Source organism: Cupriavidus oxalaticus (assembly GCF_016894385.1).
Taxonomy (GTDB): domain Bacteria; phylum Pseudomonadota; class Gammaproteobacteria; order Burkholderiales; family Burkholderiaceae; genus Cupriavidus; species Cupriavidus oxalaticus.
In genome coordinates this window covers 2040886-2097155 of record NZ_CP069811.1, presented here as the reverse complement: position 1 = coordinate 2097155, position 56270 = coordinate 2040886, and the positions used below count along the sequence as shown (strand labels likewise).

Genomic DNA, 56270 nt, shown 5'->3' with positions numbered 1-56270 from the left:
GGCGCACAGGCTTTCCGCGACCAGCGGCACCGCCGATACCCCGGCGCCCGATATCGGGCCACTCAGCAGGCCAACGTCGAGCGTGCCCTGCAGCAGTGCGTCCTGCAGCGCCGGGGCAAAGTTCTCCACCAGCCGTAGCCGGATGTCCGGATAGCGCTGCCGCAGCGCTTCGGCCAGCGGGATGAACAACAGCGGCGCGAGCGCCGGGGTCAGTCCCACCGCCACCAGGCCGCGGGGCGAAGCCGCCAGGTCCGCGATGTCGATCTTGACCTGGTCGGCATAGCGCAGCAGGAAGGACGCGCGGTCCAGCAGCACCAGGCCCTCCGGCGTGGGCGTGGCGCCGCGCACATGCCGCTCCACCAGCCTGACGCCAAGCTCTTCCTCCAGCAGCCGGATCTGCCGGCTCAGCGCGGGTTGGGCGATATGCAGCGCGGCTGATGCGCGCCCGAAATGCTGCAGGGTTGCGAGCACCTTGAAGTAGCGAAGCTGTCGCAAATCCATGGTCATGCCTCAACGTGAAAGTTCTTGCTGTTGCCAGCGTTCCGAATGCCAGAGAATTCGTGCAATCGATTGCGCAAATTGACGACAAGAATCACGAGCACCGCGCAATGCATCGCCTTCCTTTACAGCGCCCGCGTCGAGGCGCGCACCACCAGCTCGGGGGCCAGCAGCGTGCGCGCGGTTGTGGTGGCGCTGCCGTCGAGCGCGCCAAGCATCAGGGCGGCGGCGCGCGCGCCCATCTCGTAGAAGGGGATGCGGATTGTCGTCAGCGCCGGCGCCACCGCATGCATCAGCAGCATGTCGTTATGGCCGACGACGGACAGGTCGTCAGGGCAGCTGCCTCCGGCCTCGCGCACGGCCGCGTAGCAGCCCAGCGCCAGGAAGTCATTGGCGGCGACGACGGCCGTGATCCGGCTGCGCCTGGCCAGCAGCCCGGCGCACGCCGCGCGGCCGGCTTCTTCGGTATAGGCAGGGGCGCGCACCACCGGGCATTGGGCAACTGACAGGCCGCAAGCGGCCAGTGCCTGCAGGAACCCGGCCTCGCGCTCGTGGCCGGTCGACAGGCTGGCCGGTCCGGCGATGTGCCCGATGCGCCGGTGGCCCAGCGCCTGCAGGTGGCGCACGGCCAGCGCCATGGCCTGCTGGTTGTCGCCCACCACGCTGGAAACGCGGCCGGCATCATCGCTGCGGTTCACCATCACGATCGGCACGCCCTGTTCCAGGCAGTGCGCGACCACCGGGTCGTTGCGCTCGGCCGTGGCCAGGATCAGCCCGTCCACCTGGCGCGCCAGCAGCTGGTCCACCACGAAGGTCTGGCGCGCCTTGTCGCCGCCGGCATTGGCCACGATCGGGATATAGCAGTGCCGGGCCAGGGTGTTTTCGATGCCGAGCACGATGGGTGGGAACACCGGGCTGCCGATATCCGGCACGACCACGCCGATGGTGCCCGAGCGGCGCGTACGCAACGCCGCCGCGATCCGGTTGGGCGAGTAGTGCAGATCCTGTGCCGCCTTCAGCACGCGCGCCACCATGTCGTCGCCGATGCGGTGGCGCGTCAGCGGGTTGAGCACGCGCGAGACCGTCGACGGATGGATATCGAGCGCCTGCGCGATCTGCTTGATGGTGGGCTTGCTCATCGACTCATTGGCAAGGGTTGGCCCGGCGCGTGCCTGATGCCGGCTGGTTATGGAGACATCGACAAAAAGTTGATTGGACTCTCGCCAGCCGCGGTTCCTAAAATCGGCACGAATGCCAGTGTCATGCGTGATGGCTGCGTGTGATTCGTGCAATCGATTGCATTCTAGTCCATCGGCGCGGAACATGCCAGTCCCTGGCCGACACCGATTTATCAAAGAGGAGATGTGTATGAAAGGCGCGGTTTCGCTTGCCGGCAGGCTGCCGGCTTACCAAGAGTTTCCCGAACCGCAAGCCGCGGCGGGGCAGATCGTGGTCGAGGTCAAGGCAGCGGCGCTGACGCGGCTGGATATGGCGATCGCGGAGGGCCGCCACTATATCAAGCCGCCGGTGGAGCAGTTCATCGTCGGGCGCGAGGGCGTCGGGCGCCTGCCGGACGGGCAGCGCATTTACTTCAACGTCAATGCGCCGGCTGCGCCCTTCGGCTCGATGGCGCAACGCGCACTGGTGGATGCGGCGCTGACGTTCCCGGTGCCGGACGATATCGATGATGCACGTGCCGCGGCGCTGGGCAATGCCGGGCTTGCGGCCTGGCTGCCATTGTCGTGGCGGGCACGCATGCGCCCGGGCGAGACCGTGCTGGTGCTCGGCGCGACCGGCATCTCGGGGCTGCTGGCGGTGGCGTCGGCCAGGCTGCTCGGCGCGGGGCGCCTAATCGCGGCGGGGCGCGACCCGCAGGCGCTTGAGCGCGCGCGGCGGCTCGGCGCGGATGCGGTGGTCGCGCTCGACCAGGGCGTGGACCTGCCGGCCGCTTTTCGCCAGGCGGCACAAGGCGATGTCGACATCGTGCTGGACTACCTGTGCGGGGCACCGGCGGAAGCGGCACTGCAGGTCCTCGGACACGGTGGACGGCTGGTCCACATCGGCACCACGGTCGGCCCGACCATCACTTTTGCCGGTGCGGCCGCGCGCAAGGCCTGCTTCGACATCCAGGGCTTTGCCTACTACCACGCGCCCATTGCCGAGCAGGCACAGGCGTTTGCCGAGCTGTGCCGGCATACGGCGGCGGGCCGCATGGAGATCGATATCGAGCCGGTGCCGCTGGCCGATATCGGCAGGGTATGGATGGCGCAGGCCAAGGGGGCGCGCCAGCGCTTTGTGCTGATCCCTTGACGAGGCAGCGATAAACGGAGAAGGCGGGAACCCGGCGTCTGTTGAAGTCACCGGGTTCCCGCCTTCGCGGGAATGACGTGGTCGTTGGTCTCGGTGGTACTAATGCGGGACCACCATGGTCGCAACGTCCGTGAGCCGAAGCAAGATCACGGCAACGGCGGTGTAGGCAGGCGCGTTTCCCCCGGTTCGAGCTTCAGTTCGATATCGAGACGGAAGCCGCCCTTGCCGTCCGGCTCAAAATCGCGCAGCAACGAACCGACGGCGCCAAAGGCCGCGTCGCTGAAGGCATAGGGATCCAGCGCATCGAAGATCTGCGTGGTCAGCACCTTGTGCCCGGGCGCGATGGCGATGAAGTGAAGATGAGCCGGGCGCATGTGGTCGCGGTTCTGCAGGGCCAGCAGCTCGCCGCAGGGGCCGTCGATGGGGACGCCATAGCCCGAGGGCCGCACGCTCTCGAACCAGAAGCGCCCGTCGGCATCGGTCTCGAACACGGCACGCAGGTTCATGTCCTCCTGGTGATCGTCCTGGTTCTCGTACAAGCCACTCGGCGCGGCCTGCCACGTCTCGATGCGCGCGCCGGCGATCGGCGTGCCGTCGAGCGAGACGACGCGTCCCTGGACGAACAGTGGATCGCCTGTGGTGTCAGGGGTTGCGATGTGCGCGCCGTTGGGGCGAACCGGCTGGTTCGCGCGCCAGAACGGGCCGATCAGCGCGGGCTCGGTGCCGCCGGCTGCAAGCACGGCCTTGGCATCCATCAGCAGCACCAGCGTGGCAAGCCCGAGAATATCCGCCAGCAGGATGCCTTCGTGCTTCTTCGGTCCGGTGGCCTGGCCGACGCGGACCATGAAGTCCAGGCCATGGTGGAGTTCCTCATAGGTCAGCTGGACCTCGGACGCGAAGGCGTGCGCGTGCCGGATGAGTGCGTCAAGAATGATCCTGGTGCGCGGGTCGCGCGTCCCCGAATTCGCCTTGAGCACGGCGTCTAGCAGTGCCTGGGGGGTGGCGGGAATCGATTGTGTGTTCGGCGCGGATGGGGCGTGTGCGCGCACTGCGGAAGCAGAGGTCATGGTGGGGTCGGCTCCTGATGATTGAAGGGGGTAGTTGCCTGGCGAGGAGAGGGGCATCGGCGCCAGGTCTCAGTCGCTCTCCTCGTTGCCCACTCGCCTGCTTCGCCGCGGCCTTCGTCAGTCTGCGGCGCGGTGCTCCGCCGTGTCCGCTTCCGCTTCCTTGATGTAGCCGTCCTTGCCGTAGACGAGACCGGTCGCCTCGGCTGCCTTCACCACGTCCGGGTGCCAGGCGATGCGGCCGCATTCCTCGTCGGTGCCGCCGACCACCGAATACACGACCAGGGCGTGGTCGTTCGGGTTGCGGAAGCCCCGCATCACGCCGATCGGGCAGGAGATCACATCCCACTGGTTCAGCATCAGCGAGTACTGGCCTTTCTCGCCCCAGATCACTTCCATCTGGCCGTTCAGCGGGCAGAACACTTCCTCGGTCTTGTGCGCGTGAAGGCTGGCGCCTTGCCCGACCGGGATTTCGATGAAGGTCACGCCGAAGCGGTGGTTACCCGGAATCGCGGGCTCGACGCCTTTGTTCTCGAGCACGCCGCGGTTCATGATCTTGTAGATGTTCTTCTTCATGCCGGGCAGGCGGCTTTCGATGAAGGTCTCGCCGTAAGGTGCGACCTTGCCCCAGCGCGCGATGCGGGTGGCTTCCATTTCCTGAGGGGTGGGATCCATGTTGATTCCTTGATGCAGTGAAGTTGGGGGAACAAGAGGGCGATTGCCTTCTGTACGTGCAACTTTATGAAGCACCAGGGGATAAGTCCATTATCATTTTTCGCGCGACTCGATAACAAACCGGTATCGGGGATTCACGAAGCGAGCACAGCAAGGCTGTCGGTCGATGGAACGTAGTCTTCCGCCACGCCGAAGGCGTACTCGAGGCCGAGTCGTTGCGTATAGAATTCGACCGTCTTGCGGGCGTCGACACAGCGATAGGCCACGTGTGAAAAGCGCTGAATAGGCATGGAGTCTCCTGATAGCGGCGGCGCTCGGAACCCGATGAGGCCTTTCCCCCTGCGGCCGTCGATGCAGCCCGTTAGTTGGTTGAGCAAGGTGGTCGGCTATCGCCCCGAATGCAGCGCGATGGGGCCACGGTATCGCCATTGGCCGTGCAGGCCGCCGGCAAACCGGCGGCTCGGCCACAAAGCGGGGAGAGCGGATGCGATCTGCGAGCGAGGGTGCTCGCCGCCATGCCGGTCAGTAGGCCTGCGGTGGCGCCGTGGCCTGGATCTCTTCCGGGCTGACAAGCACGGCATCCGCGTCGCAATACACCCAGTCGCCCGGTTTGAACGTCACGCCCCCAAAGGTCAGTGGGACGTCATCCTCCGCGCCGGGCTGCTCGGTTGCATTGCGCAGCGCCGTCGTGCCCAGGGCCTTGACGCCGATGTCGATGCCATCGACGGTCTTGCTGTCGCGAATGACGCCATGGATGACCAGTCCCGCCCAGCCATTGCTTGCCGCGAGCCCGGCCAGCCGGTCGCCAAAGACGCCGATGCGCAGGGAGCCGCCTACGTCGACCACCAGCACGCGGCCGGCCCCGGGCGTGGAAAGCCGGCGCAGGACGGGCCTGTGGTCCTCTCGCACGCGCAGGGTTGCACAGGGGCCGGCGAAGTGCTCGCGCAGGCCGAAGCTGCGGAACTGCAGTTGACAGACGGAGGTGGTGTCCGGGTGCTCGTCGGAAAGATCGCTGGTAGAGAACATGACAAGAGGGGAGTACGAAATCAAAGGAATGTGCGTAACCATGTGGCATCACACGGCCGCGTTTGCGTATTGAGCGGGGTAAATTGCACTGGGTTCCCGCCTGCGCGGGAACGCGGGTGCGCGTTCTCTGAAGTCGTGGACTAGTTAAGCGTGATGCCAACCTTCTTTACCACCTCGCCGTATCGTGCGTAGTCCTGGCGGATCTGCTTGCCGAATTCATCCGGGCTGTTACCGACCGGGGTGATACCGAGGTCAAGCATCCTGGCCCGGGTTTCCGGCTGCTCCAGCACCTTCCTGATCTCCCGCTGCAAGCGCGCGACCACGGCGGCCGGCGTGCCGGCAGGCGCGAGGATGCCTACCCAGGAATCCACGCTGAAGTTCTTGACTCCGGACTCCATCAGCGTCGGCACATCGGGCAGCGAGGCGATCCGGTGGCTGCCGGTGACGGCAATGGCGCGGACCTGTCCGCTCTTCACATACTGCGACACGCTGGCGACCGCGGTACACAGCACTGGGAGTGAGCCGCCAAGCACGTCGGTCAGCGCTTGCGAGCCGCCCTTGTACGGGATGTGCTGCAGGTTGATGCCTGCCTGTTCCTTCAGGAGTTCCCCGGCAAGATGGCAAGTGGTGCCGGTGCCGGAACTGCCGAATGACAGGCCGGTGCTCTTCCTGGTGCTCGCGTACGCGACCAGCTCGCTGAAGCTCCTGGCCGGCACGGAAGGACTCGTCACGACGATCAGCGTGGCGTCGCCCACCTTGGTGATGGGCGCGAAGTCGGTCAGCACATTGAAGCGCGGCCTGGTGATGTGCGTGCCGGTCACGAGCGCTCCATCGAAGCCGAGTAGCAGGGTATAGCCGTCCGCGTTCGACTTTGCCACCAGCTCCGCGCCGATATTGCCTGATGCGCCGGGCCTGTTGTCGACGATGACGGATTGCCCGATGGACTGGCCCAGCTTGTCCGCCACCAGTCGCGCGGTGGCGTCGGTGACACCGCCCGGCACAAACGGCACGACCAGGCGTATGGGACGGGACGGGTATGCCTCGGCATTGGCGTGTGCGGGTACGCCGGCGAGCATCGCGGCGGTGATTCCCAACAGGCCGAGGATCATCTTCGGATGGTGCATGCTGTCTCCTGCCGATGGATGTTTGATGGGGTCTTGTGCGCCTCTGGCGGTCATTCTACGGAGGAGGTCGCAGCATGATGTGCTGTACCTGAGCCGGATGCCCCAGGTACACCGTTGAAAGTTCCGGGCTGGCCGGGAAGGGCGGCATGATGTGCTGCGTCGTGGCGGGCGCCGGAGCTGGCTTACCTCCGCAGACGTACGGGTTCGCGCGACCATTGATCAATGGATGGATTGGCAATGCGCGCATCTGGCGCCTGCCATCCGGGCTCTTGTCGTACTGGTCATCAAGCCCGGAAGCACGGATATTTAGCAAGCCTCGGAGCCGGTCGCTATCGACCCTGCCGCCTCGGCGTGGGCTCCGGCAGTGGCAGCGCGGTCTGGTACTTCACCTGCTTGAGGGCGAAGCTTGAGCGGATGCTGGCTACGCCAGCCAGCCGCGTCAGCTTGTCGACGATAAAGTGCTCAAGTGCCTGCACTTCCGCAACCACCACCCGGATCAGGTAATCGGAATCGCCGCTCATCAGGTAGCACTCCATCACCTGCGGCAGTGCCAGGACCGCGCGCTCGAACGAATCCAGGCCGGTGCGGGTCTGCTTTTCCAGCGAGATCTGGATAAACACGTTGACGTTGAGGCCAAGCTTGTGGGGATCGAGCAGCGTGACATGCCTGCTGATCAGTCCCGATTGCTTCAGCAGGCGCACGCGTGCGAGGCAGGGTGACGGCGAGAGATTGACGCGCGCGGCCAGCTCCACATTGGTGAGGCTGGCGTCGCGCTGAAGCTCGGCCAGTATCCTGAGGTCGATCTTGTCGAGTTCGATCATGGGCGCATCACGGTTGAGAGTGCAGGATGGCCAGCCTGGCGCGTGTTTCGTCGCCGGCCTGGAGCAGCATGGACAGCGAGTCCCAGTCGCCATTCAGCAATTGGCGCCGGGGCCCGCTGCGCATGCCGATGGCCAGCATCGTGTCGGGCAGGGCAAGCGTCATCGTGGCCAGGTCGATCTGCAGCGTCGTGTCGGGACGGACTTCGCAGCGCCCTTGCAGCTGCCGCATTGCCTCGGCAGGCAACTGGACGCAGGCGATGCCAAGCGCCACGCAATTGCCGGCGAAGATTTCGCCAAACGACTCCCCGACGATGGCACGTATGCCGTGCCGGCGCAGTGCCTGCGGCGCATGCTCGCGCGATGAGCCGCAGCCGAAGTTGGCGTTGACCAGCAGGATTCCGGCGCCGGCAAAGCGCGGGTCATCGAAGGGGTGCAGGTGGTTCCGCGCGCGTGCCAGCATGCGCTCGTCGCCGAACACGTGCGCCTCCAGGCCATCGAAGGTGATGCACGTGAGATGCCGGGCGGGAATGATCTGATCCGTGTCGATGTCATCACCGCGCAGCGGGATGGCAAGGCCGGCAATCTTTTGTATCGGGTGACGCATGGTTGCTCGAGGTTGGGGCGCGGCTTACGCAATGCCGAAAAGCTGGCGCGCATCGACGATCTCGCCCACGATGGCAGCCGCTGCCACCATCACCGGCGACATCAGCATCGTGCGTCCCTCGGGCGAACCCTGGCGGCCGCGGAAATTGCGGTTGGAAGACGAGGCGCATCGCTGCCTGCCGCTGAGGCGGTCGGCATTCATGCCGCAGCACAGCGAGCAGCCGGCGTCGCGCACTTCAAAGCCGGCTTCGGTGAGGACGCGGTCGATGCCGCTGGCAACCAGCGCGTCGTGCACGGAGCGCGAGCCCGGCACCGCCAGCGCCTTCACGTGCGGCGCGACGCGATAGGCGCCGCGCCGCAGGTGGTGAGCCACGGCTTCGAAGTCGGACAGCCGGCCGTTGGTGCAGGAGCCGATGAACGCCACCTCGATGCGCGTGCCGGCGATATGCTGCTTCGCTTCGAGTCCCATGAACCTGAGCGTTTCGGCCAGCGCCGGCGATGCAGCGGGAATCCGCTCGTGCACGGCCAGCGCCTGGTCCGGCGAGGTGCCCCATGTGACCATCGGGCCGATCTCGTCCGCGTGCAGTGTGACCCGGTCGTCATAGTGCGCATCCGCATCCGAGCGGACCGACTCCCAGCGCGCGACGGCCGCCCTGAAGCGCTGGCCCGCGGGTGCGCGCTCGCGGCCTTGCAGGTAGCGGTAGGTGGTGGCATCGGGATTGACATAGCCGCAGCGCGCGCCGCCTTCGATGGCCATATTGCAGAGCGTCGTGCGCTCTTCCATCGAGAAGCGATCCACCACCTCGCCGCCGAATTCATAGGCATAGCCCACGCCGCCCTTGGCGCCCAGCCGTGCAATCGTGAACAGCGCCACATCCTTCGCGTAGACGCCGGGCGCCAGCTTGCCGACGATGTCGATGCGGCGCACGCGCAGCTTTTCACACAGCATGGTCTGGCTGGCCAGCACGTCGCGCACCTGGGTGGTGCCAATGCCGAACGCCACTGCGCCAAAGGCGCCATAAGTCGAGGTATGGCTGTCGCCGCAGACCACCACCATGCCGGGCTGGATCAGGCCGCGCTCGGGCGCGATCACGTGGATGATGCCGTGCCGGCCCTCGCGCGGGTCAAAGTAGCCGATCCCGGATTCCAAGGCATTGCTGCGCATGGTGGCGATCTGCAGCCAGCTGGTCTCGTCATCGACCGCCTCGGGATCGCCCAGGGTCGAGGTCGTATGGTCGGACGTGGCGAAGGTGCGCTCCGGATAGGCCACCTTCAACCCCCGTTCGCGTAGCGTCGCAAACGCCTGCGGACTGGAGACTTCGTTGAGCATATGGCGATCCACCACGATCTGGTATTGACCTGGCGCGAGCTCGCGCAGCGCATGGCTGTCGAACACTTTTTCATAGAGCGTCTTGCCCATCGTCCGTTCCTCTTGCGGCTTAGCCCGGGGTGCCGCCGGCCTGCTGGCGGCGATGGTCGAGCACCGTGCCGGCGGCGATCAGCTGCTCGATGCGCGCCTCGTCGAGGCCCGCCTCGCGCAGGACCTCGATCGAATGCTCGCCGAAGGCAGGCGGTACGCGGAAGCCGCTGGCGTTGTCGCCGTCGTAGCGGATGGCGCGGTTGGCGGCGCGCACCGGGCCATATTCCGGATGGTCCAGCTGGTAGAAGACGTCGAGATGGCGTACCTGTGCGTCGTCTTGCAGTTCGTCAAGGCGCAGTTCCGGCGCCGCCGGCACATCGTGCTGTTGCAGACGGGCCATCCAGGTGTCGCGGTCGGCGGTGGCAAAGACCGCGCCGAGCTCGGCCGCGATCGCGTCGTAGCCTTGCACGCGGCTCTGGCGGTCCGGGTACGCCTGCGCCAGGTCCGGGCGCTCGATCGCGCCGAGCAGGTTCTGCCAGAACTTTTCCGGCGACGACAGGTGCAGCCCGATGCGGCGTCCGCACTGGCAGGTCACCAGGTACGACTGCGACTTCGACGCACGGCTGAAGATCTCCGGCGCGCTGCCATAGGCCGACAGCTGTCCGAGCGGCTCGGTGGCCAGCGCGATCATCGATTCCAGCATGGAAACCTCGACCTTCCTGCCGCGTCCGGTGCTGGCGCGCTCGACCAGGGCGCCCAGGATGCCGACGCAGGCGTAGATGCCGGAGATGGTGTCGGATACCGGTGGCCCGGGCACGCGAGCATCGGTGCCGCGATGAAACATGGAAATCCATCCGGACAGGGCCTGTCCGACGTTGTCGAAGGCCGGGCGGTCGGCGTAGGGGCCATCGGCGCCGAAGCCCGTGATCGAGCAGTGCACCAGCCGGGGATTGAGCTGTTGCAGGCTCCCTGCGTCCAGCCCCAGCTTGCCCTCGCTGCCGGGGCGCATGTTCAGCAGCAGCACGTCCGCGTCACGCAGCAGTTCCTGCAGCACGTCACTGCCTTCCGGCGTGGTGAAGTCGAGCACCAGCGAACGCTTGTTGCGGTTGTGCGACTGGAAGTGGCCGGCATACAAGCCGCCGTCGAACGTGCGGAAGGGATCGACCACCTTGGGCGATTCGATCTTGATGACCTCGGCGCCGAGTTCGCCCAGCAGCTGGGCCGCGAGCGGCGCGGTGATAAAGCGTCCGATCTCGATGACGCGGATGTTCTGCAGGATTTTCATTGCGACTCCTTCGGTACCAGGTGCGACGACGCTTCTTCTTCCGTGCGCACCCACAGCGCGTTGGCGATGGGGTGTTCGATTTCTTCGGCCAGATGGCCGAGCAGGCCAACCGCGCGGCTCACCACTGCCAGGCCGCGGCACAGCTTCCAGGACAGGCCCAGCTCGGATGCGATGGCACCGATCGCGCCGGTCGCGTTCACGGGCAGTTGCCCGGGCTTGCCGTAGGCGCGCTCGGCTTCCAGCGAGATCGCCTGCATCAGCGTCACGTAGGAGCCGGCCAGGCCGTTCTGCCCGGCGATGGCGAACAGCGCCACCGCGCGCGGATCGACCGGCTTGTGCACGGGGTGGCCGATGCCCGGCACCGGCAGGCGTTGCTGTCGATGCTCCAGCACGATGCGCGCGGCGGTTTCCGCCACGTCGTGGTTTCCTGCCGAGCCAAGGGGATGCGCGTCTTGCAACAGGCGGGCGGCGCCTTCGGCCGTCCCGGCAAAGGTGGTGCCCATGCCGCACAGGCCTGCGGCGATGGCGGCCTGCATCGATTCCGGCGCACCGAGGTAGGTCAGGCGGGCCACCATGGCCGAGGGCGTCATGCCGTGCTCCACCAGCACCGCCAGGATGGCGTTGAAGACCGTCGATTCGGCGCTCGTTGGCCGGCGGCCGGTGACTTCGAGGAAGGCAAAGTCACCCAAGGCGATCTTGCCCAGCACGTCCTGGCACAAATCCAGTCCGCGCACCGTGATGCGATCGGCGGTGCTCCAGCCCATGTCCGAGCGCAGTGTCTGTTTTTCCATGATTTCCTCCGGTTGAATGCTTGAGTCCGTCCGGGCGTGCCGGTCAGGGCCTGGCCGCGTCCGCCGAGACAATGGCGCGCGGCAGCAGCAGGATCAGTACGCAGCACAGCAGCAGGCAGGCACCCAGCACATAGGTGCCGCTGTTGACATTGCCGGTGATGTTCTTGGCGACATTGGTGATCATGGCGCCCGTCACGCCAGCCAGGCTGCCCACCGAATTGATCATGGCCAGGCCGGCGGCGGCGGCCACACCCGTGAGTGCGCGCCCGGAGAAGATCCAGAAGAGCGGCGCCACGCCGAGGATGCCGGCGGCGGAGACGGAGATCAGCAGCAGCGACAGTTCCAGCTGGCCGGCCCAGGCTGCGCTCAGGATCAGGCCGATGCCGGCGCAACCCGCAGGAATGGCCGCGTGCAGGCGGCGTTCGCCGGTGCGGTTCGAATGCATGGCATTGACCACGATGAACGCGCCGGCCACCACGTAGGGCAGCGCGGACAGCAGGCCGACGTGGTACACGTTCTGAATGCCGGTCGCCTGGATGATCGACGGCAGCCAGAACGACAGGCCGTAGAAGCCGGTGTTCATGGTCAGCAGGATCGCGCACAGCAGCCAGATCACCGGGCTCTTCAGGGCGGCGCCGAAGTTGTGGGTCTTGTGCGCGTTGTCCGTGGCAAGGTTGCGCCTGATCAGCGCCTTCTCGTCGGCGCTCAGCCAGCGTGCCTTGTCGACCGAGTCCGTCAGGCAGGCCAGCACCACGATGCCCAGGATCACCGCGGGCAGCCCTTCGATCAGCAGCATCCATTGCCAGCCGCGATGGCCCAGCGCGTCATGCATGTTCTGCAGGATCCAGCCCGACACCGGTCCGCCGATGCACAGGCTCAGCGGCAGCGCGAACATGAAGCCGGCCAGCACGCGGTTCTGCTTGTGCGACGGGAACCACTGGTTCAGATAGAGCACGACGCCGGGGAAGAACCCCGCCTCGCACACGCCCAGCAGAAAGCGCAGCACGTAGAAGACGTTTGCCGGCGTGGTGTGGAACAGGGTGGCGAGCGGCCCGATATACATCATCGAAATCGAGACGAAACCCCAGCTGATCATGATCCGCGAGATCCAGCGCCGGGCGCCTACACGGTGCAGGATCATGTTGCTTGGCATCTCAAAGAGCACATAGCCCCAGAAGAGCATGCTGGCCGCGAGCGCGTAGACGTTGTCGCTCAGGTCCAGGTCGCCGAGCATCTGCAGCTTGGCGAAACCGATGTTGACGCGATCGAGGTACGAGATCACGTAGCAGACAAAGAACAAAGGCACCGTTCGCCAGAACACCTTGTCGTAGGTGCTTTTCTCAAGGTCGGGCAATGCGGCTTCGAGCGGGGCTTGCTGAATGCTTGCGGTCATGACTGTCTCCATTTCGCCTTGTCTTGTGCCGGGGGACGTGCGGGATCGGCCCCATGACAGGGTTGGCGCTGCAGTGGCGTCGCGGCGAGCCGGCCAACTCTGTTTAGCTGCTGTCGATTTTGAACGACTATTTTGTAGGACAATAGTGTCGATGCAGAGGATCTGCCATGAGGGTTAGTCCTGATCAAAATCGAAAGTGGCTAAGGCGTCAAGCGATGTTGGGCGAAGTGGCCTGCAAGCGCACGGGTTGACTCTCCCACCTGCATTCGCATCATTGAACAACGAAGTTGTAGGACAATAATGTGCGATATGCTGAGATACAATCAGGGTAATCGCGGGAGAACACCACCTATGACGGATGCATCCGTACCGGCACGCAGCACGCTTGAATATGTCGTCGACAGCCTGAGGCAGGCGATCCTGAGCGGCCGCCTGGTGCCGGGCCAGCGGCTTGTCGAGGCAGACCTGACGCGCGAGCTTGGCGTCAGCCGCGGCCCCGTGCGCGAGTCATTTCGCCGGCTGTCGGCCGAGGGCCTGGTCGAGAGCATTCCCAACCAGACCACCATGGTCAAGCGTTACTCGCACCTCGAGATGAAAGAACTGTTCGAGGTGCGCGCGGCGCTTGAGGCGCTGGCTGCAGGCCGCGCGGCCAGGCGCATGGACGAGGCGTGCGTTCGTGAACGGTTCCTGAAGGCGACCCAGCCGATCTGGGAAGACCACCATGCCATGAGTCCGGCGGCCTACTTTGAAGAGAACCGGCGCTTCCACCAGGCCATCGCGGACGAATGCGGCAATGCGAAGCTCTCCGATTTCATCGGCCGCCTGCAACTGCCGATGCTCATGTTCCAGCTCGGCAACGCCATCCATGGCGAAGCCTTGCAAGAGTCGGTCAATGAGCACCGCCTTATTGCCCAGGCCATCGTGAGCGGCGATGCCGACAAGTCAGCCCAGCTGATGCGCGACCATCTCATCCGCGCCAGCGAATTCATCGATCGCATGCCGGCCGACACGTTCAGGCCCTGATCCGATTTCCGGGGCGCGAACTCGCGGAACCCTCGTTCGTGGAAGCGGCTTTCCGCAGTGTCCCATGCTGAAATCCGCGCAGCCCGGCCGCGAACCCGGCATCTCATGCTGCGGACCCCTCCATAGAATGGAATGAAGCAAAGCCATTCGGAGCCATGTCCGTGACCAAGCTCGCTTCTCCCCATGCCCAACTACCGCGCACGCCGACAGGAGTGGGCGTGTTACCTGCCGGGCCGGCTGTACCAGCCCGAAGACGCCGGCTCGATGCTTGACTACCGCATTGCAGAGGCGCTGGCACGCTATGGCGTCGATGCGGAAAAGCCTGCGCCGTTTTCGCTCTGACCACCACGCTGAGGCTGTCATGACGTTGGTTCGGCCTGACCTGCCGGAGCAGGCAGGTTTCAACATGAGAGCAGTATGGGAGCATCTACCATGAGCAAACGAAATGTCCTGGCCGCGTTGCTGGGCACCCTGTTGTGGAGCGTTGCCGTACAGGCGCAGGATTTTCCGAACAAGCCCATCCGCCTGGTGGTGCCGTATCCGCCCGGCGGCGGCACCGATGCGGTGGCGCGGACCATCGTACAGAAGCTGCAGGTGGTGCTGGGCCAGCCCGTCGTGATCGAAAACAAGCCCGGCGCCAGCGAGGTGGTCGGCACCGGCAGCGTGGCGCGGGCGCCCGCGGACGGCTACACCATTGGCCTCGTCACCAGCACCTATTCGGTCAACTGGGTGCTGGACCCGAAGCTGCCCTACAAGCCCGCGCAATTCGTGGCGGTAGCGCCGCTGGTGGGCGTGCCGCTGCTGGCCCTGGTGCCCCGGGAGGCGCCCAGCGCCAGCCTGGCGGAACTGATCGCCGCCAGCCGCAAGCGCCCGGGCACCATGAACTACGCCTCACTGGGCCCGACCAGCCTGCAGGCGATCACCAGCGAATGGTTCAAGTACAAGTCCGGTGCTGACCTCACGGCCGTCGCCTACAAGGGGGCAGCGCCAGCCATGGTGGCACTGTCGACCGGCGAGGTGGATTTTGCCTTTGCCGGCCTCGGTGCCAGCCGCGCCATGCTTGAAACCGGCAAAGTCCGCCCGATCGCCGTGTCCACGCCGAAGCCCATTGCGCAGATGCCCGACCTGCCGCCGATTGCTGCCACGGTGCCGGGTTTCGATATCCTCACGTGGTATGGCGTGGTGGCCCCGGCCGGCGTGCCGCAGCCGGTCCTGGCGCGGCTGAACGCAGCGTTCGCCGAGACCATGAATGACCCCCAGGTGCAGCGCCAGATCAGTGCCCAGGGCAACCTGCCGATGACCATGGGGCTCAAGGAGTTCACCGCTTTCCTGGAGCGAGATGGCATCTTCTGGCGCGAAATGATCGACAAGGCGGGGATCCGCGCGCAATAGACAAGGACATTGGCCGGTGAACTGCCAATTGTCGAACTGCAAATTGCTGCTGACTCAGCATCTTGCCGGTGTGGCTTCCGCTCCACCGGCTTTCTTGCGGAGTGCTCCGGAAACTGGAAGCGGGAGTACGCGCCGTGTTGGCGCGCACAGGCGAGGGGTCGCCGGCGCCGCGCAAGGCGCCGGATCCGGCGCTGGCCGTTCAGTTCATCTCGGAAAGCTTCTCGTCCTGAATCACCTTTCGCCACTGGCTGACTTCTTCGGCGACGAAGCGCTGGGCGGTGTCGTGGCTGGTGTGCCACGGCTCGGCCGCCTGCATCCGGAGCGACTCGGCGACATCGGCGCGCTGCAGGGTCACGCGCACCATCTCGCCCAGCTTCGCCATGACGTCGGCACGCAAGCCTTTCGGGCCCGCGAAGGCATACCAGGCGGTGACATCGAAGCCGGGGAGCACGGTCTCTGCGATCGTCGGAACGTTGGGGTACAGGCGGAAGCGCTCACGCGTGGTAACGGCCAGCACCTTGACCTTGCCGCTGTCGATATAGGGGCTCATGCCTGCCAGCGAGGTGAAGATCACCGGGACTTCTCCGCCGACCACGGCCAGCGCCGTTGCACTGCCTCCCTTGTAGGCAACGTGGCTCAGGCGCACGCCCGTTCTTGCCTGCAGTACCGCCGCCGCCAGGTGCATGCCGGTGCCGTTGCCGCCGCTGCCGTAGTCAACCTTGCCGGGTTGCTGCCTTGCCGCGCTGAACAATTGCCCCACAGTATCGAACCCCGCCTTCGGGTTCGCGACGATCGCGTAGGGGCTGCGAGCCACCATGGAGATCACGGCAAAGTCCTTGACCGGGTCATAGCCCAGAGACTTGTAGAGTCCGGGAGCGGTGGCGTGCCCCGAGGCCATCAGATAGAGCGTGTAGCCGTCCGGAGCGCTGCGCGCCACGTACCTGGCCGCAATCGTGCCGCCTGCACCGGGCTTTGCCTCGACGATGGCGGGCTGGCCGAAGCGTTCGTGGAACTGGGCAGCGAGCAGCCGCGCGAAGCTGTCGATGGGGCCGCCCGCGGCGAAGCCATGGATGATCCGGATGGGCTTGCCCGGCCAGGCGTCGGGTGCCTGGGCCAGGGCAACTCCTGCCGTCAGGTGCATGGCGGCGAAGGCAAGAATGAGGTGGCGTCTTTTCATTTTGGCGTTGTCGATGGTCGATGAGGGGGATCCGTAGCGCCCGCTTGGCGAGGGATGCCGAAGCGGGCGGGTGTTGCCGCCGGCGCGGGGCCCTATTCAGGTAAAGCGGATGGTGGCTGCCTGGCGGCCGATTCGCTGCTGGGCCTCGACGAGCTGCGCCTTGAGCGCGCGCCAGTCCACGCCCAGCATCTTGCCGTGGCGCTTGCGCGCCTTGCCGGCGATCCAGACGCTGTCGACATCAGCCGTGCTGGCGAACGTGACCACGCGGTCCGCCAGGCTTCCCGCCATGCCGAAGCCGACCCGCTCGGTGCTCAGCAGGACAAGGTCGGCGCGCTTGCCAACCCGGATCGAGCCGATCGTATCGCCAAGCCGAAGCGCTTGCGCACCGTAGGCCGTGGCAAAGTCGAGTATGTACTCGGAGGTGCATGCGCGCATCTGTTCACGGCATTCAGGGTCGAGGTAGAGGTTCCAGTAGGTTGCCCTGACGTGCTCGAAATAGTCGCCGGGCAGCGCGAGCGAGATATCGATGCCCATGCTGGTGGGCACTCCGGCGCTGCGCGAGCGTCCATGCACAGAGGGGCCTTTGCTTTCGGACATGACATAGGGAAACTCGCCCATGGCTGTGGCGCAGATCATGCCGCCGGTGTCGCGCAGCATGGCGAGTTCGTCAGGCGTCAGGCGATTGGCATGGGTGGCCTGGTAGTCGGGACCGAGCAGGCCGGCCTCATAGAGATCGCGGATGCCTGAATCGCGGTGGCCCATGACCCCGGCAGGATAGGGGCGCTCGGGCTTGTGGATATGCGCGGCAAGCATGCCCACGCCCATGCCGCGCGCGCGGGTCCATTCGCTGCGGATGTCTTCCAGCGCGGATCCGGCATTGCCGCTGGGGGCGAGCGCCAGCTGCAGCGTTGCGGCACTGTCGGAGAACAGTTCGCGCTGCAGGCGCTCGGCCGTTGCCCAGTGGCTTTCGGTCGTCCTGGCAATACGTTCCGCGTCGGCCTTGGCCAGCGACACGGTGTCGCCCGCCTTGTACGACGAGGAAACGCCCAGCTGGAAGCCGAACCAGCCGGCAATGCCAGAGTCCTTCAGGCCCTGTGCCGCGCTCATGGCGCAAGCCTCGGTGGGCTGCCCATGGGCGAAGTCGAAGACCGTGGTGACGCCTGAATCGATCGCCTGGAGGCCGCCGATCAGTTCGGCCAGGTAATTGTCCTCTGGCGTCATGCAGACGATGGTCCGCATCTTCCATTGCTGGTAGTACCGGGCGTACTCGGAAGGCCGGGACTTGACCAGCCGCCCCATGTCGATGATCTCCCAGACATGCCGGTGCCCGTCGATCATCCCGGGCATCAGGATCATGCCGGTCGCGTCGATGATCTCTGCATCCCGCACCGGCAGGTCCGCGCCGATCGCAGCGATACGATCGCCTTCGATCAGCACGTCCGCGCGCAATTCGCCGAGTCCGGCATCCATCGTCAGGATATCGGCGTTCTTGATCAGGGTTCTGTTCATGTTCCATTGGCTCCTATAGGGGAGCCTGGATGCTGGCATTCCCGGATCGCCGGATAAACCGGTGCGCAGGAAACAATGGCTTTCCAGCAGGAAAAGAATCGCCGGCGGCTATGCGGCGATCCGATGCAAGACGCGGAGGGAGAGATGTCAGGCGTCTTGTGTCCTGAAAGGCAGCGATGTGCCGAAGTCGAACCGCCGCGACACGAGGCTGACGAACTCCCGCACTTTTGGCGAGGCGCGCCGCGGTTGCGGATAGGCGGCATAGAGCGTCCTGGCCTGCGGACACCAGTCCGGCAGGATGGCGCGCAATCGCCCGGCTGCCAGGTCGTCGATGACGAGGAAGGCGGGCAGCAGGCAGATGCCGGCGCCGTCGAGCACGGCTTCCCGCAGCGTCAGGCTGTTGTTGCAGCGAAATGCGCCAGTGACATGCACCGCGTGCTCTGCTCCGTCCCGGGTGAAGCGCCACTCGTTGGGGGCGATGCCGCGCGTGTAGACCAGGCAACTGTGTCTTGCCAGGTCGGCGAGATCGAGGGGAGAACTGTGGCGGCTGATGTAGCCGGGTGCGGCGACCAGGAGCCGTGGCATCGTTGCGATGGGGTGGGCGCCTTCGGCCGAACCCTTCGGGGTTGTGGCAATGTAGAAGGCAACATCGACGCCTTCCTCGGCGGGATCGACGAAGCGGTCGTTGAGCGTCATCTCGACGCTGACCTCCGGGAATCTCGCCGTGAACTCGGCCACGGTGCGTCCGAGGCTGGCGTTGCCAAGCGATACCGGCGCGCGGACCTTGAGCAGGCCACGCGGGACTGTCTGCACCACGCCGGCCGAGCGCTCGGCTTCCTCGATTTCATCGAGGATACGCGTGCATTTCTCATAGTAGTTCCTGCCTGCCTCGGTCAGTACGATCCGGCGGGTTGTGCGGGCCAGCAGCGGCGTCCCGATGTGGCTCTCCAGTGCGGAGACATACTTGCTGACCGACGCCGTCGACATGTCCAGGCGCTCAGCCGCGACCGTGAAACTGCCGCGCTCGACCACCCTGCAGAAAACGCTCATCGCTGTAAGACGGTCCATACTTTTTCTCGCCCGGAAACCTATTCTTTCGGGAACGAATGTTCAATCGCGGCGGCATCGCTGTCAATATCCTCGGCACGATAACGATGGAGTGAGACGTGAGCGAGAAGAAGACCGGGATATCGGATGACGCGCGTGAGCCGCTGACCATGTCGCGCAAGGCATTCCTGCGCCTGTCGGGGGCAGGCATCGTTGCCGCAGCCTTGGGCGGCAAGGCCGGTGCGCAGCCGGCGCCGCGGGCTGCCGGTGCTGCCATGCCGGCGGGCGCCGCGCCGCGCCGCACGTTGATCCGGAACGCGGATGTGCTCACCATGGACGCCCAGTTCCGTGAGCTGCATGCTGTCGATGTGCTGATCGACGACGGTCGGATTGCGTCGATAGGGAAGAACATCGCGGCCGCTGACGCGGAAACGATCGACGCGGGCGGCATGATCCTGATGCCGGGCATGGTCGACGGCCACCGGCATCTGTGGCAATGCGTGGATGCCGGCCGGCTGATCAAGATGGATCCGTCGGGCTACTCGCGGGCCTACCTGGGGTGGCAGCGCCGCATGATGGCGTGCATGACGCCGGAAGACAACTACCTGGTGGAACTGATCGGAGGACTTCAGGCAATCGACTCCGGCGTGACGACCGTGCTGGATTTTGCCCACGGGCAGCCCAGCGAAGAGACGGCGCTGGCCGCGGCCCGTGGCGTACGGGATTCGGGCGTGTCGGGATGGTTCACATACCAGCTCGGCCGCGCCGTTGCATTCGGGCCGGGATCGACGGTCTCGATGGCACGCGTCCACGCGGACCTCAATACCACGACCGAGCAAAGCTGGAAGACCGTTGAACGGCTGCAAAAGGAGATCTTTTCGGATGGCACGTCGCCATTGCAGCTTGGCCTGGCACCGTCTAACGCGATCGGCCGCTCCGTGGCGGAGGTCCGCAGGGAATGGGAGCGGGCGCGCGGCACCGGCGTCAGAATGCTCGCCGCACACTTGCACAAGCCGGTCAAGCCCACCGCGCCGGGAACGATCGGCCAGCGGGATTCCGGCATCCGGGACCTCTATGAGGCGGGCCTGCTCGGGCCGGACTATCACGCGTCGCATGGCAACCGGTTGACCACGGACGAGCTCGGGCTGCTGCGCGAGACCGGCGGCATGCTCTGTTCCACGGTGGTCGGCGAGTTTCCTTACATGCTGACGCCGCACATGATGGCGTCGTCGCACGGCCGGGCCCGGCATGCGGGCGTTGCGGCGGGAATCGGCATCGACGGGCCGCTGGTCGTGCAGCAGGACTTTTTCGAGCACGTGCGCGGTGCGTTCCTCAGCCTGTTCCTTGAGCCGGAAGGGCGTGACATCGTACGCGCCTACAAATCGCAAGACAGTCTGGACTTTGCGACGGCACTCGGTGCGAGGGCGGTACGCCTGGGCGATGAGATCGGCACTGTCGCCGTGGGCAGGCGTGCGGATCTTGTACTGCTGCGAACCGATCGGATCGGTTTCGCCATGCAGGGCAGCCTTGCCGATCGCGTGGCGAACTTTGCCTCGCTTGCGGATGTGGACAGCGTCTGGATCGCAGGCAAGGCGCGCAAGCGCAACGGGACCATGCTCGGCGTGGACTGGCCCAAGCTGAAGCGGGAGCTGGCCGCCGCGCAACAACGCCTTGCCAGACAGATGGCGACCATCACATTCACCGCCTGAACCGCTTCCGGCAACGCCTGGTTTCCCGGTGAACTCCGGCAGCCCTGCGCCCTTGACGCCGGCCTAGCGCCGGCGACGGCAGCGGCGCTAACGACGCCGAGCGGGAAGCTCCTCAATTTCACATCCACCCATTCGGCTGCCGCGCGATCTGGAATTGCGCGGCACGGGACCTTATTGCCTGCGGCCGTTGCAATAACGGCGCCGACGCCCGAAGCCGCGAACGAACAGGGAGTTACTTCATGAAGAAAAACATGCGGGTTACCGTCCTTACCCACCTTTCCGGCCTGCTTGCGATAGCTGGCGTCGTGCCGGCGGGGAATGCGCAGTCAAGCGTCACGCTGTATGGCGTGGCGGACACGTTCCTCGAGTACAGCAATCATCTGCGGACGGCCGCGGGTGCAGCGTCGGAGGGCGGATCCCGGGTGCGGTTGAACTCCGGCGGGCTGGCCGGATCCCGCTGGGGCCTGCGCGGCGTCGAGGATCTCGGCGGGGGCGTGCAAGCGGTCTTCGCGCTGGAGAGCGGCTTCAATATCGATGCTGGCACCATGGGCGAGGCTGGCCGTCTGTTCAACCGACAGGCGTTCATGGGCTTGAACACGAAGGGCTTTGGCAGGCTTACGTTCGGGCGCCAGTACACCAGCATGTTCGATCTGCTTCCGCTTTTCATGCCACTTACCTATGCCGGGGCCTATGAGCCGATGCCGTTCCTGATGAGCCCGCTGCGCGTGGACAATGCTGTCAAGTACCGCATTGAGCGCGGGCCCTTGGCTGCGCAGGCGCACTACGGATTCGGCGAACAGGTCGGATCCTGGCAGGGCAATGCCTCGTGGGGAGGCGGCGCCAGCTATATCAGCGGCGATCTCGGGCTGGCTGCGGTATATGACCAGGCCAATGGCCAGGATACGGCGACTGGCTCCGGCAGGATGCGCAAGGTAGCGGTAGCGGCTACCTACGCGCCAGGCGCATGGCGGTTGACGGCGGGATACCGATGGGCGGAGGAAACCATAGCGAGCGGGGAGAGGAAGCATCGCGACGATATGTGGTGGGCGGGCGTGGGGTATCGCCTGACGCCGGCATTCCAGATGAATGCAGCCTTTTACTACGACGATATCAAAGCCACGGACGGCAGCGCCAGCCCGCCCAACCCCAGGCAGTATGTCCTGCAGGGTGTCTATGCCGTTTCGAAGCGCACGGATCTGTACGGGGCAGTGGCATACGTGCGCAATGCCGGCCTGAATTTCGCAGCGCTGGCGACCCTTGCTCCCGGCGCGCGCAGCCAGACTGGGGTGGCGCTTGGCATCAGGCACAAGTTCTAGCGGCACGTCCGCGAAAGGCTTGCCGGGCCGCAGCAGCCCTGCTGCATCGCACCGGCCATCGGCCTGGTATCCGGTGTGATCTCCACCGAAAAAGCCGCGTTGCCGCGGTTCGCCACCGTGCCGACCGTCGGCGCCGGTGCCAGGCTGCGGCCGGATGGGCATCGCCGTCAGAACGTATAGGCCGCCGACACATAAGTGAAGTTGGTATTGTGGCCGCCTGTGTTGCCCAGCACCGGCGCCACATCCACATGCACGATGCCGGCATTGATCGCAATATGCCGGTCGATTTGCCACACGACATCGAATGCCAGCTGGCTACCCGTATAGCGCCCCGGCCGCCCCGCCGTGCCGGCGATGGGTGCCGCCGCTGCCGTATAGACCGCGTCATTCGTGCTCTGCCGCCAGATGAAGTCCCAGGACAGCGTCAGGCGGAGCGTCGATGTGGGCTTCAGCGTCAGTGACGGCTGCAGGTCCATCACGTTCGATGCGCCGAGCAGTCCTGCCTGGTTGAAGTACGCGAGCTTCGGGAACAGTCCGTTGAATGTGCCCAGCTTGCCATCGCCGGGATCGCGGTCGCCGCTGCCCACGGTGGCCTTCAGCCCCGCGCGCGCTCCCCATCCTGCCAGCTTGAAGGCATAGCCGGTATCGGTGGAAAAGCCCCAGGCGAACAGATCCTGCCGGCCGAAGCTGCCAAACTGCGCAAGCGCTTCCCAGTCCCAGTCCCACGCCCCATGGCCGCCGAAGATGCGCCCGCCCACGGAATGCCGGCGCTCCGCGCCAGTGCCGATGCTGTACCGTCCGAGGCTGTTCTCGAAACCGAGGTAGTAGAGATCCGCGCCGGACGCTGGCACGACGCTCTTCGGAAAGGTCGAGTAGACGCCCCAGAATCCCTGCGCATGGTTGGGGTGGTCATCGAAATTCCCCGCTTTCAACAGGACCGTGCGTGTGGCGAAGATGTCCAGCTTCGTATCGCCGGCCTTGCCGGAAAGCCGCGCGCCGTCAAAGGAACGCCGGACGTTCGGGGCATCGCGCACCGACACCAGGCGCTGCGAGCCGAACGCCATTTCCTGCCGGCCGATGCGCAGGAACGGGCGCTCGGAAGCGGCAACCGAATCCGCCGTCGTTGGCAGATGGATGTCGAGAAAGGCTTGCTGCACATCCAGCCGGTCTTCGTACGGCGGCGTGGCGATGTCCTTGCCAAATGCGAAGTGGTTGCCGAGCTGGAGGAATCCGCGGAACAGATCGCCGACATGCAGGTCGGCATGGAAAAGGATGCGGTGCAGCAGGTAACCGTCCGCCGAAGGGCCCGGCACGCCGAAGTTCGGTGCCGAGTAATGTTCGAAGCGTTCGCGGACTTCGCCGCCCAGGCTCAGGTAGTTGTGCGGCTCGCCCAGGGGGATCCATTTGACGGGGTCCCATGCATCGGTGCGCCGCGCCGGATCCTGCAGATAGCGGTAGTCCTCGTTGTAGCGCAGGAAATTGTAGGGCGGGGCAGTGCCCTGCGCCTCTGCATGGCACGGCGCGCCCGCCACGGCGATGGAAAGCGCCAGGATCGGCGCAATGGCGCGGGTCATGGCGGCGCGGGTGCGGGGCGCTCGCCATGGAAGTCCGCGGGTCGAGTCATGATCTGGGCTCCTCGTTCATGCCGGGCGATGCAAGAAAGATAGCCACGGACAGCCGCCTGCGCCAGGGCGCAAAGACAAGCCTCAGTGTTCTGCTTGCGGAACGAGCCGCGCGGCTTGGCGCGCCGGGCTCGTCCCGGCGCTGTATTACGCGTGCACGTCGGTGTGGTCGGTCGATACCGCCAGTGCCTGCCACGCCGCCAGTTCGCTCTCTACCTTGCGGTTCTTGTCCGCAATGCGGGCGACGGTATCGGAGCCCAGCGGCAGCCGCACCGGCGGGTTGTCGCTGTCGGCAAGGACGAGCAGCGCAGCGGCCAGCTTGGCGGGATCGCCGGGCTGCTGGTGGTTGGCCGACGCCATGTGGCCGCGCATCGCGCCGACGGTTTCGGCGTATTCGGCGATCTCGGTGCCAACGCGGACCAGCGAGCTGGCATCGAGGAAGTCGGTGCGGAAGAAGCCCGGTTCGACCACGGTGGCGCGGATGCCCAGCGGCGAGAGTTCTGCATCGAGCGCTTCGGTCAGGCCTTCCACCGCGAACTTGGTGGCACCGTAGACACCCCACCCGGGGTAGGCCGCATAGCCGCCGATCGACGAGATATTGACGACGTGGCCGCTGCGCTGGCGGCGCATCTGCGGCAGCACCGCGCGCGTCACGTTCAGCACGCCGAAGACGTTGGTGGCGAATTGCTGCTCGACTTCCTGCGCCGACGCTTCCTCCACCGCGCCCAGCAGGCCGTAGCCGGCGTTGTTGACCAGCACGTCGATGCGGCCGAAGCGGGCCGCCGCGGCCTCCGCGGCGGCGATCGCCTGCGCCTCGCTGGTGACGTCGAGCGCAAGGGCGAGCAGGTTGTCGTGCGCGCCCACGGCGTCAGTGATTGTTTCGGGGCGGCGCGCGGTGGCGGCGACGCGGTCGCCGCGGGCCAGCGCGGCACGGGTCAGTTCCAGGCCGAAGCCGCGCGAGGCGCCGGTGATGAACCAGACCTTGCCGGCGGTGTTGGCGTTGGTAGCGTTGGTGGCGATGGTGGTGTTGGCGGACATGGTGAATCTCCTTGGGTGGTGCTCGGTCTGACTGCGTTGTCTGATGGCGGGAGCCACGGAAACAAATTTAGGTGCGCAGGATCAGCAACACTAGGCGATCTAATAACGTTTAAAAATCAACTATAAGTTGTCAATAACGCCCGGCGACATCGATTGAGAAATTCTCAACCGTGTGGCAGACTCGCCGGCATGGACAAACTGCCTCCCCTGAATGCCCTGCGCGCCTTTGAAGCGGCGGCGCGGCACCTGAGCATCACCACCGCGGCGGAAGAGTTGCACGTGACGCCGGGCGCCGTCAGCCGCCAGATTCGCGCGCTGGAAGAGGGCCTGGGCGTGCAGCTGCTGCATCGCGGCCATCGGCAGATCTCGCTGACCCGCACCGGCGAGGACTATTACCGCGCCGTGACCCGCGCGATGGACGACCTGCGCGAAGCCACGCGGCGGCTCAGCAAGCGGGCCAGGCGCAAGCAGCTCAAGGTGCGCGCCTACACCACCTTCGCCATGCGCTGGCTGATCCCGCGGCTGTCGAGCTTCCATGCGGCCAATCCCGGCATCGAGGTGCTATTGACCGCTTCGCTGGACCCGGTCGACTTCCGCAAGGAAGACATCGACGGCGCGATCCGCCTCGGCGACGGCAAGTGGAGCAGCGTGAATGCCTACCGGCTGGTGTCCAACATCCTGGTGCCGGTCTGCAGCCCCGGCGTTGCGGCCGGCAGCCCGAAAGTGAAGAAGCCTGCCGACCTGCAGCACCAGACACTGCTGCATTCGATCGCGCGTCCGGACGACTGGGCGCACTGGCTGAAGGCCGCACGCGCCGATGCGCAGGTCGATGCGCGCAGCGGCATGACGTTCCAGAGTTCCGCCATGGCGTATGCGGCGGCTGTGGAAGGGCAGGGCTTCGCCATCGCCCAGCGCTTCCTGGTCGCGGGCGACCTGGAGGCCGGGCGGCTGGTGGCGCCGTTCCGGCAGACGGTCGACATGGGCGATTTCACCTACTACCTGCTGACGCCAGCCGACCGCAAGGAGAGCGCCAGCATGGCCGTGTTCCGCGAGTGGCTGCTGGCGCAGTGCGAGACGCAGGGCTAGTGGGCACTAGCGCGGCGCGCGCCGCTCACCAGCCGGCGAAGCGGGCAAATGCCTCCACCGGCTCGCGCGCGGTGCGCAGCCGGTTGGCCGGCTCGGCGGGATCGGCGTGTCCGAGCGACATGCCGCACACCAGGATTTCGCTGTCGGGAATGGCAAGCTGCGCGCGGATGACCTGGTGGTAGCGCGCGAAGGCCTGCTGCGCGCAGGTTTCCAGGCCGTGCCCCAGCGCCGCCATCATCACCGCATGCAGGAACATGCCAAGGTCCAGCCACGCAGCCTGCCCCTGCCCGCGCTCGATGGTGAAGAACAGCCCCACCGGCGCGCCGAAGAACGCGTAGTTGCGCGCATACTGCAGCGCCATGCCGGCGGCATCGCCGCGTGGGATGCCGAGCAGGCCGTACAGCGCCTTGCCCAGCGTGCGGCGGCGCGCCAGGTAGGGCTCGCGCCACGCGGGCGGGTAGTAGACGTATTCCTCGCAATGGCCGTGGCCGCCGCTGTCGTGCAGCGCCAGCAAGGCGTCGCTGAGCCGGTCGCGCACGGCGCCGGCGCAGGCGTAGACGCGCCAGGGCTGCGTGTTCGACGCGCTCGGGCTGCGCGCCGCGTGGGCCAGGATTGCCGCCACGGTCTGGCGCGGCACCGGCGTGTCGAGAAAGCCGCGCGCGCTGCGGCGGGCGTAGAGCGCGGCGATGATGTCGGCGCGGTTCATGATGCCGTCGCCGTGAGCGGCGCCTCGACGGCGTCGGCGCAGCGGACCGCACCCCGCGCCTGCAGGGCGGCGATCTGTGCCGCGCTGAAGCCAAGCTGCGCGAGCACTGCCTGGGTGTGCTGTCCGCACGCCGGCGCCGGCCGCGCCGGTCGCGCGTTTTCCTGGGCACTGTTGATCGGGAAGCCGGGCATGCGGATCTCGCCCAGCGTCTCGTGCGGAATGCGCTGCATCATGCGGTTGGCCGCCACCTGCGGGTGCGCCATCAGGTCTTCATAGGTGGCCACGCGTGCGCACAGGATGTCGGCGTCCTGCAGCACTGCGAGCCATGCATCGGTGGAGCGGGTCACTAGCACGCTGGTCAGTGCCTCGACCATGGCCCCGCGGTTGGCCACGCGCAGCGGCGAAGTGGCAAAGCGCGGATCGTCGGCAAGCGCCGGCAGGCCCAGCACGTCGCACAGCCGGCGCCAGCGCTCGGGCATGTAGGCGGCGACCATGATCCAGCCGTCGGCGGTGCGGAAGGCCTGGTTGGGCGCCGAGTAGGGGGCGGCGCTGCCCGCGCGTTCCGGCAGCTGCCCGTCGGCGCAATAGCTGGTGAGCGACGATTGCTGCAGCGCCAGCGCGGCGTTGAGCAGGCTGACGTCGAGATGCCCGCCCTGGCCGTCGCGCGCCCGTTGCGCCAGCTTGCCCAGGATGCCCACGCAGGCGACATAGCCCGTCATCACGTCGACCACCGGTGCCTGCACCTTGCACGGCTCGCCGTCGGGCAGGCCGATCAGGCTCATCAGCCCGGCATCGGCCTGGATGATGCCGTCGACGCCGGCACGGCCGGCATACGGCCCGTCCTGGCCATAGGCGGAGATCGAGCAGTAGACCAGCGCCGGGTTCAGCGCCGCCAGTTCGGCATGGCCCAGCCCGAGGCGGTCCATCACGCCGGGGCGCATGCTTTCCACCACGATGTCGGCTTCCGTCGCCATGCGGTGCGCCACCGCGAGCCCGTCGGGGGATTTCAGGTCCAGCGCCACGCCCAGCTTGTTGCGGTTGAAGCCGTGGAACAGCGCGCTGTCGTCGCCCAGCCAGCCGGGGCCGAGCCCGCGGCCCAGTTCGCCGCCGGGCGGCTCTACCTTGATGACCCTGGCGCCCATGTCGGCCAGCAGCATGGTGCAGGTCGGCCCGGCGCCGATCTGGGTGAAGTCGATGACGGTCAGGCCGTCCAGTGCATCGCGCAGCATGTCAGGTCTCCGGAAGGGTGCGGGATCGTTTGAACGTGCCCTGCGCGGTGGCGACCAGCAGGCCGGCGTCGGTGGCCAGTTCGGCCGAGGCAAAGTACAGGCTCCTGCCGGCGCGGCTCACCGTGGCGGTGGCGCGCAGCCGGCCCGCGCTGGCCTTGCTCAGGTAGCTGATGGCCAGCATCACCGTCACCGCGTGCCCGAGGGCGCCATCGGGACCCGTCGGCAGGCCGGCGTAGCCGCAGGCGGCGTCCAGCAGCGTGGCGATCACGCCGCCCTGCACGCTGCCCTGCCGGTTCAGGTGGCGCGGCTCGACGTCGAGCTCGAAGGTGCAGCGGCCGTCGCCGACGCTGGCCAGGCGGATGCCGAGGTAGTCCAGCAGCGGGTTGTCGGTGGGCGGCAGCATGGGGTGTTCAATGGGCGCGTTCACAGCGCCACCTTGATGTCGTTGTCCTGGATCACGCGCTGCCAGCGCGACATTTCCTTGCCGATATAGGCTTTCAGTTCTGCCGGCGTGGAGGCTTGCGGCTCGAAGCCCTGCTTGGCCAGCTGCCCGGCAACGTCGGGTGACTTCAGCGCCGCCACCAGCGCGGCGTTGACCTTGTCGACCACGGCCTTGGGCGTGCGCGCCGGCGCCAGCAGGCTGTACCAGAGTTCCGCGTCGTAGCCGGCGATGCCGGCTTCGGCAAAGGTCGGCAGGTCGGGCATCAGCGCGCTGCGCTTCTTGCCGGCGATGCCGAGCGCGCGCAGCTTGCCGGCGCGCACGAACTGGATCGACGAGGCAAAGGTGGCGAACGAGATCTGCACCTGGCCGCCCATCAGGTCGGTGATCGACGGGCCGGTGCCGCGGTAGGGCACGTGCAGCAGCTCGGTCTTGTTCAGCTTGGCAAAGACTTCGCCCGCCAGGTGCTGGGGCGTGCCGGGCCCCGGGCTGCTGTAGCTGAGCTTGCCCGGGTTGGCGCGGGTGTACTGGATGAACTCCTGCAGCGTGCGGAACGGTTGCGCCGGATTGGCGACCAGCATGATCGGCACCGACGCGATCAAGCCGACGGGTTCGAAGTCGCGCTCGACCTGGAACGGGACCTTCATGCCGAGGAACGGGTTCATCGTGATCTGGCTCGACGCAATCACCAGCGTGTAGCCGTCCGGCGCGGCATGCGCAACGTAGTCGGCGCCCAGGTTGCCGCCGGCACCGGGCTTGTTCTCGATCACGATGGTCTGGCCCAGCAGCTGGCTCATCTTGGGCGCGATGGCGCGTGCCAGGATGTCGTTGCCGCCGCCCGGGGCGAACGGCACGACCATCGTGATCGGCTTCTGCGCGGGGTAGGGCGCCTGTGCCGCCGCGCCCAGCGCGGTGGCCGCGAGCACGCCAGCCATTGCCGCGCGCATGATTCGGGAAATACCTGCCATGGTTGTCTCCTGCGTGGTTCTTGTCGGTTGGTCAGCGGCCCGTGTAGCGGGGCTGCCGTTTTTCGGCGAAAGCCTGGCGGCCTTCCCTGCGGTCGGCCGTATCGCGCAGCACGCCCCAGTAGAGTTCGGTCAGTTGCTGTGCGTCGGCCTCGCTGAGGTGGCTGGTCTGCCGCGACAGCTTCTTGACCGCCTGTACCGCCAGCGGCGCGTTGGCGGCGATGCGGGCGGCCAGCGCCAGGGCGCGGTCGAGCAAGGCATCGGGCGCCATCGTCTCGGTGACCAGGCCGATGCGCGCGGCGTGTGCGGCGTCGATCCGCTCGCCGGTGAGCACCATCTGCATCGCGTGGGCCGCGGGCACGGCCTTGAGCAGGCGATGCAGGCCGGAAACCGCGGGGATCGAGCCGACCGCCACTTCCGGCAGGCCGAAAGTGGCCTGGGTCGACGCAATGCGCAAGTCGCACTGCAGCGCGATCTCCAGACCGGCGCCCAGGCAGTGCCCATTGACCGCAGCCACCAGCGGCTTGCCAAGGCCGAGGTCGCTCAGGTCCATCAGGCGAATGTAGAGCCCGAGGTCCGCGGCCTGCTCCGGCGCGCGGAACAGCGCCTCGGGATAGGTGGCGGCGGAAGTGCGCGTGCCTTTCAGGTCCGCGCCGGCGCAGAAGGCGCGCGTGCCGGCACCGGTCAGCACCGCGACGCGCAGGTCGTCGCGGTCGCGCACCGCGGCCAGGTGCGCGCGCAGTTCGCGCAGCGTGGTCACGTCGAGCGCATTGAGCGCGTCGGGGCGGTCGATGGTCAGCACGGCGACCGCGCCTTCGATATGGCGTTGGATGGTCATGGTGGCCCCCTTACACGCTGGGCGACGACAGGCTGCGCCCGCCGCAGACGTACAGCGTCTGGCCGGTCACGTACGACGATTGCGGATCGAGGAAGAAGCTGACCGCATTGGCGATATCGTCGGCGGTGCCGATGCGCTGCACCGGCACCGATGTCTGCAGCCGCGCCTGCACCTCCGGCGCGAAGCCACGGAACAGCGGCGTATCGACGATGCCGGGCGCGACCGCGTTGACGGTGATGCCCTTGCTTGCGAACTCGATCGCCAGCGAGCGCGTCAGGCTGACCACGCCACCCTTGGCCGCGGAGTAGTTGGCCTGCCCGAAGCCCCCCAGCCAGGCCCGCGACGAGATATTGACCACGCGCCCGTAGCCGCGCTCGACCATGCCGGGCAGCGCCGCGCGGCAGCACAGGAACTGCGAGCGCAGGTTGGTGTCGATGACCAGGTCCCAGTCGTCGTCGGTCATCTTGAGGAAGCGCATGTCGCGCACGGCGCCTGCGTTGTTGACCAGGTAATCCACGCGGCCGGCGCGTGCGGACACCTGCGCAAAGGCGTCGTTGACCGCGGCGGAATCGGTCAGGTCGGCGGTGGCGCCGAAGGCATTCAGCCCTTCGGCGGCCAGCGCGCCGACGGCCTCGTCCAGCGCACCGCCATCGCGGTCGAGCAGCGCCACGGTCAGCCCTTGCCGTGCCAGTTGCGTGGCGATACCGAGGCCGATGCCGCGCGCGGCGCCCGTGACCACGGCCACATGCGTGGGATCGAATCGTTGCGTACCCATCTCAGACTCCCAGCAGGTGGACGGACGAAGCGGCGTGGTCGACACCCGCGATGCCGCCGCCGGTGCATTGCGTCAGCCCGACGCGGGCATTGTCGACCTGGCGCTCGCCGGCGCGCCCCTGCAGGTGCCACCGGATCTCCACCATCTGCGCCACGCCGGTGGCGCCGAGCGGGTGCCCCTTGGCCAGCAGGCCGCCGCTGGGGTTGACCGGCACGCGGCCGCCCAGCCGGGTCGCGCCGGACTTCAGCAGCGGCACCGCTTCGCCTGGCTCGGCCAGGCCCAGCGCTTCGTAGTAAAGCAGTTCGGCGATGGTGAAGGCGTCGTGCAGCTCGACCACGTCGACGTCCTGCGGCCCCAGCCCGGCCTGTTCGTACGCCTGGCGCGCGGCACGGGCGGTGATCTCGGCATCGAGGATGTCGTCATTGGCCTCTTCGCGCAGGCCAGAGACCACCACCGACGACAGCACCTTGACCGGACGCGCCTGCGCCGGACGGCGCGTGCTCAGCACCACCGCGGCGGCGCCGTCGACCTGCGACGGGCAGCACTGCAGCAGCGTCAGCGGGTCGGCGATCATGCGCGAGCCCAGCACTTCTTCCAACGTGGTGGCCTTGCGCTGCTGCGCATACGGGTTGAGCGAGCCGTGGTAGCGGTTCTTGACCGCCACTTCCGCCAGGTCGGCGGGCGAAGCGTCGCGCTCGTGCAGGAAGCGCGTGCCGCGCATCGCATACACCGCGGGCAGCACCATGCCGGCCCTGGCATAGAGGTCCGTCTTGTGGTCGTTGCGCTGCAGCGGAATGGTGCCGCCGCCAAGCGCGGTGAGCTGCTCGATGCCGAACACCAGCACCGTGTCATATTGCCCGGCCAGCAGCGCGTGCCGCGCCAGGTGCACGCCGGTGGCGCCGCTGGCGCAGGCGTTCTCGATGTTGTAGACCGGGATGCCCTTCAGCCCCAGGTCGCGCACGATCAGCTGGCCGAGGATCATGCCGCCGAGCACATTGGCGCAATACACCGCCTGGATGCGGCCGAGCGGCACGTCGGCATCGGCCAGTGCCTTGAGGATGGCCTGTTGCGCCAGTTCGGGCGCCAGCACGCCGGGGTGGCGGCCGAACGGCGTCATTGCGCCGCCGTGGATGTAGATGTCCTGCATGTTGCTTTCCCTTTCCTTCTGCATTCTTTCGATCGGTCAGGCCGTGACGGCCTCGAAGACATAGCCGAACTCGGCGTCCGGGCGCGCTTCATAGCGGTCGCCGATCACCGGGCGCGCCTTGCCCTGCAGGCGCCCGAAGATGCGCACCGGACCGACGAAGTCGACATAGCCCAGCGCGTACGGCGGCTGGCCGCTCTTGGGCGCGGGATGGATCACGGTGAAGCTGTAGACCACGCCGGAGCCGCGGATGGCGACCGGCTCATGCTCGGCGGCGAGCGGCGAATCGGCCGGCACGGCCGGGAAGATCCATTCGCCGCTGGCGCGGTGGCGCGAGGCGATCAGGTGGGGAAGGGGGTCCGCACTCCAGAGCGGATAGGCTTGGTCTGACACGGCAGTCTCCTGTGTTGGTGGGCCTTGGCGTAATGGTTGTCGCTGGCTGCGCGTGCGACAAACGACATTTCCGGTGCATTCGCTTGAGAAAAAGTCAAGCGAATGGCCGGCGCAGGGGCGTCAGGAGAAGGGAGAGAGAGTGGAAATGCCGTTCAGTTACGGTATCAACCACTACGGTCATTCCCGCGCAGGCGGGAATCCAGTGTCTTCACGTCCCCTTGGGGATCACGTCCCCTTCGGGGATGAAGTCACCGGGTTCCCGCCTGCGCGGGAACGACGGTGGTTAACTGAACGGCATTAGGGCGAGAGTGGGGTTTGCTTTCGCGCCTGAACGATCAGGGCACCAGCCCCGCGAGCCGCGACAGGGATTGTTCCGCGCCGCGCCCGGCTTCCACCACGAAGTCGATGAAGCGCCGGACCCGCACCGGCATCTGGCTGCGGTGCGGGTAGTACATGTACAGCCCGACATTGCTGCTGCTGAATTCCGTCAGGATCGCCTTGAGCCGGCCGCTGACGAGGTCGGCGTGGATCATGTACGCGGACAGCTGGCCGATGCCCATGCCGGCGCGCACGGCTTCAACCTCGGTCTCCACGTCGTTGAAGCTGGCGACGGCGGGCACCTCCTGGTAGACCAGCGCGCCATCGACCTGCAGTTCCCACGGCACCATGCGCCCGGTCGCGGGTCGGCGGAACCCCGTGCACTGGTGCTGCAGCAGTTCGTCCAGCGTGGCCGGCTCGCCGTGCCGCGCCAGGTAGTCGGGCGCGGCGCAGATGACCAGCGGCAGGTCGCACAGCCGGCGCGCCACCAGGTTCTGGCCGGGGCTGGTGCCGGCGCGGAAGCCGACATCGATGCGGGACTCGACCAGGTCGGTGAAGAGGTCGCTCAGCACCACGTCGAAGGTGATGCCCGGATGCAGCTCGCGGAAGGCGCGCACCAGCGGCACCAGCACGCGGCTGCCGATCGACGGCGGCGCGGTCAGGCGGATCAGGCCGTCGTCGTCGCTCTTGCTGCTGCGCACCTGGTCCAGCGCCTCGTCCAGCTGGCGCATGCCCGGCGCGGCCAGCTCGAACAGGCGCGCGCCTTCAGTGGTGAGGCTGAGTTTGCGCGTGGTCCGGTGCAGCAGGCGCACGCCTAGGTCGTCTTCCAGCGTGCGCACCGCCTTGCTGACGGCTTGCGGGGTCACGCCGGCTTCCACCGCGGCGCGTTGGAAACTGCCGGCGCGCACCACGCCGATGAAGAGGGTGAGGACGCGGGCCTTGTCCATGATTGGCAACTGGCGGTTGGGAATGTGCCGATGATAGTGCGGAACCGCCCCGCTGGTTCGAAAAGGCGGGAATTTCGTACAAGTGACGGGACCGGGCGGCGTTGCGTAGCATTGGGGGCTTACCGGGGAGTACCTGCGACAGGCGAGGAGACCATGGCAGAACCCTTGAGGTGGATCACCGAGGGCTATCGCGGCATGTATGTCCACGTGATGGCCTTCGAGGTGGCGGATATCGCGGTGGCCGGGAACACGCCTGGCCCGAAGTGGGGCTACCTGCTCGGCGTCGGACGCTCGAAGGCGCCGACGACCGACATGCAGTACGGCCTCGACGCCGACGAGCAGGATTACTTCACGCGCGCCGCGGCGGAGCAGGGGGCGCTGCATTTCGGCAAGCGGTTGATTGACGTGATTTTGGAGTGCCAGTGAGGCGTGCAGGATGCCGTTGTCTGCAGTCAAGTGCAGCACTTCGTTGATGCTCCGGCCCTCACCCCCGGCCCCTCTCCCGCGGGCGGGAGAGGGGAGCAAACAAGCGGGGAGGGACAGGCTTGTGGGCTCATCGGCGATAGTGCCAAGCGAGCGCAGCGCGTTGCGTGCCCGAGCCCGTGACCTGAGATACTGCCGGCGCGCAGCGCAGCCGAAGGCGTTCCTACGTTGACCCACGCAGCAGGGGCCAATCACAGCTCTGGGCTCGTTCAATCACCGCGTTAATCCCGAGCCACTGTGGCGCACCAGGGCGTCAGGCAGTCCCGCCCTGCAACGAAGCCAAGCCCCGTACGAAAGCCCAGGCACACTACGTTAAGAGTGGCCGCTCGCAGGGCAGTAAACGCGCTTTCTGGTGACTCTTTGTCGCTCGGACAAAGAGTTACCCGCCCTTTAGGGCGGAACCGGGCATATCAAACACCGCCGGATGCCAGCCGCAGGCAGGCAAACCCCCGCGGCCAGCAGAACGTACTCCGCGCAGCCTTACATCCTCCCCTTCCAAGGCACCAACCACTTCGCCATCTTCCTCATCAGCAGATCAAACACATAAGCAATCAGCCCGATCAGCACGATCCCCATGATCACCACGTCAGTCCGCAGGAAGTTCGAAGCATTCAGCACCATCTGCCCCAGCCCGGCGGTCGCCGCGACCATCTCGGCCGCCACCAGCGTGGTCCAGCCGAAACCGATCGCAATCCGCATCCCGGTCAGGATGTCCGGCAGCGCGGCGGGCAGCACCACATGCCGCACCACCTGCCACGGCGTGGCGCCCATCGAATAAGCCGCGTTGATCTGCTCGATGGTCACCGAGCGCACGCCAGCCTGCGCCGACATCGCCAGCGGCGCGAAGCACGCCAGGAAGATCAGCAGCACCTTGGAGGTTTCGTCGATGCCGAACCAGATCACGATCAGCGGCAGGTAGGCCAGCGGCGGCAGCGGGCGATAGAACTCGATGGGCGGATCGAAGATGCCGCGCGCGATGCGCGATACGCCCATCAGCACGCCGATCGGCACCGCGGTGGCCACCGCCAGTCCGAACGCGCCGAACACGCGCACCATGCTCGCGGTGAAATGCTCGGTGAGCGGCTGGCCGCCTTGCAGGTTGCCCTGCCAGGCATCGATGAAGGCGGTGACGATCGACTCCGGCGTGGGCAGGAACAGCGGCGGCAGCCAGCGCAGGTGGCTGGCGACCCACCACAGAGCCAGCAGGCTCACCACGGTGATGGTGGAAATGCGCGAGCTCGAGCCTTCGCCGGGCAGGCGGTAGCCGGAGACGGCTTTCATCGGCTTGCCGGAAGGTGCGGCGACAGGCGCGGCGACAGGCGCGGCGGCGGGCGCTGTGCGCGGCGCGGTTTCGATGCGTTGAGCGGAAGCGGGCATCTTGTATTCCTCAGGCGGTGGCATGGATCAGGTCGACGATCTCTTCGCGGTAGCGGATGAATTCCGGGTCGGACTTGACCTGGCGGGCATCGCCGCACTCGATGAAGCGGCGTGCGAAGGGCAGTTCATAGGTATGCGCGATGCGCCCCGGCGATGGCGTCATCACGATCAGCCGCGTTGCCAGGAACAGCGCCTCTTCCACGCTGTGGGTGATGAAGAAGACGATCTTCTGCTCCTTGGCCCACAGCCTGAGGATCAGCGCCTGGATCGACTCGCGCGTCAGCGCGTCGAGCGCGCCCAGCGGCTCGTCCATCAGCATTACGGCGGGGTCGCAGGCCAGCGCGCGCGCAATCCCCACGCGCTGCTGCATGCCGCCCGAGAGCTGGTAGACCGGCTTGGCCGCCGCCGCTTCCAGCCCCACCGCGGCCAGCTTCTCGCGCGCAATGCGCAGGCGCTCGGCACGCGGCACGCCGCGCAGGCGCAGGCCCAGCGCGACGTTGTCGGCCACGCTCAGCCACGGCATCAGCGCATGCTTCTGGAACACCACGCCGCGTTCGGCACCGGGCCCGCGCACGGCCTTGCCGTTGAGCCGGATCTCGCCTTCCGACGGCTCCATGAAGCCGGCGATGCACGACAGCAGCGTGGTCTTGCCGCAGCCCGAGGCGCCCAGCGCGACGACGAAATCGCCGCGCTCCATGGTGAGATTGACCTGCGACAGGGCCAGCGTGCGGGCGCCGCCGGCGGCGCCGTAGTTCACGCTGAGATTATCGATTTCAAGTTTGTTCATGACGATTTCCGCTGCTCTTGCCGTTCCACACCCAGTGCGCGTTACTGAAGCGCACGCTTGGCCCATTCCGCATTGACGCCCTTGCCGTAGTCCGGCAGCACCGTCTGGATGGTGCCCTGCTCCTTCAGGAACTGCGCCGCCGACTGCAGCGCGCGCGCCGCGCCGCCCCCGAGCCAGCGCTCCGAGACCTGCTCTTCCAGCGTCGGGAAGGCATACAGCGCCATGCTCGCGGGCACCGTCTCGGCCTTGGCGCCCGAGACCTTGGCCACCGCCTTGACCATCGGCGAATCGGCGGTCCACGACGCCTTGTTCCTGCGGTAGTTGTCGTCCGCGGCGGCCAGCACGCGCACCAGCTTGACCATGAACTCCGGGTTCTCCCGCGCGAACTTCTTGTTGGCGATCATCCCGTCGAAGGTGGCCTTGCCGGTATCGGCGGCGATCTGGCCGGAGGTCGTCAGCACCGTGCCCGACTGCTTGAGCTTGGCCAGCACCGGGTCCCAGATAAAGGTCGCGTCGATGTCGCCGCGCTCCCACGCGGCCGCGACCTCGGGCGGGCGCATGTTGAGGATGCGCACATCCTTGGGATTGACCTTGGCGCGCTCCAGCGCGACCAGCGTGTGGTAGTGCGTGGTCGACACGAACGGCACGCCCACGCGCTTGCCCTTCAGGTCGGCGATGCTGGCGATCTTGCTGCCGTTGCGCGCGACCATGGCCTCGGCCGCATTGATGTCGTCGAGGATCCAGAACAGCTCCACGTCCAGCCCTTGCGACAGCGCCGAGGCGATCGGCGAAGTGCCCGCCTCGCCGATGGCGATCTGGCCAGACGCCATCGCGCGGATCACATCGCCGCCGCCGCCGAACTGGCGGAACGACACCTTGTAGCCGGTCTGCTTCTCCAGCTCCTTCATGTCCTGCGCATAACGCCAGGGCACCACCATGTCCTGGTAAGCAATCACTACATCCTTGCTTTGCGCGTGAGCGGCTGGCACAAGTGCTGCTGCCAGGGCGAAATACGTCGCAAGTCGCTTGATCCACCGCATGGTTCTGCTCCTCGAAAGGAAAGGGTTGAAGGTCTCGGCTTTATAGGTGAGGGCCGATCCGGCGCTATAGGACCAGTTGGCCGGATTCGCTGGGGCCAGCCCCGCTATGGGGCTGGAAATGGCGACAGGCCGGGCGGAGCGGTGGCCCGGGCCAGCGTCAATCATGGAAATCCTTAGCGGCCCGAAAGTGCGCCGGCGCGCATCCAAACTCATCGGTTCCGACGACGAGCTTTGTGCCGTGACGGGTCAACAATGTCCGGTCGAGGCAGCGACCCACCATCCGAGGAGACAGACATGAGCAAGCACCCCTTCGACCTGGCAGGAAAAGTGGCCCTGGTGACCGGCGGCAACGGCGGCATCGGGCTGGGCATTGCCGAGGGCCTGGCCGCGGCCGGCGCGGATATCGCCATCTGGGGCACCAACGCGGACAAGAACGCCGCCGCCGCCGACCGGCTGGCGCAGCATGGCCGCCGGGTGCACACCGAGGTGTGCGACGTGGGCGACGAGCAGGCGGTCGATGCTGCGATGCAGCGCACGGTGGCGGCGCTGGGCCGGATCGACGGCTGCTTTGCCAATGCCGGCATCGGCGGCAACAAGGCCCCGTTCGATGCGATGACGGCGGAGGTCTGGCGCAAGACCATGCGCGTCAACCTGGATGGCGCCTTCTTCACGCTGCGCGCGGCGGTGCGGCAGATGCTCGTGCAGGGCGAGGGCGGCGTGCTGTGCAGCACCGCCTCGGTCGCGGCCATCGAGGGCGCGCCGCGCACCGAGCACTATGCCGCCACCAAGGGCGGCGTGATCTCGATGATGCGCGGCCTGGCCGTCGAATATGCGCGCAAGGGCATCCGCGCGCATTCGATCCTGCCCGGCTGGATCAAGACCGAGATGACCGGCGCCGCGCAGGCCAACGATGCCTTCCAGGAAATGGTGCACAAGCGCGTGCCGATGCGCCGCTGGGGCGAGGGCAGCGATTTTGCCGGCATTGCGGTGTACCTGATGAGCCCGGCGTCGGCCTACCACACCGGCGACACCTTCGTCATCGACGGCGGCTATACGTTGTTCTGAGTGCTGTTCCGAGGCGCGTGGCCAACCGGCCAGACGCGGCCGCCGCCGGCCACGTAGACACGTTCGTCAGGCTGCGGCCGCACCGTGGCGTGGCCGGTGAAGGCGCCGAAGGCGGGCAGGATGGCGCCGCGCGGGCCGAACAGGAAGCAGGGCAGGCGCAGGCTGTCGGCGCCGGCGCCGCGCAGGCGGCAGGCCGGGTGCAGGTGGCCGGCCAGCACGTAGCCCAGCGGCGACACGCCGGGCAAGTGGCACAGCGCGAAAGGACTCGCCACGGCGGGCTCCGTCACCACGCGGATCTGCAGCGACTCGGGCGGGTCGCCGGCGCGTGCGTCGTGGTTGCCGCGCACCAGCGTGCAGCGTACCTGCGGCGGCAGGCTGCGGCGCCAGCCGTCCAGCGCCGCCAATACCGCAGGCGTTCGTGCCGCGCGCGCATGCAGGAAATCGCCAAGGAAGACCAGTTCCTCGACTGGCAACTGCCGCGTCAGCTGCGTCAGCAGGCCGAGGTTGTCTCCGGTGGTGCCGTGCGGCACCGGCTGCCCCAGCGCGCGGAACGCCGCCGCCTTGCCGAAATGCACGTCGGCCACCATCAGCATGCCCGCCGCCGGCCACCACGCCGCATGCTCGGGCAGCAGCCACAGCGTTTCTCCCGCCACCGAGACGGCGCACGCGCCATGGGCCTGCAGGGTGCCGGCGTCGGGTGTCATAGCAGCGGCAAGGGTCTGGAGGGCTTGCGCGGCCGGCGTGGCTTGCGCGGCGTGCGGCCGGACGGGCCGGCGTGATCGGTCATGCCGAAGCGCGCCGCCTCGGCCACCGCTTCGGCCTGCATGCCGGCGGCTTCACCGGGCTCGGGCCCGGCCGCCAGTTCCAGTTCGGCCAGCATGCGCGCGATGCGGTCGGCCAGCTTCTCGGTGCTGAGCTTTTCGCGCAGGAATTCCACCACCAGCGGGAACGACAGCGGCGTGGGCCGCTTCAGTTCGTGCAGGTCGAGCCTGAGCGCAGCCAGCCGTTCGAGCGTTTCGGCCAGCCGGTGCGCATCCAGCTCCTGCATCAGCACTTCGCGTTCGGCCTGGCCGAGCAGCAGGTTGCCGGGATCGTGCCTGCGGAAGACCTCGTAGAACAGAGACGACGATGCCTGCAGCTGCCGCGCGCTCTTGGGCGCGCCCGGATAGCCCTGGAAAATCAGCCCGGCCACGCGCGCGATCTCGCGGAAGCGCCGCAGCGACAGCTCGCCCGCGTTGAGGCTGCCGAGCACGTCGGCGGCCAGGTCGCGCCGGCGCTCCTCGGCCAGCACCTGCGGCAGCCAGTGGCCCCAGTCCAGCGGCGCCGAGGCCAGCAGTTCCAGCCCGTAGTCGTTGACCGCGACCGAGAACGTCGCCGGCACCTTCTGCCCGAGCCGCCATGCCAGCAGGCTGCCCAGCCCGAGGTGCACAGAGCGGCCGGCGAAGGGATAGAGGAACAGGTGCCAGCCCTCGCGCGAGTGCAGCGACTCGGCCAGCAGGGTCTGGCGCGTGGGCAGCGCCGACCACTGCGCCTGCAGGTCCACCAGCGGCTGGATCAGCGGCAGCTCGGGCGTGGCGTGCGGATCGAGCCGGCCCGCGGCGGCGGCCTCGAGCGTATCGATCACCGCTTCGGCCAGCTCGGTCGACATCGGCATCTTGCCGCCGTTCCAGCGCGGCACCACCGGGCGCCTGCCGGTGGCGCGGCGCACGTAGGCGGTCATCTCTTGCACGCGCACCAGCTCCAGCAGCCGGCCGCCGAACAGGAAGCAGTCGCCCGGCGCCAGCCGCGCGATAAAGCCTTCCTCGACCGATCCCAGCGAAGCGCCGCCGCTGCCGGCGCGGCTCCAGTAGCGCACCTGCATGGTGGCGTCGCTGACGATGGTGCCCACGCTCATGCGGTGGCGCCGCGCCAGCCCCACGTCGGGCACGCGCCAGACGCCTGCGTCGTCCGGCACCGCGCGGCGGAAGTCGGGATAGGCCGACAGCGTGGCGCCGCCCTGGCGCACGAAGTCCAGGCACCACTGCCATTCGGCATCGGTCAGGCCGCGGTAGGCCCAGGCGCCGCGTACCTCGGCCAGCAGCGCCTCGGGCCGGAAGCCGCCGCCCAGCGCCACCGTGACCAGGTGCTGCACCAGCACGTCGAGCGGCTTGTCGGGCGATTCGCGCGCTTCGATCCGGCCCGCCTGCACCGCGTGCCGCGCGGCCACCGCTTCCACCAGCTCCAGGCTGTGGGTGGGCACCACCGTCACGCGTGACGCGCGGCCCGGCGCGTGGCCGGAGCGCCCGGCGCGCTGCAGCAGCCGCGCCACGCCCTTGGGCGAGCCGACCTGCAGCACGCGCTCCACCGGCAGGAAGTCGACGCCGAGATCGAGGCTCGAAGTGCAGACCACCGCGCGCAGCTCGCCGTTCTTCAGGTTCAGCTCCACCCACTCGCGCACCGCGCGGTCGAGCGAGCCGTGGTGCAGCGCGATCTGGCCGGCCCAGTCGGGGCGCGCATCGAGCAGCGCCTGGTACCACAGCTCGGCCTGCGAGCGGGTGTTGAGGAAGACCAGTGTGGTGCCGCTGTGCTCAAGCTCCTCCACCACGTGAGGCAGCATCGACAGCCCCAGGTGGCCGGCAAACGGGAAGCGGCTGGCATTGCCGGGCAGCAGCGTGTCGATGATGAGCGTCTTGGGCGTGTGGCCGTGCACCAGCACGCGCTGGTCTTCCGGCACGCCGGACAGCAGCACGTCGGCGGCATGCGGCAGGTTGCCGAGCGTGGCGGACAGCCCCCACACCATCAGCGCTGGCTGCCATTGCCGCAGCCTTGCCAGCGCCAGTTGCGCCTGCACGCCACGCTTGTTGCCGATCAGTTCGTGCCATTCGTCGACCACCACCATGCGCACGCGCCGCAGGGTGTCCTGTGCGTCGGCGCGCGTCAGCATCAGCGTCAGGCTTTCCGGCGTGGTCACCAGCGCGGTCGGCAGGCGGCGCTGCTGTGCGGCGCGCTCGGCGCTGCCGGTGTCGCCGGTGCGCAGCGCCACGGTCCAGTCGAGACCGAGTTCCGCCAGCGGCGCCTGCAGCGCGCGCGTGGTGTCGGCGGCGAGCGCGCGCATCGGCGTCAGCCATAGCACCGTCAGCGGTGGCGCGGGCTTGTCGTGCGACGGCGCGGCGCGCGGCGTGCCGAATGCCATCAGCGCACCCAGCCATGCCGCATAGGTCTTGCCGGTGCCGGTGGTGGCATGCAGCAGGCCGCTCTGGCCGCGCGCGATGGCGGTCCAGACTTCGCGCTGGAACGCGAACGGCTGCCAGCCGCGCGCATCGAACAGTGCCTGCAGGCCCTGCGCGACGGTCAGCGGCTCGGTGGCGGCGTTGTCGGCGTTGTCGGCGTCCTGCGCCGGCTTGCGCGCGGCACGCGGCGGGGTCATGCGGCATCCTCCTGCGCCGGCGTCGCTCCCTGGGCGCCGGGCAGCATGGCCTCCAGCGTGGCCAGCGTGTCGGCTTCCTCGATGGGCTTGTCGGTGCGCCAGCGCAGCATGCGCGGGAAGCGCACCGCGATGCCGCTCTTGTGGCGGCCGCTGCGGGCAATGCCTTCGAAGCCGAGCTCGAACACCTGCGTGGGTTCCACGCTGCGCACCGGGCCGAATTTCTCGACCGTGGTGCGGCGGATGATGGCGTCGACCGCGCGCATCTCCTGGTCGGTCAGCCCGGAATAGGCCTTGGCGAACGGCACCAGCGCGCGGCCCGGCGTTCCCTGCGGCGCGCTCCACACCGCGAAGGTGAAGTCGGTATAGAGGCTGGCGCGGCGGCCGTGGCCGCGCTGCGCGTAGATCAGCACCGCATCGACCGAATAGGGGTCGATCTTCCATTTCCACCATACGCCCACGTCCTTGGTACGGCCGGCGCCGTAGGCCGCATCCGCGGCCTTCAGCATGAAGCCTTCCACGCCAAGGTCGCGCGAGGCATCGCGCAGCCGCGCGTAGTGCGCCCAGCTGTCGGCCTCGACCAGCGGGCTCAGCTCCAGCGCGGGATGGACATGGCTGGCGACCACCTGCTCGAGCCGTGCGCGGCGTTCCGCCTGCGGCCGGCCGCGCCAGTCCTCGCCCTGCCATTCGAGCAGGTCATAGGCCATCAGGATCGCCGGCGCATCGCGCAGCAGCTTCGCGCTCAGCGTCTTGCGGCCGATGCGCTGCTGCAGCAGCGCGAACGGCTGCACGCGGCCGTGCTGCCAGATCACGATCTCGCCGTCGAGCACGGTGCCATCGGGCAATTCTGCGGCCGCCTCGATGATCTCGGGGAAGCGCTCGGTGATCAGCTCCTCGCCGCGCGACCACAGCCACGTTTGTCCGCCGCGCCGCACCAGCTGCGCGCGGATGCCGTCCCATTTCCATTCGACCAGCCAGTTGCCGGGCGCGCCGAGCACGTCGCCGAACTGCTCCACGGGCGCCTGCAGCGGATGCGCGAGAAAGAACGGATAGGGCTGGCCGCCGGCGCGCTGCTGGCGGTCGTCATCGCTCTCCGGCGCCAGCAGGGCGAGGAAGCGCGCGGCGTCGGGCCGCGCCGACAGGTCGGTGTAGCCGACCATGCGCTCGGCCACGCGCTTGGGTTCGATGCCCGCCACCTCGCCCAGCGCGCGCGTGACCAGCAGGCGCGACACGCCGACGCGGAAGGCGCCGGTGATCAGCTTGAACAGCACCAGCCGGCCTTGCGCGCCCAGCGGCCGCCACAGCGCATCGAGCCGCGGCATCAGGTCTTCCGGCGGCAGGCCGCGCAGCGGCAGCAGGCGCTGCTCGACCCATTCGGCCAGGCCGGCGTGGTCGGCGTCCATGGGGTCGGGCAGCAGCAGGGCGATGGTTTCGGCGAGGTCGCCCACGGCCTGGTAGCTCTCCTCGAACAGCCAGTCGGGCAGGCCGGCGGCCTCGCGCGCGAGTTCGCGCAGCACCGACACCGGCACGATCTGCCGCGGCTTGCCGCCGGCCAGGAAATACACGGCCCACGCCGCGTCCTGCGGCGGGGCGGCGCGCAGGTAGTCGACCAGTGCGGCCAGCCGGGCCTTGGTGGAGGTGGTGCCGTCGAGCGCGGCGTAGAGATCGGCGAAGGCCTTCATGGGGCAGCCTCGTTGCCGGCTGCGCTCACGGCTTCGGCCTGCGCCGCCACGCGCACCGCTTCATCGTCGTCGCCGTACTCGGTCTCGAACGCCTGCGCCTGCCAGCCGCGTTCGTTCAGGTAGCGCACCATCACCGGCACGTTGCCATGGGTCACGATGATGCGGCCCGCGCCGGTGGCGCTGATCGCCTGCAGCAGCCCCGGCCAGTCGGCGTGGTCCGACAGCGCAAAGCCGCGATCGACGCCGCGGCGCCGGCGCGTGCCGCGCAGCTGCATCCAGCCGCTGGCAAAGGCGTCGGACGCATCGCCGAAGCGCCGCAGCCAGGGCGAACGCTGTGCCGACGGCGGCGCCACCACCAGTGCCCGGCGCAGCAGCGGGCTGCGCGGCGGCAGTTCGGACGCCAGCGCCATCGGCGGCAGCGCCACGCCGGCGTCGGCATAGGCGGCATTGAGCGTGCTCAGCGCGCCGTGCACGATCACCGGGCCGGGCAGGCCAGCGACGCCAGCGTGGTGCAGCAACCCATGCAGGATGCGCTGCGCCTTGCCGAAGCTGTAGGCGTAGACGATGCTGGCGCGGCCCGCCTTCGCATTGGCCTGCCACCAGTGGAAGATTTCCGCCATCAGCGTTGGCTGCGAAGGCCAGCGGTAGATCGGCAGGCCGAAGGTGCTTTCGGTGATGAAGGTATCGCACGGCACCGGCTCGAACGGGTCGCAGGTACCGTCGGCCTCCAGCTTGTAGTCGCCGGAGGCCACCCAGACCTGGCCGCCATATTCCAGCCGCACCTGCGACGAGCCGAGCACGTGCCCGGCCGGATGCAGGCTCAGCGTGACGCCGTGATGGGTGATGCGTTCGCCGTAGGGCAGGGTGTCCAGGTGGATGCCGGGCAGCCGCGCCAGCAGCACGCCGCGGCCGGGCTCTGAACAGAGGTAGTGCGCATGGCCGAAGCGGGCGTGGTCGGAGTGGGCGTGGGTGATAACCGCCCGCTGCACCGGGCGCCACGGATCGATATAGAAGTCGCCGGGCGGGCAATACAACCCTTCAGGCCGGGCGACGACCAGGTCGCCGGGGCGCGCGGGTGCTGACGGAAACGGCCGGGGGTGGTCCAAGCGTGCCTCCTGATGCACTGCGGCCGCCATGCGGCCGCGATGCTCCCGGGGCGGGAGACTTGGGCATCATACTGCGGCGGCAGGTGGGGTGAGGAGGCGGCGGGGTCCGGTTTGGGTGTCGGTGGTGGTCCGACAAGACGTGCAAGGTTGATCGCCAACTGATGCGGAAGCGGCGGGGATTTGGCACCCTATGGGAGCTTCACCTCTGGGCAGTTCATGTTTGATGAATAGATTGCCGTCGCGTCGTCTGTATCGAAATAGATCCCATCATAATGATCACCCCTGAAATATAGAAAATAAATTATGCGGCGTTTGAATTGACCTCTCAATCTAAAATCTGGCCATGCGCAATTTGGGCCGTTCCTTGATATGGTGTCGAGGGAATTTAGTAGTCCATCGGTATTTCCCTTGTAATTTACGACGACGTCCCATCCGAGGTAGCGAAATGGCGTATTACTTTCTGATTCGTAGTCATGTTTGTCAATGAAATTGCCGCTATCCTTGTCAAGGACCCGGGTAACTCGTTCTTGTGCATAACATTCTCCGCAGGCATAAGACATGTGGCGGACTTCTATGATTATGTTCGGATCAGATAAGGGAAGGGGATAGATTGATACTGCGCATGCACCGCCCGCGAAACAGGCCAATGCGAAAAGAAACCGGAAAGATTTTCTTTCTCGAATTTTCATTGTGCCAGCTATTTTTCGTCTATCGGGTTCTGACGAAACCAATGGCGACGCCTGCGGCCGTGGTAATGCCTGGCGACCACCCCGGTTTACCTCGATGGAAAAGTCTGTGCGCGAGTGAGCGACGATCGGGTGGATAGCGCATTTGCAGTAGACACGGGCACCTGCTTGCCACCTATTTCGAAGGCTGGGTAGCAGTCGTTCATGACCGGCCCGCCAGCCTTGCAGGCGGGGCATGTTGCATGATCGCCTTCTACACCTACGATCGCATCATGATGGAATACGCTGCGGCCTGTGGCGATAAGTTCGCCGTCCGTGCTGGTCTTGTCTCCGTTTCTAAGCGCGAAGCGATTATCGGGCATAACGGCCCCTTATATGCGATCGGGATAATAGACGGGTGTTCATCGTTGCTCCTTGAGTTTGCTTTTTTGCGGAGTAACTAATGAACCAGGACTGGCAACGGAACTCAACCGGAAATGTCTGAATTTGCAGCGGCGCTTGCAAAGACGTTGCAGACTTGGCGGTGCGCTATCGAGACTTTCTTTCGAACGGGTAGGTTGAAGTCATCGGAATCGACGACGTAAGGATGTGACGCCTGCCTGGCGCAAGTTGGCCGCCTCAGAAAGCGGCAAGCGCCAACGGGCAAGACAGTCGCGGATTCGTGCACGAGGGAAGGGGGACCAGGCGCGGCCAGCTCAGAGCATGGCCTTGACCTGATCCCCGAAGGACGCACCGCGTAAGCAGCGGTAACTGTGTGGGTTAGAAGCCGATGTCATGCGGCAGCGGCCGCCTCAAAACACATCATCCTTCCAGTGATACCAGTGATACAGCACCCGCTGCCCCATCCGCCGGAACGGCGCGAACATCTGCGACTCCACCATCTCGCGCACGTTCGGGAACGGCAGCGGCGAGCGGAAGATCGGCAGCTCCGGCAGCGACGATTCCTTGCCGGCGATCAGCGCCGCCAGCCGCTTGCCCGCCTGCGCGGAGTACATCACGCCGTTGCCGCCATAGCCCATCGCGTAGTAGATCGATTGCGACGGGTCTGGCTGCGTGATGCGCGGCATCATGTCGTGGCTCACGTCGACCCAGCCCCACCATGAGTAGTCGATCTGGATGCCGCGCAGCGCCGGGAACTTGCGGTACATGTCGGCGATCAGCTTCTGCTTGTACTGGTCCTGCGGCGCGTCGTTGCCGGTAATGGCGCTGCGGCTGCCGATCTGCAGGCGGCCGTCGGGCATCAGCCGGTAGTAGTGGCGCAGGATGCGCGTGTCGGTGATGACCTGCGTGGTGCGGAAGTTGCACGCGGCGATTTCGTCGGGGGTCAGCGGGCGCGTGACGATCGAGTTCGACAGGATCGGGAACAGCCGGTTCTTGAGCTCGCGGTGCAGCGACTGCGAGGTGTAGCCGCCGGTGGCCACGCCCACCGCGCGGGCGCGCACGATGCCGCCGGGGGTGCGCAGGTAGTGGACGCCGTTGCGCGTTTCCCAGCCGGTCACGGGGCTGGACGGATGCACCTTGGCGCCCAGCTCGCGCGCGCGGCGCAGGTAGCCGAAGGCCAGCTTGCCGGCGTGGATGCCGATGCCTTCGGGCTCGTGCATCGCCCCGCAGGCTTCCTTGTCGTCGACGTATTCGCGCCGCACGGTGTCGGCGTCGAGGATGCGCGCGTCGTAGTTGAACACCTCGCGCAGGATCTTCGCTTCTTTCTCCAGCCCGGGCATCACCTTGTCGCGGTGCGCGATGTATAGGTGCCCACCCGGCTGCGGGTCGCAGTCGATGTCCTTGATCAGGCCCTTGAAGGTTTCCATGCCGTCGCAGACTTCTTCATGCAGGCGCAGCGCGGTATCGAGCCCGTAGCGCTGGATCCACTGCGAACGCTTGAGCCGCCCCGACGCGCATTGCGCCTGGCCGCCGTTGCGCGTGCTGCAGCCCCAGCTGACGCGGTTGGCTTCGAGCACGGTGGCCTTGATGCCGTACTGCTGCGCCAGGAAGATCGCGCAGGTCAGGCCGGTGAAGCCGGAGCCGATGATGGCCACGTCGACGTCGATGTCATGCGTGATCGGGCCGTCGTCGGCGGGCGGCGTGCCGGCGGTGCCGATCCAGTAGGTGGGGGCGTACTCGCGGCCCTGGCCGGGGGTGGGGGTATGCAGCGGGTCGTAGGCGGGGTCGTACGGACGCGACGGCGCGGTCGTGTGCTCGCCGCCCAGGGCACTGCGGGGGACTACGGCTTCCATGGCGCGTCTCCTGCGTTCAGGCTTGCGCGGCAACCACGGGCGCCACCACGGGCGGGCGGTCCTTGCGGTAGGCGTTCTTCACCGCGATCTTGCCGTCGCGGAAGGTGAAGACGTCGACCATGCGCGCCTCGATGCGGGCCCCGTCGGCGCGGGTGCCCTTGAAGGTGGATTCGCTGACGCCGCGGTCGCCCACGACAAAGTGCTCGCCATCGACCCATTGCGCGTCGGGGAAGGTCTGCCAGGCGAGCTGGAAGCCTTCGCGCACGGCGTCGCGGCCGATGAAGCTGCGGCCGAGCAGTTCGCTGCCGGCCACGCCGTGGAAGGCGCAGTCGTCGGCCATGAAGCCCATCAGGGCCTCGAGGTCGTGGCGGTTCCAGGCGTCGTTGAAGGCTTGCAGCAGTTCGATGCCGGCGGCGGTGTTGCGATCGGACATGTCTTGGTCTCCTGAGTGTTGTCCACCGGTCCGCGCAAGAAGGCGCTGCGGAACCGGCCATGACTCGAGGATAGGGAAGCCGGCCGCGGCGCTGTAGCGCCAGTTCGGGACAATCGCTTGGGCCAGCGCCAGCCGGCGCGTGCTCAGGCGGCCGGGCGGGCGCGGGAAGTGACGGTGGCGTCTGCTGCGGCCGCGCCAGCCGCCCCGGCGGTGGCCTGCAGTTCACGCGCGACATCCGCCAGCACACGGATGCCGGGCTCGATACGGTCCAGCGAGATCGACGAGTAGCCGAGCCGGAACACGTTGCGCGGCGCCGGCTCGGCCATGAAGAAGACGCTGCCGGGCTCGATCAGCACGCCCTGCAGCTCGGCCAGGCGCGTCAGCGCGTCGGCGTCGAGCCAGGACGGCCCTTCGATCCAGCATGACGCGCCGCCGGCGATCGGTACCGGGCGGAAGTCGGGCATATGCGTGGCCAGTGCGGCGAGCACCGCCTCGGCGCGCTCGCGGTGCGCGGCCGACAGGCGCCGCAGGTGCGCGTCGTAGTGGCCCAGTGACAGGAACAGCGAGAACGCGCGCTGGATATACGCCGACGGGTGCCGCAGCATCAGCCGCCGCGCCGCGCGCAGCTCGGCAATCAGCGGCGCCGGACCGACCACATAGCCGATGCGCAGCCCCGGCGCCAGGCTCTTGGACAGGCTGCCCACGTAGATCACGCGGTTGCCGCGATCCAGGCTCTTGAGCGTGGGCGTGGGGTCGCCCTCGAAGCGGCTCTCGCTTTCGTAGTCGTCCTCGATCAGCACGAAGTCCGCTTCCTCGGCCTGGCGCAGCAGCGCCTGGCGGCGCGCCAGCGGCATGGTGACCGTGGTGGGGCACTGGTGGCTGGGCGTGACGTAGACGTAGTCGCACGCGCGCTGCGCGTCGGACAGTGCCAGCCCCTCGCCATCGACCGGCAGCGGCACCAGATGCGAGGTATGCGAGCCGAAGATATTGCGCGCATCCGGATAGCCGGGGTCTTCGATGCCGACCGGCGTATCGGGGCTGACCAGCAGGTCGGCCAGCAGGTACAGCGCCTGCTGCGCGCCCACGGTGACCACGATCTCGTCGGCGCCGGCCCAGACGCCGCGGCGCGGCAGCACGCGCGTGCGGATCTGCTGCACCAGCGACTCGTCGTCGCGCAGGATCATGTCCTGGGCCCAGTCGTGGATGTCGAGCACGCTCAGCGCCTTCAGGCAGCATTCGCGCCAGTCGGCGGTGGGGAACAGCGCGGGGTCGTACTGGCCGTAGATGAAGGGGTAGGGATAGTCGCGCCAGTTGGCGCGCTTGACGATATTGCGCTGCTGTGTCGGGCGGAACACGAAGCGCCGCTCCCAGTCCGGTTCGCCGCCGCGCGCGGGCACCGGCTCGCCGCGCAGCGAGGCCACGCCGCTGACGCGCGTGCCGAGGATCTCGGGATTGACGAAATAGCCGCTGCGCTCGCGCGCCACCAGGTAGCCTTCATCGACCAGCTGCTGGTACGCCAGCACCACGGTGTTGCGCGCCACGCGCAGCTGCGCGGACAGTTCGCGGCTGCTTGGCAGCGGCTCGCCCTGCGGCAGCTGCTGGTCGAGGATCGCCGACACCAGCATCTGGCGGATCTTGCCCTGCAGGCTCAGGCCGGACAGCGCGTGCTGCTGGAACAGCTGGAACCACATGGTGGCGGGAGACTTGAGGCTCATGGTGCGGGGGCAGCTAAATGAAACAGCGCGCCAGCTTACTGCACTGGCGCGCCGCGTGGCACATCAATACTTGTGGAGGTCGGGCCTTGGCATCTCTGCCAGCGGTACTACCGGCTCCACGCCGCGACGAAACAGTTGCCGCGCGCCGTAGGCAATCAGCAGGATCAGCAGGCTGATCACTCCCAGTGCAAGCGGCGTGCGCTGGTCGGGGATGAAGGCCATGGCGACCACGATGCCGAGCATGCCCAGGATCGCGACATAGGTGAGATACGGGAAGCACCACATGCGCACGCGCAGCAGGTCCGGCGCTTCGCGCTCCAGCCGCGAGCGCAGGCGCAGCTGCGAGATCGCGATCAGGATGTAGACGAAGATGGCGACGGTGCCATACGAGTTGACCAGGAAGGCAAACACCGTGTCGGGCGAGACATAAGACATCACCACCGCGCCGTAGCCGAACAGCGTGGCCACCAGGATCGCGCGGACCGGCACGCCCTTGCGGCTGACGCGGGCCAGCGACTGCGGCGCATCGCCGCGGCGGGTCAGCGCGAACAGCATGCGCGACGAAGCGTACAGGCCGGAGTTGAGCGCCGACAGCACCGCGGTCAGCACGATCGCGTTCATGATCTGCGCGGCGGCGGGCACGCCCATCACGTTCAGCGCGCTCACGTACGGCGTGGCGATGCTGTTGGAGTTCCACGGCACCAGGCATACCACCAGCAGGATCGAGCCGACATAGAACACCAGCACGCGCGTGATTACCGAGCTGGTGGCCTTGGCCACGGCCTTCTGCGGTTCTGCCGTCTCGGCGGCGGCGATGGTGACGATCTCGGCGCCGAAGTAGAAGCCGGTGGCCGCGACCGCGCCGGTCAGCACCGGCACGATGCCGTTCGGCATGAAGCCACCGTTGGCGGTCAGGTTGGCCACCTGCATGCCCTGGGCGCCGGGAGCCAGGCCCAGCACGTACACGCCGGCGATGAACAGGAACACGATGATTGCCGCGACCTTGATCGAGGCGAACCAGAACTCGAACTCGCCGAACGACTTGACCGACACCAGGTTGGTCAGCGTCAGCATCACCAGCAGCACCAGGCTGATGATCCAGTTGGGCACGTCGGGCAGCCAGTAGCGCACCAGGTCGGCGCCGGCGACGGCTTCGAGCGCCACCACGATGACCCAGAAATACCAGTACATCCAGCCGGTCAGGAAGCCGGCGAGGTTGCCCACCGCGGGGCGGTCGTGCCAGGCTTCGCGCGCATACTCGTAGAAGCCGCCCGTGCCGGGCAGGGCGCACGCCATCTCGCCCAGCATGCGCATGACCAGCACGACCAGCAGGCCGGTGATCAGGAAGGAAAGGACCGCGCCGGGGCCGGCCGACTTGATGACGACGCCGCTGCCGACGAACAGGCCGGCGCCGATCACGCCGCCAAGCGCGATCATGGTCATGTGGCGTTGCTTGAGGCCGTGGGATAGTCCGTTGCCGGACTGTGGTTGTTGGATCATGGTGTGTCTCCTGTGCTGCGCGTGCTGCCGGTGCTACTTGCAGCCAGACCAGCGTTTTTGGCAGGCGCCACGGCTTCTCTTCTGTATAGGTGGCGGCGCGGGAAACGCCAGCCGGGGCCGTGGTCGGTTCAGTGTTGGCAATCCCGGTGCGGGATGCTTATCCGTCCATGTCGACTAGTCTCCGGTGTCTGCTTAAAAATCCGGAACCAGTTGTTCCGAAAAATAATTGTTTGACCGAAATGTAGGCCCTCCCCGGCGGAAGGTCAACCAGAAGTTTCGATAATTGATATGATTTGACTCTGAAAATGAAACTTACCTATGATGGAGCCAGGCATGAACGATATGCGCCTCGCCAAAAGTGACGCCAAGCCGGACGGAGACACGCCGGCACTGCGTTTGTTCGGCCTGCTCGAAGTCATCGCGGAGAAGGACCAGTCCTTCAACCTGCAGGCGCTGGTGGAAGAGACCGGCCTGCCCAAGCCCACGCTGCACCGCATGCTGCAGCAGCTCGAGGCGGCGGGGCTGATCCAGCGCAACGGCGACGGGCGGCAATACGGCACCGGCCTGCGGCTGCGCCGGCTGGCGGAGAACCTGTTGCTCAACAGCACCTCGCACGGCGCGCGCCACATGGTGCTGCGGCGGCTGGTGGAAGAAGTGGGCGAGAGCTGCAACCTGACCGCGTTTTCGGGCGGCGAGGTGCTGTACCTGGACCGTGTGGAAACCGCGGCGCCGCTGCGCTTCTACCTGCATCCGGGCTCGCGCGTGCCGGCGCACTGCTCGGCCACCGGCAAGCTGTTCCTGGCGCAGCTGGCGCCGGCGCAGCGGCAGCGGCTGCTGGCGCACGCGGAGCTGGAGCGGTACACGCAGAACACGCTGACCGACCCCGCGCAGCTGGAAGCGGAGCTGGAGCGCGTGAAGCGCGACGGCTACGCGCTGGATGACGAGGAATTCCTGCCCGGGCTGGTCTGCTTCGGCGTGCTGGTGCCGGCCGTCGACGGCGGCAAGTCGAACCTCGGGCTGGCGCTGCAGGCCCCGGTCATGCGCGTGGCGCGCGACAAGGTGGTGCAGCTGCTGCCCGCGCTGCAGCGCGCGGCCAGCGCGCTGGCGGCGATCGAGGCCGAAAGCGCCAGCAGCTGGCAAGGCGGCTCGGAAGGCGCGGAAAGCGGGGAAAGCGCGGAAAGCGCCGAAGAGGACGAATAGCGCGCACGGCGTCACGCGGAGTTGCTCCGCTGGTCGCGGTGCCAGGGTGACAAAAGGCATGGCGACCAACGAGGAGCATGAGGTGACGCAAGAGCAGTATGGCAAGCCGGACCGGATGATTCCGGTGCGCGAGGTGTTCGGCATCGATTCCGGACTGATGGTGCCGGCCTTCAGCGAGCGCGACGACCACGTGCCGGGGCTTGACCCGGCGTACCGCTTCCAGCCCGAGGTGACGTTGGCGATCCTGTCCGGCTTCATGCGCGACCGGCGCGTGATGGTGCAGGGGCTGCATGGCAGCGGCAAGTCGACCCATATCGAGCAGGTGGCGGCGCGGCTCAACTGGCCGTGCGTGCGCGTGAACCTGGACGGGCATATCAGCCGGCTCGACCTGGTCGGCAAGGACGCCATCGTCGTGCGCGACGGGCGCCAGGTGACCGAATTCCAGGAAGGCATCGTGCCGTGGGCGCTGCAGCGGCCGGTGGCGCTGATCTTCGATGAATACGACGCGGGCCGTCCCGACGTGATGTTCGTGATCCAGCGCATCCTGGAACGCGACGGCAAGTTCACGCTGCTAGACCAGAACCGCGTGATCCGGCCGCATCCGTCGTTCCGGCTGTTCGCCACCTCCAATACCGTGGGGCTCGGCAACGTCAACGGGCTCTATCACGGCACCCAGCTGCTCAACCACGCGCAGATCGACCGCTGGAACGTGGTTGCCACGCTGGACTACCTGCCGCATGAGGAAGAGGCGGGCATCGTGCTCGCGCGCGTGCCCGAGCTGGACAACGACGCCGGCCGCGCGCTGGTCGACGCCATGGTGGCCATGGCGGGGCTGACGCGGCGCGGGTTTGCGGCGGGCGACCTGTCGGCGCTGATGTCGCCGCGCACCGTGATCAGCTGGGCCGAAAACTGCCAGATCTTTCGCGATCCGGGCCTGGCGTTCCGGCTGACCTTCCTGAACAAGTGCGACGAGGCCGAGCGGCCGGTGGTGGCGGAGTATTACCAGCGCTGCTTCGGGCAACTGCCCGGCGACCCCGCCGCGGTTGCGGCCGCGTCGGAGTCCGCGCGATGACCGCGGCGTCGGCAGCGCAGCAGCTGCGCCGGCGCCAGCGGCAGGACGAACTCTCCGGCGCCGCCGTGCGCGCGCTGACCGGCGACGCGGCGCTGCATTTTCGCGACGGCCAGCTATGGCGCGCGATGCGGCCGGTGCCGCAGCATGCGCCGCACCTGCGCACCGATCCGGGCACCGACACGGCTGCCTGCCTGCGCGGCGCCGCCGACGGCGCCGCGCTGCGGCAGGCGCATTCCGATGCCGCGCTGCACCGCAGCCTCTGCCCCGCCGATCCGGTCGAACGCCTGCTCTTCGAACTGCTCGAGCAGCTGCGCTGCGAGACCCACCTGCCGCGCGGCATGGCCGGCGTGGCAGCCAACCTGCGGCACCGCTTCATGGCGTGGTCGCGCGCGTTCCATCGCTCGGGGCTGACCGAGGGCCATCTCGGCATCCTGCTCTATACCGTGGCGCAGGTGGCGTGGTCGCGCCTGAGCGGCGAGCCGGTGCTCGAAGACACCGAAGACCTGATCGAGGCCACACGCGCCGCCATCGTCCCGGTGCTGGGCACGGCGCTGGCCGGCCTGCGCGCGCAGCGCCACGACCAGTCCGCGTTTGCCGTGCATGCGCTGGCGCTGGCACGTGCCGTCGCGGAGATGGTCCGCAGCGAAGCACCGCAAGCCGGCGCGGACGGCGACAACGCCGTTTCATCGGCACGCGCGGGCTTTGCGCTGTGGCTCGATTTCGACGAGCCGGCGGCCGAGGCCTTCGCGCTCGCCGACAGCGGCCACAGCCGCGTGCTGGCCGACGCCACCGACGGCTACCGCATCTTCACCACCCGCTACGACCGCGAAGTGCGCGCCGCCACGCTGGTGCGCCGCGCCTTGCTCGACGAATACCGCACGCGCCTCGACGCGCGCATTGCCCGCGCCGGCGTCAACGTGGCGCGGCTGGCCCGCAAGCTGCGCGCCGCGCTGGCGCAGCCGCGCGTCGACGGCTGGTCCTTCGGCGAGGAAAGCGGCCGCATCGACGGACGCCGGCTGGCACAGCTGGTCAGTTCGCCCGCCGAACGGCGCCTGTTCCGCCGCGAAGCGTACAAGGCGCATGCCGATTGCGTGGTGGGCTTCCTGGTGGACTGCTCGGGATCGATGAAGGCGCGCGCGGAGCCGCTGACATTGCTGCTCGACCTGCTCGCGCGGGCCCTCGACCAGGCCGGCGTGGCCACCGAGGTGCTGGGCTTCACCACCAATGCGTGGAATGGCGGGCGCGCCCGCTCCGACTGGCTCGCGCGCGGCCGGCCGGCGCACCCTGGCCGGCTCAACGAAACCTGCCACATGGTATTCAAGGATGCCGCGCGCAGCTGGCGCCGTGCGCGCACCGACATGACCGCCTTGCTCAAGGCCGACCTGTTCCGCGAAGGCGTGGACGGCGAGGCCGTCGAGTGGGCGTGCGCCCGCCTGCACGCCACCGGCAAGGCGCGCCGCATCCTGCTGGTGGTGTCCGACGGCAGCCCGATGGATACCGCCACCGGGCTGGCCAACGATGCGTGCTATCTCGACAACCACCTCAAGGCCGTCGTGGCGCGGCATGAGGCGTTGCGTGACGTGGAGGTGCTGGGGCTGGGGGTGGGGCTGGATCTCAGTCCGTATTACCGGCACACGCTGGCGCTGGACCTGGCGCAGCCGGTGGATATGGCGATGCTGGATGAGGTGGCGGGGTTGGTGGGGGCGAGGCGGCGGTGAGTCCGCCGCCTTGTCTGATTTCTTGCCTGTACGCGATACGCGTACATCAAAGAAAATCCGTACGAATCGATGCGGTGCTGTATGATTATCTGAGGATGTACGCGTTACGCGTACATCGATACACACCGGAATGAGATATAAGTGAATCCTAAAGCACGCGTTGACGCCAATGCGTTGCTGCAAGCGGCAGCCGACGCCTTCCATGACGCCACCGCCATGCACGCAGAGCCGGTCCCGCCAATGCCGGACGCAGCCGGCCTCCCACTGAACGGTGCGATGCGCTTCGACCTGGGGCAGGGACGGACCGTTATCTTGCCAGTCGCGACCAGGCATTCGGTCGACCGCTTCTCCGCGGTCTCCGGCATCGCCGAATTGCAGCATCGGGTAGGGAAGACGCTGTTGCTGGTTACCTCGCATGTCTCGCAGGACATGGCGGAGCGCCTGCGTAGCAACGACATTGCCTTTCTCGATACCGCAGGCAACGTTTCGCTGCGCTTGCCGGACGCGTTGCTCTACGTGGTGGGCCGCCGGCCGCCGGAACGCGGGGTGCCGAAGCCGCGGGCGCGCACCGCCAGCCCAAAACACCTGGAAGTCTTGTTCGCCCTGATCGCAGATCCCGCTTTGGCGGCCGCGCCTTACCGCACTATCGCCAGCGCGGCGGGCGTTGCCCTGAGCACGGTCAACCTGGCACTGGATGACTTGCAGCACCGCGGCCTGCTGGCAGTCGGCCCGGATGGCAGGCGCCGTTTCAGCGACTGGGAGCGCGTGGTCGACGAATGGGCCGCGCTGTACCCGCTGCGCCTTAAGCCCCGACTGGCGTCACGGCGATTTGCCGCGACGCGGCCCGACTGGTGGCAGGCCATCGACCTGGCCCGGCACGATGCTGTTTTGGGTGGAGAGGCGGCCGCAGAAAAGCTCGCCCATCATCTGCGGGCCGAGCGCATCATGCTGTACGCGGCCTCGGCAACCCCTCGCGAACTTCTCCTCGAAGCGCGGCTGAAAGCGGATCCCGATGGCGAAGTCGAAGTCGTGCAGCGCTTCTGGCCCGCCTCATCCAAGACTGTCGCCACTGGCACACCGGATGTTGCGCATCCCATTCTGGTGTATGCCGACCTGCTGGATACCGGCGAATCGCGCAATGTCGAG

General features: G+C 67.3%; 53 protein-coding genes (2 of these 53 only partly in view). 14 read left to right on the top strand and 39 right to left on the bottom strand.

What is annotated here, in order from left to right; translation table 11 throughout:
• Both JTE92_RS09155 and JTE92_RS09150 read right to left on the bottom strand, forming a co-directional pair.
• Nucleotides 1–501, bottom strand: the 5' portion of a protein-coding gene (locus JTE92_RS09155; protein WP_063239863.1) for a LysR substrate-binding domain-containing protein. 435 nt of this gene lie to the left of the window's left edge; the window shows 501 of its 936 coding nt (coding positions 1–501); its start codon is at nucleotides 499–501; the stop codon falls past the left edge of the window.
• A 122-nt stretch (nucleotides 502–623) separates the two neighbouring features.
• A complete protein-coding gene (locus JTE92_RS09150) occupies nucleotides 624–1637 on the bottom strand; it encodes a LacI family DNA-binding transcriptional regulator (RefSeq protein WP_063239767.1) in 1014 nt (337 codons plus the stop codon).
• A gap of 229 nt (nucleotides 1638–1866) precedes the next feature.
• Between JTE92_RS09150 and JTE92_RS09145 the strand changes: the two genes are divergently transcribed.
• Nucleotides 1867–2808: a quinone oxidoreductase family protein gene (locus JTE92_RS09145; RefSeq protein WP_063239768.1), complete on the top strand. Its 942-nt coding sequence runs from the start codon at nucleotides 1867–1869 to the stop codon at nucleotides 2806–2808.
• Nucleotides 2809–2954: 146 nt separating this feature from the next.
• Here the strand turns inward: JTE92_RS09145 and JTE92_RS09140 are convergent, their stop codons facing one another.
• The 11 genes from JTE92_RS09140 to JTE92_RS09090 form a co-directional block, all read right to left on the bottom strand.
• A complete protein-coding gene (locus JTE92_RS09140) occupies nucleotides 2955–3875 on the bottom strand; it encodes a dioxygenase family protein (protein ID WP_063239769.1) in 921 nt (306 codons plus the stop codon).
• Nucleotides 3876–3992: 117 nt separating this feature from the next.
• Entirely contained in the window at nucleotides 3993–4547 is a 555-nt protein-coding gene (locus JTE92_RS09135; RefSeq protein WP_063239770.1) for a cupin domain-containing protein, read from the bottom strand.
• A 134-nt stretch (nucleotides 4548–4681) separates the two neighbouring features.
• Nucleotides 4682–4837: a VOC family protein gene (locus tag JTE92_RS09130; RefSeq protein ID WP_174544866.1), complete on the bottom strand. Its 156-nt coding sequence runs from the start codon at nucleotides 4835–4837 to the stop codon at nucleotides 4682–4684.
• 232 nt (nucleotides 4838–5069) lie between these two features.
• The gene (gene rraA / locus JTE92_RS09125; RefSeq protein ID WP_232353428.1) at nucleotides 5070–5615 is read right to left on the bottom strand and encodes a ribonuclease E activity regulator RraA; all 546 of its coding nucleotides are present in this window, start codon (nucleotides 5613–5615) and stop codon (nucleotides 5070–5072) included.
• 98 nt (nucleotides 5616–5713) lie between these two features.
• Complete coding sequence (locus JTE92_RS09120) at nucleotides 5714–6697, bottom strand: Bug family tripartite tricarboxylate transporter substrate binding protein (RefSeq protein ID WP_063239772.1); 984 nt, start codon at nucleotides 6695–6697, stop codon at nucleotides 5714–5716.
• A gap of 329 nt (nucleotides 6698–7026) precedes the next feature.
• Nucleotides 7027–7518: an Lrp/AsnC family transcriptional regulator gene (locus tag JTE92_RS09115; protein WP_063239773.1), complete on the bottom strand. Its 492-nt coding sequence runs from the start codon at nucleotides 7516–7518 to the stop codon at nucleotides 7027–7029.
• Nucleotides 7519–7525: 7 nt separating this feature from the next.
• Entirely contained in the window at nucleotides 7526–8122 is a 597-nt protein-coding gene (locus tag JTE92_RS09110) for a 3-isopropylmalate dehydratase small subunit (RefSeq protein WP_063239774.1), read from the bottom strand.
• Between the two features lie 24 nt (nucleotides 8123–8146).
• Nucleotides 8147–9541, bottom strand: a complete 1395-nt coding sequence (locus tag JTE92_RS09105; protein WP_063239775.1) for a 3-isopropylmalate dehydratase large subunit — start codon at nucleotides 9539–9541, stop codon at nucleotides 8147–8149.
• Between the two features lie 19 nt (nucleotides 9542–9560).
• Complete coding sequence (locus JTE92_RS09100) at nucleotides 9561–10766, bottom strand: CaiB/BaiF CoA transferase family protein (protein ID WP_063239776.1); 1206 nt, start codon at nucleotides 10764–10766, stop codon at nucleotides 9561–9563.
• Nucleotides 10763–11557, bottom strand: a complete 795-nt coding sequence (locus tag JTE92_RS09095; RefSeq protein ID WP_063239777.1) for a citryl-CoA lyase — start codon at nucleotides 11555–11557, stop codon at nucleotides 10763–10765. The genes JTE92_RS09100 and JTE92_RS09095 overlap by 4 nt, the downstream gene beginning before the upstream one ends.
• A 43-nt stretch (nucleotides 11558–11600) precedes the next feature.
• Entirely contained in the window at nucleotides 11601–12950 is a 1350-nt protein-coding gene (locus JTE92_RS09090; RefSeq protein ID WP_063239778.1) for an MFS transporter, read from the bottom strand.
• 351 nt (nucleotides 12951–13301) lie between these two features.
• Between JTE92_RS09090 and JTE92_RS09085 the strand changes: the two genes are divergently transcribed.
• The 3 genes from JTE92_RS09085 (at nucleotide 13302) to JTE92_RS09075 (ending at nucleotide 15365) form a co-directional block, all read left to right on the top strand.
• A complete protein-coding gene (locus JTE92_RS09085; RefSeq protein ID WP_063239779.1) occupies nucleotides 13302–13973 on the top strand; it encodes a GntR family transcriptional regulator in 672 nt (223 codons plus the stop codon).
• A gap of 183 nt (nucleotides 13974–14156) precedes the next feature.
• Nucleotides 14157–14315 (top strand): hypothetical protein, encoded by a 159-nt coding sequence (locus tag JTE92_RS09080; protein WP_157096927.1) that lies wholly within the window; start codon nucleotides 14157–14159, stop codon nucleotides 14313–14315.
• 90 nt (nucleotides 14316–14405) lie between these two features.
• On the top strand, nucleotides 14406–15365 hold the full coding sequence (locus tag JTE92_RS09075) for a Bug family tripartite tricarboxylate transporter substrate binding protein (protein WP_063239780.1): 960 nt from the start codon (nucleotides 14406–14408) through the stop codon (nucleotides 15363–15365).
• 199 nt (nucleotides 15366–15564) lie between these two features.
• On the opposite strand, the gene JTE92_RS09070 is transcribed toward JTE92_RS09075, so the two are convergent.
• The 3 genes from JTE92_RS09070 to JTE92_RS09060 form a co-directional block, all read right to left on the bottom strand.
• On the bottom strand, nucleotides 15565–16542 hold the full coding sequence (locus JTE92_RS09070; protein WP_063239781.1) for a tripartite tricarboxylate transporter substrate binding protein: 978 nt from the start codon (nucleotides 16540–16542) through the stop codon (nucleotides 15565–15567).
• Nucleotides 16543–16638: 96 nt separating this feature from the next.
• Nucleotides 16639–18051, bottom strand: a complete 1413-nt coding sequence (locus JTE92_RS09065) for an amidohydrolase family protein (protein WP_063239782.1) — start codon at nucleotides 18049–18051, stop codon at nucleotides 16639–16641.
• 147 nt (nucleotides 18052–18198) lie between these two features.
• Complete coding sequence (locus JTE92_RS09060; RefSeq protein WP_063239783.1) at nucleotides 18199–19119, bottom strand: LysR family transcriptional regulator; 921 nt, start codon at nucleotides 19117–19119, stop codon at nucleotides 18199–18201.
• Between the two features lie 98 nt (nucleotides 19120–19217).
• On the opposite strand from JTE92_RS09060, the gene JTE92_RS09055 reads away from it, so the two are divergent.
• Nucleotides 19218–20807, top strand: a complete 1590-nt coding sequence (locus JTE92_RS09055) for an amidohydrolase family protein (RefSeq protein ID WP_232353429.1) — start codon at nucleotides 19218–19220, stop codon at nucleotides 20805–20807.
• 239 nt (nucleotides 20808–21046) lie between these two features.
• Nucleotides 21047–22123: a porin gene (locus JTE92_RS09050; RefSeq protein ID WP_063239784.1), complete on the top strand. Its 1077-nt coding sequence runs from the start codon at nucleotides 21047–21049 to the stop codon at nucleotides 22121–22123.
• Nucleotides 22124–22290: 167 nt separating this feature from the next.
• Here JTE92_RS09050 and JTE92_RS09045 read toward each other — a convergent pair whose 3' ends face one another.
• A complete protein-coding gene (locus JTE92_RS09045) occupies nucleotides 22291–23655 on the bottom strand; it encodes an alginate export family protein (protein WP_239477780.1) in 1365 nt (454 codons plus the stop codon).
• Between the two features lie 237 nt (nucleotides 23656–23892).
• The gene (locus tag JTE92_RS09040) at nucleotides 23893–24783 is read right to left on the bottom strand and encodes an oxidoreductase (protein WP_063239786.1); all 891 of its coding nucleotides are present in this window, start codon (nucleotides 24781–24783) and stop codon (nucleotides 23893–23895) included.
• A 189-nt stretch (nucleotides 24784–24972) separates the two neighbouring features.
• On the opposite strand from JTE92_RS09040, the gene gcvA reads away from it, so the two are divergent.
• Nucleotides 24973–25869 (top strand): transcriptional regulator GcvA, encoded by an 897-nt coding sequence (gene gcvA, locus JTE92_RS09035; RefSeq protein ID WP_063239787.1) that lies wholly within the window; start codon nucleotides 24973–24975, stop codon nucleotides 25867–25869.
• A gap of 25 nt (nucleotides 25870–25894) precedes the next feature.
• Here gcvA and JTE92_RS09030 read toward each other — a convergent pair whose 3' ends face one another.
• The 9 genes from JTE92_RS09030 to JTE92_RS08990 form a co-directional block, all read right to left on the bottom strand.
• A complete protein-coding gene (locus JTE92_RS09030; protein ID WP_063239788.1) occupies nucleotides 25895–26575 on the bottom strand; it encodes a nitroreductase in 681 nt (226 codons plus the stop codon).
• Complete coding sequence (locus JTE92_RS09025; RefSeq protein WP_063239789.1) at nucleotides 26572–27804, bottom strand: CaiB/BaiF CoA transferase family protein; 1233 nt, start codon at nucleotides 27802–27804, stop codon at nucleotides 26572–26574. Before JTE92_RS09025 ends, JTE92_RS09030 begins: the two co-directional genes overlap by 4 nt.
• A 1-nt stretch (nucleotide 27805) precedes the next feature.
• Entirely contained in the window at nucleotides 27806–28207 is a 402-nt protein-coding gene (locus JTE92_RS09020; protein WP_063239790.1) for a PaaI family thioesterase, read from the bottom strand.
• Between the two features lie 20 nt (nucleotides 28208–28227).
• Nucleotides 28228–29211, bottom strand: a complete 984-nt coding sequence (locus JTE92_RS09015; protein ID WP_063239791.1) for a tripartite tricarboxylate transporter substrate binding protein — start codon at nucleotides 29209–29211, stop codon at nucleotides 28228–28230.
• 31 nt (nucleotides 29212–29242) lie between these two features.
• Nucleotides 29243–30046, bottom strand: a complete 804-nt coding sequence (locus tag JTE92_RS09010; protein WP_063239792.1) for an enoyl-CoA hydratase/isomerase family protein — start codon at nucleotides 30044–30046, stop codon at nucleotides 29243–29245.
• 10 nt (nucleotides 30047–30056) lie between these two features.
• The gene (locus tag JTE92_RS09005; RefSeq protein WP_063239793.1) at nucleotides 30057–30821 is read right to left on the bottom strand and encodes an SDR family oxidoreductase; all 765 of its coding nucleotides are present in this window, start codon (nucleotides 30819–30821) and stop codon (nucleotides 30057–30059) included.
• Nucleotide 30822: 1 nt separating this feature from the next.
• The gene (locus JTE92_RS09000; protein WP_063239794.1) at nucleotides 30823–31968 is read right to left on the bottom strand and encodes a thiolase family protein; all 1146 of its coding nucleotides are present in this window, start codon (nucleotides 31966–31968) and stop codon (nucleotides 30823–30825) included.
• A gap of 36 nt (nucleotides 31969–32004) precedes the next feature.
• Nucleotides 32005–32358 carry a Zn-ribbon domain-containing OB-fold protein gene (locus JTE92_RS08995; protein WP_063239795.1) on the bottom strand — a complete coding sequence of 118 codons (354 nt, stop codon included), beginning with the start codon at nucleotides 32356–32358 and terminating at the stop codon, nucleotides 32005–32007.
• Nucleotides 32359–32693: 335 nt separating this feature from the next.
• Nucleotides 32694–33623 carry a LysR family transcriptional regulator gene (locus JTE92_RS08990; protein ID WP_063239796.1) on the bottom strand — a complete coding sequence of 310 codons (930 nt, stop codon included), beginning with the start codon at nucleotides 33621–33623 and terminating at the stop codon, nucleotides 32694–32696.
• 153 nt (nucleotides 33624–33776) lie between these two features.
• Here JTE92_RS08990 and JTE92_RS08985 point away from each other — a divergent pair, with 153 nt between their 5' ends.
• The gene (locus tag JTE92_RS08985; protein WP_063239797.1) at nucleotides 33777–34049 is read left to right on the top strand and encodes a hypothetical protein; all 273 of its coding nucleotides are present in this window, start codon (nucleotides 33777–33779) and stop codon (nucleotides 34047–34049) included.
• Nucleotides 34050–34586: 537 nt separating this feature from the next.
• Here the strand turns inward: JTE92_RS08985 and JTE92_RS08980 are convergent.
• Genes JTE92_RS08980 through tauA form a run of 3 tightly spaced genes read right to left on the bottom strand, consistent with a single transcriptional unit; the run spans nucleotide 34587 to nucleotide 37310 of the window.
• A complete protein-coding gene (locus JTE92_RS08980) occupies nucleotides 34587–35483 on the bottom strand; it encodes an ABC transporter permease subunit (RefSeq protein ID WP_063239798.1) in 897 nt (298 codons plus the stop codon).
• A 10-nt stretch (nucleotides 35484–35493) separates the two neighbouring features.
• Nucleotides 35494–36270, bottom strand: a complete 777-nt coding sequence (locus JTE92_RS08975; RefSeq protein ID WP_029044916.1) for a taurine ABC transporter ATP-binding protein — start codon at nucleotides 36268–36270, stop codon at nucleotides 35494–35496.
• Nucleotides 36271–36311: 41 nt separating this feature from the next.
• Nucleotides 36312–37310 carry a taurine ABC transporter substrate-binding protein gene (gene tauA, locus JTE92_RS08970; protein ID WP_063239799.1) on the bottom strand — a complete coding sequence of 333 codons (999 nt, stop codon included), beginning with the start codon at nucleotides 37308–37310 and terminating at the stop codon, nucleotides 36312–36314.
• A gap of 294 nt (nucleotides 37311–37604) precedes the next feature.
• On the opposite strand from tauA, the gene JTE92_RS08965 reads away from it, so the two are divergent.
• The gene (locus JTE92_RS08965; protein ID WP_063239800.1) at nucleotides 37605–38375 is read left to right on the top strand and encodes an SDR family NAD(P)-dependent oxidoreductase; all 771 of its coding nucleotides are present in this window, start codon (nucleotides 37605–37607) and stop codon (nucleotides 38373–38375) included.
• Here the strand turns inward: JTE92_RS08965 and pdeM are convergent.
• From pdeM to JTE92_RS30775, 5 genes are all read right to left on the bottom strand, one after another.
• Nucleotides 38360–39079 (bottom strand): ligase-associated DNA damage response endonuclease PdeM, encoded by a 720-nt coding sequence (pdeM, locus tag JTE92_RS08960; RefSeq protein ID WP_063239801.1) that lies wholly within the window; start codon nucleotides 39077–39079, stop codon nucleotides 38360–38362. The two genes, JTE92_RS08965 and pdeM, sit on opposite strands and share 16 nt — an antisense overlap.
• A complete protein-coding gene (locus JTE92_RS08955) occupies nucleotides 39076–41781 on the bottom strand; it encodes a ligase-associated DNA damage response DEXH box helicase (protein WP_174544867.1) in 2706 nt (901 codons plus the stop codon). The genes pdeM and JTE92_RS08955 overlap by 4 nt, the downstream gene beginning before the upstream one ends.
• Nucleotides 41778–43460: an ATP-dependent DNA ligase gene (locus JTE92_RS08950; RefSeq protein ID WP_063239802.1), complete on the bottom strand. Its 1683-nt coding sequence runs from the start codon at nucleotides 43458–43460 to the stop codon at nucleotides 41778–41780. Before JTE92_RS08950 ends, JTE92_RS08955 begins: the two co-directional genes overlap by 4 nt.
• Nucleotides 43457–44584: a ligase-associated DNA damage response exonuclease gene (locus JTE92_RS08945; protein WP_116386977.1), complete on the bottom strand. Its 1128-nt coding sequence runs from the start codon at nucleotides 44582–44584 to the stop codon at nucleotides 43457–43459. Before JTE92_RS08945 ends, JTE92_RS08950 begins: the two co-directional genes overlap by 4 nt.
• A gap of 757 nt (nucleotides 44585–45341) precedes the next feature.
• Nucleotides 45342–45554 carry a hypothetical protein gene (locus JTE92_RS30775; protein WP_354006095.1) on the bottom strand — a complete coding sequence of 71 codons (213 nt, stop codon included), beginning with the start codon at nucleotides 45552–45554 and terminating at the stop codon, nucleotides 45342–45344.
• Between JTE92_RS30775 and JTE92_RS08940 the strand changes: the two genes are divergently transcribed.
• The gene (locus JTE92_RS08940; protein WP_063239804.1) at nucleotides 45495–45695 is read left to right on the top strand and encodes a hypothetical protein; all 201 of its coding nucleotides are present in this window, start codon (nucleotides 45495–45497) and stop codon (nucleotides 45693–45695) included. The two genes, JTE92_RS30775 and JTE92_RS08940, sit on opposite strands and share 60 nt — an antisense overlap.
• A gap of 348 nt (nucleotides 45696–46043) precedes the next feature.
• On the opposite strand, the gene JTE92_RS08935 is transcribed toward JTE92_RS08940, so the two are convergent.
• The 4 genes from JTE92_RS08935 to JTE92_RS08920 all read right to left on the bottom strand — a co-directional run bounded on the left by JTE92_RS08935 (nucleotide 46044) and on the right by JTE92_RS08920 (nucleotide 51134).
• Nucleotides 46044–47486, bottom strand: a complete 1443-nt coding sequence (locus tag JTE92_RS08935) for an NAD(P)/FAD-dependent oxidoreductase (RefSeq protein ID WP_063239805.1) — start codon at nucleotides 47484–47486, stop codon at nucleotides 46044–46046.
• A gap of 16 nt (nucleotides 47487–47502) precedes the next feature.
• On the bottom strand, nucleotides 47503–47919 hold the full coding sequence (locus JTE92_RS08930; RefSeq protein ID WP_063239806.1) for a nuclear transport factor 2 family protein: 417 nt from the start codon (nucleotides 47917–47919) through the stop codon (nucleotides 47503–47505).
• Nucleotides 47920–48062: 143 nt separating this feature from the next.
• Nucleotides 48063–49634 carry a MocR-like pyridoxine biosynthesis transcription factor PdxR gene (gene pdxR, locus JTE92_RS08925; RefSeq protein ID WP_063239807.1) on the bottom strand — a complete coding sequence of 524 codons (1572 nt, stop codon included), beginning with the start codon at nucleotides 49632–49634 and terminating at the stop codon, nucleotides 48063–48065.
• Between the two features lie 63 nt (nucleotides 49635–49697).
• A complete protein-coding gene (locus JTE92_RS08920; protein WP_063239808.1) occupies nucleotides 49698–51134 on the bottom strand; it encodes an amino acid permease in 1437 nt (478 codons plus the stop codon).
• A 333-nt stretch (nucleotides 51135–51467) separates the two neighbouring features.
• Here JTE92_RS08920 and JTE92_RS08915 point away from each other — a divergent pair, with 333 nt between their 5' ends.
• From JTE92_RS08915 to JTE92_RS08900, 4 genes are all read left to right on the top strand, one after another.
• Nucleotides 51468–52334, top strand: a complete 867-nt coding sequence (locus JTE92_RS08915; protein ID WP_063239866.1) for an IclR family transcriptional regulator — start codon at nucleotides 51468–51470, stop codon at nucleotides 52332–52334.
• Between the two features lie 58 nt (nucleotides 52335–52392).
• The gene (locus JTE92_RS08910) at nucleotides 52393–53406 is read left to right on the top strand and encodes an AAA family ATPase (RefSeq protein ID WP_063239809.1); all 1014 of its coding nucleotides are present in this window, start codon (nucleotides 52393–52395) and stop codon (nucleotides 53404–53406) included.
• Entirely contained in the window at nucleotides 53403–55124 is a 1722-nt protein-coding gene (locus JTE92_RS08905; RefSeq protein ID WP_063239810.1) for a cobaltochelatase CobT-related protein, read from the top strand. The genes JTE92_RS08910 and JTE92_RS08905 overlap by 4 nt, the downstream gene beginning before the upstream one ends.
• Before the next feature lie 141 nt (nucleotides 55125–55265).
• Nucleotides 55266–56270, top strand: the 5' portion of a protein-coding gene (locus tag JTE92_RS08900; protein ID WP_147318606.1) for a type IV toxin-antitoxin system AbiEi family antitoxin. The gene runs 45 nt beyond the window's last position; the window shows 1005 of its 1050 coding nt (coding positions 1–1005); it begins with the start codon at nucleotides 55266–55268; its stop codon lies beyond the right edge, outside the window.

Coding starts and splice junctions, on each gene's coding strand:
- JTE92_RS09150 (WP_063239767.1), bottom strand. CDS start 1,637: ATGAGCAAGCCCACCATCAAGCAGATCGCGCAGGCGCTCGATATCCAT.
- JTE92_RS09145 (WP_063239768.1), top strand. CDS start 1,867: ATGAAAGGCGCGGTTTCGCTTGCCGGCAGGCTGCCGGCTTACCAAGAG.
- JTE92_RS09140 (WP_063239769.1), bottom strand. CDS start 3,875: ATGACCTCTGCTTCCGCAGTGCGCGCACACGCCCCATCCGCGCCGAAC.
- JTE92_RS09135 (WP_063239770.1), bottom strand. CDS start 4,547: ATGGATCCCACCCCTCAGGAAATGGAAGCCACCCGCATCGCGCGCTGG.
- JTE92_RS09130 (WP_174544866.1), bottom strand. CDS start 4,837: ATGCCTATTCAGCGCTTTTCACACGTGGCCTATCGCTGTGTCGACGCC.
- rraA (WP_232353428.1), bottom strand. CDS start 5,615: ATGGTTACGCACATTCCTTTGATTTCGTACTCCCCTCTTGTCATGTTC.
- JTE92_RS09120 (WP_063239772.1), bottom strand. CDS start 6,697: ATGCACCATCCGAAGATGATCCTCGGCCTGTTGGGAATCACCGCCGCG.
- JTE92_RS09115 (WP_063239773.1), bottom strand. CDS start 7,518: ATGATCGAACTCGACAAGATCGACCTCAGGATACTGGCCGAGCTTCAG.
- JTE92_RS09110 (WP_063239774.1), bottom strand. CDS start 8,122: ATGCGTCACCCGATACAAAAGATTGCCGGCCTTGCCATCCCGCTGCGC.
- JTE92_RS09105 (WP_063239775.1), bottom strand. CDS start 9,541: ATGGGCAAGACGCTCTATGAAAAAGTGTTCGACAGCCATGCGCTGCGC.
- JTE92_RS09100 (WP_063239776.1), bottom strand. CDS start 10,766: ATGAAAATCCTGCAGAACATCCGCGTCATCGAGATCGGACGCTTTATC.
- JTE92_RS09095 (WP_063239777.1), bottom strand. CDS start 11,557: ATGGAAAAACAGACACTGCGCTCGGACATGGGCTGGAGCACCGCCGAT.
- JTE92_RS09090 (WP_063239778.1), bottom strand. CDS start 12,950: ATGACCGCAAGCATTCAGCAAGCCCCGCTCGAAGCCGCATTGCCCGAC.
- JTE92_RS09085 (WP_063239779.1), top strand. CDS start 13,302: ATGACGGATGCATCCGTACCGGCACGCAGCACGCTTGAATATGTCGTC.
- JTE92_RS09080 (WP_157096927.1), top strand. CDS start 14,157: ATGCCCAACTACCGCGCACGCCGACAGGAGTGGGCGTGTTACCTGCCG.
- JTE92_RS09075 (WP_063239780.1), top strand. CDS start 14,406: ATGAGCAAACGAAATGTCCTGGCCGCGTTGCTGGGCACCCTGTTGTGG.
- JTE92_RS09070 (WP_063239781.1), bottom strand. CDS start 16,542: ATGAAAAGACGCCACCTCATTCTTGCCTTCGCCGCCATGCACCTGACG.
- JTE92_RS09065 (WP_063239782.1), bottom strand. CDS start 18,051: ATGAACAGAACCCTGATCAAGAACGCCGATATCCTGACGATGGATGCC.
- JTE92_RS09060 (WP_063239783.1), bottom strand. CDS start 19,119: ATGGACCGTCTTACAGCGATGAGCGTTTTCTGCAGGGTGGTCGAGCGC.
- JTE92_RS09050 (WP_063239784.1), top strand. CDS start 21,047: ATGAAGAAAAACATGCGGGTTACCGTCCTTACCCACCTTTCCGGCCTG.
- JTE92_RS09040 (WP_063239786.1), bottom strand. CDS start 24,783: ATGTCCGCCAACACCACCATCGCCACCAACGCTACCAACGCCAACACC.
- gcvA (WP_063239787.1), top strand. CDS start 24,973: ATGGACAAACTGCCTCCCCTGAATGCCCTGCGCGCCTTTGAAGCGGCG.
- JTE92_RS09030 (WP_063239788.1), bottom strand. CDS start 26,575: ATGAACCGCGCCGACATCATCGCCGCGCTCTACGCCCGCCGCAGCGCG.
- JTE92_RS09025 (WP_063239789.1), bottom strand. CDS start 27,804: ATGCTGCGCGATGCACTGGACGGCCTGACCGTCATCGACTTCACCCAG.
- JTE92_RS09020 (WP_063239790.1), bottom strand. CDS start 28,207: ATGCTGCCGCCCACCGACAACCCGCTGCTGGACTACCTCGGCATCCGC.
- JTE92_RS09015 (WP_063239791.1), bottom strand. CDS start 29,211: ATGGCAGGTATTTCCCGAATCATGCGCGCGGCAATGGCTGGCGTGCTC.
- JTE92_RS09010 (WP_063239792.1), bottom strand. CDS start 30,046: ATGACCATCCAACGCCATATCGAAGGCGCGGTCGCCGTGCTGACCATC.
- JTE92_RS09005 (WP_063239793.1), bottom strand. CDS start 30,821: ATGGGTACGCAACGATTCGATCCCACGCATGTGGCCGTGGTCACGGGC.
- JTE92_RS09000 (WP_063239794.1), bottom strand. CDS start 31,968: ATGCAGGACATCTACATCCACGGCGGCGCAATGACGCCGTTCGGCCGC.
- JTE92_RS08990 (WP_063239796.1), bottom strand. CDS start 33,623: ATGGACAAGGCCCGCGTCCTCACCCTCTTCATCGGCGTGGTGCGCGCC.
- JTE92_RS08985 (WP_063239797.1), top strand. CDS start 33,777: ATGGCAGAACCCTTGAGGTGGATCACCGAGGGCTATCGCGGCATGTAT.
- JTE92_RS08980 (WP_063239798.1), bottom strand. CDS start 35,483: ATGCCCGCTTCCGCTCAACGCATCGAAACCGCGCCGCGCACAGCGCCC.
- JTE92_RS08975 (WP_029044916.1), bottom strand. CDS start 36,270: ATGAACAAACTTGAAATCGATAATCTCAGCGTGAACTACGGCGCCGCC.
- tauA (WP_063239799.1), bottom strand. CDS start 37,310: ATGCGGTGGATCAAGCGACTTGCGACGTATTTCGCCCTGGCAGCAGCA.
- JTE92_RS08965 (WP_063239800.1), top strand. CDS start 37,605: ATGAGCAAGCACCCCTTCGACCTGGCAGGAAAAGTGGCCCTGGTGACC.
- pdeM (WP_063239801.1), bottom strand. CDS start 39,079: ATGACACCCGACGCCGGCACCCTGCAGGCCCATGGCGCGTGCGCCGTC.
- JTE92_RS08955 (WP_174544867.1), bottom strand. CDS start 41,781: ATGACCCCGCCGCGTGCCGCGCGCAAGCCGGCGCAGGACGCCGACAAC.
- JTE92_RS08950 (WP_063239802.1), bottom strand. CDS start 43,460: ATGAAGGCCTTCGCCGATCTCTACGCCGCGCTCGACGGCACCACCTCC.
- JTE92_RS08940 (WP_063239804.1), top strand. CDS start 45,495: ATGATCGCCTTCTACACCTACGATCGCATCATGATGGAATACGCTGCG.
- JTE92_RS08935 (WP_063239805.1), bottom strand. CDS start 47,486: ATGGAAGCCGTAGTCCCCCGCAGTGCCCTGGGCGGCGAGCACACGACC.
- JTE92_RS08930 (WP_063239806.1), bottom strand. CDS start 47,919: ATGTCCGATCGCAACACCGCCGCCGGCATCGAACTGCTGCAAGCCTTC.
- pdxR (WP_063239807.1), bottom strand. CDS start 49,634: ATGAGCCTCAAGTCTCCCGCCACCATGTGGTTCCAGCTGTTCCAGCAG.
- JTE92_RS08920 (WP_063239808.1), bottom strand. CDS start 51,134: ATGATCCAACAACCACAGTCCGGCAACGGACTATCCCACGGCCTCAAG.
- JTE92_RS08915 (WP_063239866.1), top strand. CDS start 51,468: ATGAACGATATGCGCCTCGCCAAAAGTGACGCCAAGCCGGACGGAGAC.
- JTE92_RS08910 (WP_063239809.1), top strand. CDS start 52,393: ATGGCGACCAACGAGGAGCATGAGGTGACGCAAGAGCAGTATGGCAAG.
- JTE92_RS08905 (WP_063239810.1), top strand. CDS start 53,403: ATGACCGCGGCGTCGGCAGCGCAGCAGCTGCGCCGGCGCCAGCGGCAG.